The organism is Nocardia pseudobrasiliensis NBRC 108224, from assembly GCF_001613105.1.
Classification (GTDB): domain Bacteria; phylum Actinomycetota; class Actinomycetes; order Mycobacteriales; family Mycobacteriaceae; genus Nocardia; species Nocardia pseudobrasiliensis.
Window position 1 is genome coordinate 1 of sequence record NZ_BDBS01000007.1, and the last position, 50,726, is coordinate 50,726.

Genomic DNA, 50,726 nt, shown 5'->3' on the forward strand with positions numbered 1-50,726 from the left:
GAATTCCTTTTCGGTGCTTGCCGGTTCGCTGTCGAACGCGCTCACCAACTAGGACGGGGACCGCCGCGAGAACTCATCGCTCAGCCGAGCGCCTCTTTCAACGACGTCAGATGGATTCGGCTCGCCGCGACCGCCGCGGCCTCGTCGCGGCGGCGGATGGCGTCGAGCAGCACCTCGTGCGCGTGATGGTCGGCTCGCTCGTCGGGCAGCGGGCGAATCCTGAGCATGTCGATCATCGCCCGGCGCGAGCGCGGGATGAAGGCGTCGAACATGCCGGTGAGGATGTCGTTATGCGCGGCGGCGACGACCGTGCGATGGAATGCGGTATCGGCGTCGACCAGATCCGGCGCCGATGCCGGGGCTTCGGCCCGCGCGGCCAGCGCCCGCCACATGGCCCGCAGATCCGCCGGGGTGCGCCGGCGCGCGGCCAGCGCCGCGCATTCGGCCTCGATGGCGAGACGCGCCTCGATGACCGCGACGATATCGGCGCGGCGCAGGATGGTGTCCCAATCCTCGACGGTATCCAGCGCGGTGACGAAAACGCCTGCGCCCTGCCGACTTTCGAGCACGCCCTTACCCGCCAGCTCGCGAATCGCCTCGCGCAGCGTCGAGCGTCCCACACCCAGCTGCGCGGCCAGCGTCGTCTCGCCGGGCAGCTTGTGGCCCAGCTGCCATTCGCCCGCGCGGATCCGATCCAGCAGTAAGTCGGCCGCCTGCGCGGCGAGCGGATGCCGCTGTACGTGCGCCAAGACTCGATTGCCTCTCTACTTGTCTGAGGAGTTGTCGTTGGTTAGTGTAGGCCACATGGGATCCGGTCTGCTTCTCCTCCGCTGCCGCGGCGGGGTCTGATTCGACCGGCTCCCTGCCCGCGGGTTGCTCTGTCGCGCCGGTCCACTCCCCTCGACGCGAAAGCGATCACTTCCATGTCCTGGAATCGTCAGCAGCCCTCCGTCATGCCGTCGCACCGGTATCGCTCTGTCTACGAACGGGTTTCGGTCCCCCTCACCGATCGGCGCTGGCCGTCGAACCGGATCACCGCCGCGCCGCTGTGGGTGCCGGTCGATCTGCGCGACGGCAATCAGGCCCTGGCCGAGCCCATGGATCCGGACCGCAAGCGCCGGTTCTTCGAACAGCTGGTGACCATGGGCTACAAGGAGATCGAGGTCGGCTACCCGAGCGCCTCGCAGACCGACTACGACTTCGTGCGGCTGATCGCCGAATCCGATATCGCGCCGCAGGACGTGACGATCGTGGTCTTCACCCCCGCGCGGCCCGAACTGATCGAACGCACCCTGGATTCGGTGCGCGGCATCCGCAACGACGTGGTGATCCACATGTACACCGCCACCGCACCGATATGGCGCGAGACCGTATTGGGGTTCTCGCGCGCGGAACTGACCGAATTGATCCTGACGGGCGGCCGGGCCGTCGCCGCGGCGGCCGGTGATCGGCCCGATATTCGATTCCAGTTCTCCCCCGAGGTTTTCATACTCACCGAACCGGATTACGTCCTGGAGCTGTGCGATCGGATGACCGCGCTGTGGAACGCCACACCGGATCGGCCGGTGACCCTGAATCTGCCCGCCACCGTCGAGGTCGCGACGCCCAATGTCTATGCCGACCAGATCGAGTACATGCATCGCAATCTGGCCCGGCGCGACAGCGTGATCCTGTCGGTGCATCCGCACAACGACCGCGGCACCGGAATCGCCTGCGCCGAACTGGCGGTGCTGGCGGGCGCGCAGCGGGTGGAGGGCTGCGTTTTCGGCAACGGCGAGCGCACCGGCAATGTCGATCTGGCCACGCTGGCGCTGAATCTGCATGCGCAGGGCGTGGATCCGATGATTGACTTCTCCGATATCGATGCCGTTCGCCGCACGGTCGAACACTGCACGGGTATGCCGATTCCCGAGCGGCATCCCTACGCGGGCGATCTGGTCTACACCGCGTTCTCCGGAACGCATCAGGACGCGATCAAGAAGGGCTTCGCCGAACACCGCGCCCGGGCCGCCGCGCAGGGCATCGACGAGCGCGAGGCGCTGTGGCAGGTGCCGTATCTGCCGATCGATCCCGCCGATGTGGGCCGCTCCTACGATGCGGTGATCCGGGTCAATTCGCAATCGGGCAAGGGCGGGATCGCATATCTACTGCAGTCGGAGTACGGGCTGGAACTGCCGCGTCGCCTGCAGATCGACTTCGCGCGCCACGTCCAGCGGCATACCGATGGGACCGGCCGCGAGATCTCCGCGGCGACGCTGTACGAGTTGCTGATGTCGACCTATGCGGACGCCGAGGAGCGAATTCCGCTGGCGGACGGCACATTCGCATCGATCGAGGCGACGATTCAGGCGATCGCCGAATCCGGGCCGCGGATCGAGATCCTGTCGAGCGCCGACCAGGTCATCGATCCGTCGACCTCGATCTGCTATCTGGAATTCCGGGTCGGCGCGGACACCGGCTGGGCCATCGGTACCGGCGGTTCCGCGGCCGAGGCCGCTTGTCGGGCGGTGATGGCGGCGGCGCATCGGGAATCAGCTTGCGGCAGAGAACAATTGACCGCCTGCTGAGGTACGCTGTCGAATATCGGCGTTCGCCAGGAGGGGGAGAATCATGATCGCGACGCTACGGGGTCGGCACATGCGGCGGGTGGGACTGGGTATCGGAGCGGCCGCGGCCGCCCTGGCGCTCACGGCGCCGCCGGCATCCGCGGAATACCTTGTCGGCGTATCCGTTTCCTCCGACAACGGTCATAGATACGCCGGTTCGACCTACGCGGTGACGATCGCCTACACACCCCTCTATGGTTCGCCGCCGGTGACGGGCGAGACCAAGCTCGCCATCGTTCCCAAGAATCACCCCGGGGACTTCCGGCTGATCGCGGTGCAGATCGTCAACAACGTGGGCAACCTGACGTGGACGCCGCCGTATGCCGACGAGTACCACTTGCAGAGCAACGGCAGTAATGAAACCGTCGTCACGGTCGAGAATCGCTAGGCCGCGGCACTACGCCGACTTCTCGCGCGGTGCGCGAGGACTGCGCCGGTAGGCGGATACGGCCGCGGAGTCGGTCAGCCAGAGCCGCCACGGCCGGTCGGCGGCGAGGCTGACGCCGACCCGCGGCCCGACGCCGATGGCCGAGGCGTCGGTGATCTCGGGTCCGAGTTCCAGGCGGATCGGCGATTCGGCGTCGAACAGGTCGGTTCCGTAGTCGGCCAGGGCGATCCCGAGGGCACTGCCGAAATTGCCCGGCCCCCGGGCCAGGTCGATATCGGTGCGGGCGGCCGGGCGGCGACCGCGAGCGATATCGTGCCCGGCGATCACCTCGCCGGCGCGGATGAGTACCGCGCTGGCGACGCCGTCCGGTCCGCTGGTCACATTGACGCAGGTGTGCATGCCGTAGCTGAAGTACACATACAGCCGCCCGGGCGGACCGAACATGACCGCATTGCGCGGCGTGCGACCGCGCCCGGAATGCGCGGCCGGGTCGTGCCACGGCCCGGCCGGATCACCTCCATACGCCTCGACCTCCACGATCCGCGCCCCGACGGGCCCGGACCACAGGGTCGCGCCGAGCAGTCGGCGAGCGGCGGCCAATGGTTCGACGGCAAGTTCCTCGGCACACACAACGAACCATTGTCCACACGCCCGAACTACAGCCCGCGGGCGACGCCGCCGTGACCCGAGCATGTGCCGCGACGATTCCGGCTGCAGCTGTAGGTGTCGTCGCGCCACTGGGCCGTCGCACCGTCGGGTGCGGTGTCGGACAGCTGCGGGCGGGCCACGCAGGCGTTGTCCGCGTTCTCGTATCGGCCGGGACAAACCAGGGCGGCCGAACGTGACAGCCTCGAAAGTGACCTGCGGCACCCTCTTCGGCGGCGTCCGGAACAGCTCGGATCGGCGCGTGGTTGACATATCACGACAATCGCCGACCGAATGAGGAGATATGGCCGTACAGGTCGAGATCTGGACCGATATCAACTGCCCGTTCTGCTACCTGGGCAAGCGTCGCTTCGAGACGGCGCTCGCGGAATTCGCCCATCGCGACGAGGTTCGGGTGGTGCATCGCTCCTTCGAGCTCGATCCCACGCTGCCCGCCGAGCACAGCGGTCCGGTCGTGCCGCATATCGCGCACAAATACGGCATCAGCGAGGCGCAGGCCGCGGCGAACGAACGCGGTATCGGCGCGCAGGCCGAGGCGATGGGACTGCCGTATCAGACCTCGGGCCGCGATTTCGGCAACAGCTTCGACATGCATCGGCTGCTGCACTACGCGCTCGCGCACGGCCGCCAGGAGCAACTGCTCGACGCGCTGTATCGCGGCAACTTCGCCGAGGACCGGCCGCTGTTCGCCGACACCGAGCGCCTGATCGAACTCGCCGGACAGGCCGGACTCGACGAGACCGATGTCCGCGCGGTGCTCGCCGATCCGCAGGCCTACGCCGATGCCGTGCGGGCCGACGAGCAGGAGGCCGCCCGGCTCGGTGCGACGGGTGTGCCCTTCTTCGTCTTCGATCGCAAATACGGCGTATCGGGCGCGCAGCCGCCGGAGGTGTTCGCCCAGGCGCTGCGGCAGGCGTGGTCGGATCACGCGCCGGTGCTCGAGGTGGTCGGCGGCGGCGATGCCTGCGGCCCGGACGGCTGCGCCCTGCCCGAACGCGACTGAGCCGCAGCCGTTCTCACAGATACGCGTTGTGTTCCCCGGCGCGCAGGCTCAGCAGGTCATCGGCGATGATCGGGCCGTAGGCCACGATCACCAGGGTGAGCAGCTGCGCCCAGCCGACCCACGCGACGCCGATCGGGGCCGTCGCCAGCACGGCCAGTGCGCCGAGCATCCGTAGCCAGGGTCGCGGCAGACCGAGCGCGAGCCGGAAACAGCCCTGTCCGAACAGGAACAGCGCCACACCTCCGGACAGCGCCAGCGCGGCCGAGACCGGTACCGAGCTGTGTCCCTGTGCCAGTACGGTTCTGATTCCGGCGGCGGTGAGAATGATGCCGACCAGCATCGGATACAGCGCATAGCCGTAGGCGAGCACGGCGGGCCGACCCCGCCGTGCGTCCGGCACCTGTGCCAGCGCGTGTTCGCCGCGTTCGTCGTCCATCCCGAAATACGCCCACCACAGCACGTACGCGAGCGTCAGCGCGAGCGCGACCATCGCCAGCAGCCCGATGGTGATCTCCTCCCCCTCCAGTCCCGCGCCGATCGCCACCACGGATTCGCCGATCGCGATGAGCAGCACCAGGCCGTGTCGTTCGCAGAAATGGCTGGCGCGAATGACGAACCCGCCCGGATCGAACAGATACGGCGTCACGATCTGCACGGCCAGCGCCGCGGTCCACAGCAGATACCGGGGCCAGCCGTGCACACAGCCGCCGATCAGAACCAGCAGCGCCGACACGGTATTCAGCGGAACCAACCGCAGCATCGTCGCGGCGACGCGGCCGCCGCCATTGGCCCAGAACAGCACCGAATGCACGGTGTTGACCACCAGATAGCCCACGCCGAAGGCCACGCCCGATCCCTCGAACGCGCCCGGAACGGCCAGGGCGATCACCAGAAAGCCGAACATGCCGACCAGCAGCCCGGTGCGTCGCGTCGTCGAACTGGGCGCGACCTCGTTGGTCAGCCAGACATAGCCGCTGTACATCCACCAGGTGATCGCGAAGACCAGCATCACCCGTCCCAGCGCGGGCCAGCCCGGATGTTCGGTGAAGGCATGGGTCAGCTGGGTGATGGCGAAAACGAAGACGAGATCGAAGAACAACTCCAGGGTCGAGGCACGGATCTGGCCGCCCTCTGCCGCCACGGTTTCGGCGGGGATATCGCTGGTCACGAGCTGAGACTAGAGCCCGCCGCGCGCAGCGAAGGCGTGGGCTCTTGCATCGGCGGATGATCGCGCGCAGAATTCAACACACGATGAATTACGCATTCGATGAATAAGGACGGCCATGACGGCACCTGACTCCGCGGTCGAGATCGCGCACCTGCGGGTGCAGCGCGGCGGACGCGAAGTACTCCACGACATTTCGCTCACCGTGCCGCGCGGCTGTATCACCGGCCTGCTCGGCCCGTCCGGCTGCGGCAAGACCACGCTCATGCGCAGCATCGTCGGCACCCAGCTGGTGCAGGCGGGCAGCCTGCGGGTGCTCGGCGAGGCGGCGGGCAGCCCCCGGCTCCGCGCCCGCGTCGGCTATGTCACGCAGGCGCCGAGCATCTACGACGATCTTTCGATCACCGACAACGTCTCGTATTTCGCTGCGCTGTACGGACGTTCGAGCGCGGACGTGACCGCGGCCATCGAAGCCGTCGGCCTGGGCGAGCACACCAGGCAGCGCGGCAATCAGCTCTCCGGCGGACAGCGCACCCGGGCCTCGCTGGCCTGCGCGCTGGTCGCCGATCCGGAACTGCTGATCCTCGACGAACCGACCGTGGGTTTGGATCCCCTACTGCGCGTGGAACTCTGGAAGCAGTTCCACGCCCTCGCCGCGCAGGGCCGCACCCTGCTGGTCTCGAGTCACGTGATGGATGAGGCCGAGCACTGCGATCAGCTGCTGCTCATCCGGGAGGGCCATCTGCTGGCCCAGCTCAGCCCGGACGAACTGCGCCGGCGCACCGGTGAGAGCAGTTTGGAGAACGCCTTCCTCGCCCTGATCAGAATGGAACAGCCGCGATGACCACCGTCTCCGTTCCGCTGCGCTGCTACACCGCCACCACGATCCGCATCCTGCGCCAGCTGCGTGCCGACCACCGCACGGTCGCCATGTTGCTGCTGGTTCCGACGCTGCTGATGACGTTGCTGTACTTCGTGTATCACGACACCCCGACCGCCCCGGGCATCCCGCGGCTGTTCGACCGCGTCGGCATCAGCATGCTGGGCATCCTGCCGTTCATCGTGATGTTCCTGATCACCGCCATCGCGATGCAGCGCGAACGCACCTCCGGCACGCTCGAGCGGTTGATGACCACACCGCTGTCGAAACCGGATCTGCTGGCGGGCTACGGCACCGCGTTCTCGGTCGCCGCGGCCGCTCAGGCCGGACTGGCCTGTCTGGTGTCGTTCGGCCTGCTCGGACTGACCGCGCGCGGCAGTGTGTGGCTGGTGTTGTTGATCGCGATCCTCGACGCGGTGCTCGGTGTGGCGCTGGGACTGCTGGCAAGTGCGTTCGCGCGCACCGAATTCCAGGCGGTACAGTTCATGCCGATGATCGTCGGACCGCAATTCTTCCTGTGCGGCCTGCTGGTACCGCGTGATCAACTGCCCCGGTGGCTGGAGATCATCAGCGATGTGCTGCCGCTCAGCTATGCGGTGGACGCCCTGCAGCAGGTGTCGCGCTATACCGGCGCGACCGGGCAGATGTGGCGGGATCTGGGCATCGTTGCCCTGTTCGCCGCCGTCGCACTGGGTTTGGGCGCGGCCACCCTACGCAGGCGCACGGCATGACCGCGACCGGCAGCGGCGGACGCGCGCAGGAGGTCGACTCCAACGGTCCGGCCGGTTCCGGGCGCAGCGGGCGACGGCCGGGGCAATCGGGTACCCGCGAGGCCATCCTCGAGGCCGCCCGCGCGCGCTTCGCCGAGGTCGGTTTCGACAAGGCGTCCATTCGATCCATCGCGGGCGCGGCCGGGGTGGATCCGGCGCTGGTGCACCATTATTTCGGCACCAAGGCCGAACTGCTCACCGCCGCCCTGCGGTTACCGCTGGATCCGCAGATCATCACGGCCAGGATCGCGGCCGCGCCGATCGAGGATCTCGGCGAGACCATCGTGCGACATGTGGTGCAGGTCTGGGACTCCCCCATCGGCGTCCAGGCCGTCGCGGCCTTTCGCACGCTGCTCGGCGGGGACGGCGCGCTGGCGCGGCAATTTCTGCTCGAGGTGGTACTCAAAGATGTTCGCCGCCGGGTGGATTCGCCGCCGGGCACCGGGGACACCCGGGTGGTGCTGACCGCCTCCCAGATGATCGGACTGCTGGTCGGCCGCAAAATCGTCGCCATCGAACCGCTGGCGTCGATGCCCGTCGGGGAGGTGGCGCGACTGGTCGGGCCGACACTGCAGCGCTACCTCACCGGCGATCTGGACTTCAGTTCTGAGCCGTGAACGCCTCGTGCTCGGCGTCGGTCACCTCGCGGGCCTCGTCGATCAACAGCACGGGAATGCCGTTATCGATGCGATAGGCCCGGCGCAGGCGCGGGTTGTAGAGCAGGCTGTCCCCGGCGGCATCGTGCACCAGCGACAGCGGGCCCTTGTCCTGCGGGCAGGCCAGCAGGCTCAACAGCGTGGAATCCAAGGTTTGCTCCGCCATGATCGATAACCTACCGGTTCGGCGCGACCGGAGCGTCCGGCGCCCGCCGGAAGGAGAAGTACCGGTGTCCGAAGAAGGTGGCCACCGCCACCAGACCCATCACCGCCACGGTCGCCGGTGTTTCGGGCAGCCGCCATACGCCGACCGCCAGCTGCACACCCACCGTATTCAACAGCAGCCCACCGGAATTCACCAGTACGAACCGCAGGAAATCGCGCAGCAGCTGCCCCCGCACGCGGAACACCAGGGTGCGATGGGCGACGAAGGCGAACACGATGCTGACGCAGTAGGCCAGCACCACCGCGACCGCGGGTGGCCACCGATCGTCGAGCACCTTCAGCCAGAACACCGTCAGCGCCATACCCAGCACCGTATTGGCGACGCCGACCATCGCGAACGCGATCTCCTGGCGGCGGATCAGGCGTAGCAGCAGGCCCGCCTCCGGGGCCTGATTCACGAGACCGCTTCCGCCAGTTCGCGTTCGGATTCGCCGGTGGCCTCGGTCGGCGACGGATCGTCGCGGCGACGACGCGAGCGGATGTACAGCCACTGCATGATGCCGAGTCCGAGCAGTCCGGCGATCGCGCTCGCGATACCGATCTTCCAGCCCGGCGGCCGCCAGCTGACATCGAGGACGGCATTGTCGGTGCCCGCCGGAATATTCACCGCGACAAAGGATTTCGCGACCGTGGTGAAATCGATCGGCTTACCGTTGAGCGTCACCCGATATCCCGGCCAGCCCAGCCGCGCGAACACCACGCGCCCGCCCTCGGCCGAACTCACCCGCACCCGGCTGGTGGTATCCGATTCCGAGATCGAGTCGGCGGTGACGCCGCTGACGTCGGCGACGCGGCCGTTGACACCCGAGATCGGGCCACCCTCGCGTTCGAGGACCCGGATGTAGCGCTCGTGGCCGGGATAGTCGACCCACTTCCAGCCCTCGGGCGCGGGATGGTCACCCGCCTCGGGGAACATGGCTCGCTGCAGCACCACCCGGTCCAGCTTCATCAGATCCACCGGCGCGCGGCCGGTGGTCGCCTCGGGGGTGAACAGCCGCCGGAACGCGTCCGGGCAGACGCTGGAATCCCAGCGCATGCACAGCATTTCGCCGAACCAGTAGTGCCCGTTGGGCGTGTAGCCGTTGACGTAGTGCAGGTTCAGGTCCTTGGCGTAATTGCCGAAAACCAGTGAGCCGTAGGCGCCCTGCAGCGTGCGTTCGTTGGGCTGTAGGAGCCCGCGGTCGCCGAGCTGGATGGTCAGGCCGTCGAATTTCGGGAACGCCGCCTTGGCCTCGGAGCGGTTGGTCGGCAGATTCCAGCTCATCGGATTCGGTTGCGCCCCACGCACCTGCGCGTAGGCGATCGGGAACATCGCCACGATCGTCAGCACCACCGCCGCGGCCGTACCCCTGGTGCGGCCGAGCCAGATCACGCCCGCGCCGAGCGCGGCAACCACCACGGCCGACAGCAGATGCCAGACCACATCGTGCGGATCGGCGGAGAAGGTGCGCACCCACAGCAGCCCGATCAACACCAGGCCCGCGATCCCGCGACTGCGCCAATTCGAGAAGGTGCCGAACCGGCCGAGCAGCACGCACACCAGCACCAGCAGGCCCAGCGCCAGCATCGGCAGCACGCGCGCGGGCCAGCGCAGCGGACCGACCGTGCCCGGTCCGGCCGTCCACATCAGGAACATGGTCGCGAACAGCGCCACCGCCGTCAGTTCCCGCCACGCCGCGCGAGCCTTACCCCAATCGACGAAGGCCAGCGCCGGGATCAGGAACCAGGCGATATAGGTCATGGGCAGCGGCTGGATATAGCCCCACCAGGAATTGAACGCGGGCAGCGTGGAGGGCAGGCTGGCATTCAGCGATTCCGACCAGGGCACGGTGAGGAACTGGTCGTTGTTGATCTGCGAGGTGCCGCGCCAGCTCACCTTGGCCGAGAGCATGCTCGGCAGATAGGTCATCAGACCGGCCAGGCCCGCGAATCCGGCCACCACCGCCAGGCGCACGATCGGCTGCCATTTGCGTTGGTGGACAAGCTCACCCACCGCGACGGCCACCAGCATCAGCGCCGATTCCACGGCCGGGAAGACATATTCCACCGAGATCGCCAGATAAAGGAAGACGAACACCGGAATCGGCCCGCCCTTACCGCGCGCGTAGCGCACCGAGGACGCCCAGGCGTGCACCATCCACGCGGTACCGGTCAGTGAGGTGACCCAGCTGGCCTGATCGAAGAACAGGAACCAGCCGGTGAGCGGAAAGGCGATGCCCGCCACCGCCGCCCACTGCACGCGCCCGCCGTAGGCCAGGCACACCCGGTACACGCCCAGCGCGGCGATGATCGCGAAGATCAGTTTCACGATGGTCGCGTAGACCGCGAGATTGTCGACCGAGGGCGCGATCAGATCGATCAGCAGCTGCGGCGGGTTGAACAGCCCCGCCTCCTCCATCGTGTAGTTACCGGTCATCCACTGCTCGGGGATGAGCACCGGCAGATGGCCCTCGCGGAGATAGCGACCGAGCATCACCCACAGGGGGGTGTATTGGGATTCGGTGTCATCGGTGTAGAAATGTCTCGCGTTGGCGAGTAGGACCGCGACATATCCGGCGACCACCCCGACGGCGGTGATCGCACCCCATCGATACACGTCTCTACGCGGACTTTCCACCACGATTGACAGACCCTACAGGGCGCGGGGAGCGCCTGGACAGCGTGTTAGAGTTCACGCCGCGCGCACCCGCCGTCGAAAGTCGAACCAGCTGATGTCGATTCCCTCCGTACAGTCGCCGCATCCGACGACCGAGCATGTCAACGGCCATCGCCGCGTACATGCCGTGTCCGTTGTGGTGCCGGTGTATCGCGGTGAGCAGACGATCGCCGGACTGGTCGAGGAATTACACGAGTTGGGCCGGCCCACCACGACCGCCGACGGCAATATCTTCGCCGTCGAGGAGATCGTGCTGGTACACGATCACGGTCCCGATCGTTCCGATGTGGTGCTGCAGCAGCTCGATCGCGACTACGAACGTGTGCGGGTGGTCTGGCTGAGCCGCAACTTCGGCCAGGACGCGGCGACGATCGCGGGTATGGCGGCCGCGAGCGGGCAGTGGATCGTCACGATGGACGAGGACGGGCAGCACGATCCCGGCTTCATCGGGACCTTCATCGATACCGCGCTGGCGCAGCGGGCCGATCTGGTCTATTCCAAACCGACCAACACCCGGCCGCACGGATTCCTGCGCAATCTCACCTCCCGCGGCGCGAAGCTGGTGCTGGCCTCGCTGTTCGCCTTCCCGGATTCGACGCGGTTCGAAAGCTATCGGCTGATCCGCGGTCCGATCGCGCGGCAGTTGGCCGAGGTCGCCTCCAACGGCGTATATCTGGACGTGGCGCTGACCTGGGTGGTGGACAACACCGCGCAGGCGCCGGTGGTGTTGCGCGCGGAGGGGCGCGAGGAGTCCGGCTACAACTACCGGCGGCTGTTCTCGCTGTTCTGGAAGATGGTGCTGTGCAGCGGAACTCGCGGTCTGCGGTTGGTGAGCATGCTCGGGGTGACGCTGGCGCTGGCAGGGCTGGTGGTCGCGGGAATCATCGTGTGGCAGAAGACCTTCGGGCACGGCAACAATCCCGAGGGCTGGGCATCGACGATCGTGGTGTTGCTGCTGGTGTCGGGGGCGATTCTGTTCTCGCTCGGGTTGATCGCCGAGTATCTGGGGGTGGCGCTGCATGTCCTGGTGGGCAAACCGCTGTATCTGACGGTAGATTCGCCGACACCGCGTCCCGAACCGCAGGCGCGCGCGTCGTCGGATTCCGCAGCGATCGGAGGGTATGTCCCGCGTGACTGACCGCATCATCTTCAGCCGGCCCTTCCGGGCCGCGCGCGAGCTGGCCAACCTCGAGACCGTGTTGTCGTCGGACCACAGTCACGGCGACGGCGAGTTCACCGCGGCGGCCACCGCGAAGTTGCGCTGTATCACCGGGGCGCCGCACGCGCTGCTGACCACCTCGTGCACACACGCGCTGGAACTGGCGGCCCTGCTGCTGGACCTCGGGCCCGACGACGAGGTCATCGTGCCCAGCTTCGCGTTCACCTCCACCGCGACGGCCATGGCGCTGCGCGGGGCGACATGTGTCTTCGCCGATATCGATGAGCACGGCAATATCGACCCCGATTCGGTGGCCGCGGCGATCACCGATCGCACCAAGGCCATCACGCTGATCCACTACGGTGGCGTAGCCGCGGAGATGGACCGGCTGCTCGAGATCGCCGGGGCGCACGGGCTGGCGATCGTGGAGGACAACGCGCACGGGCTGGGCGGCAGCTGGCGCGGCCGCCCACTGGGCAGTATCGGCACCGCGGGCGCGCTGAGCTTCCACGACACCAAGAATGTGCACTGCGGCGAGGGCGGGGCGATCCTGCTCTCCGACGAGATCCTGATGGCCCGCGCGGAGATCATTCGCGAGAAGGGCACCGACCGGGCGCGGTTCCTGCGCGGCGCGGTCGACAAGTACTCCTGGCAGGACATCGGCTCGAGCTACCTGCCCAGTGAACTCAACGCCGCGGTCCTCGACGCCCAGCTGAGCGAATTCGACACCATCCAGGCGGGCCGCTTCCGCGTCTGGAACGCCTACGCCGCGGCCCTGCCCGCCTGGGCCGCCCGCAACGACATCCGTCTGATGGAAGTCCCCGCCGACCGCGAACACACCGCGCACCTCTACTACCTGCGCACCCCCACCGAGCAAACCCGCGACGCGCTCATCGATCACCTACGCGCCCAAGGCATCTCGGCCCCCTTCCACTACGTCCCCCTGGACTCCAGCCCAGCGGGCCTCAAACTCGGCCGCACACCCCACCCGTGCGTGAATACCGCCGAGTTCTCCAGCACGCTGATCCGCCTGCCCCTGTGGCCGGACCTGTCGGATGCCCAGATCGCCCGAGTCATCGAGGGCGTCACCGCGTTCACGATCTGACCCTGTAGCCCGGCCTCGCGGCCGTCAGGCCGGGCGGCGGGGGCGTCAGTCGAGCAGGTCGTCCAGGGCCTCTTGGGTGAGGATCTCGTAGGACTCCGTTGTTCGGTTGTAGCGCCAGGTGTTTTCGCTGGGCTCCAGTTTCACCGCGGCCTGGACTGCTCGGGTGGAAGGGCGGAAGGAAGAGCTGCGGGGAATTTCGTCTACCAGGTAGACGAGGTCGGGGCGTTGGGAGGGGGCCAGGGGGCGGAGGCATTCGGTGATGTCTTTGGGTTGGAGGCGGAAGCCTTCGCGGATGCTGACCGCGGCTACCGCGAGGGTTTTGCCGGTGGTGTGGAGGGCGAAGGCCACTTCCATATCGACGGCGGTGATGTCGTTGAGGGCGTCGACCACCGGTTGGGTGTAGACGGGGCCGCGGTCGGTGCGGATGACCGTGTCGCGGCGGTCCATGAGCCAGTAGTCGCCGTCGCTGTCGCGGCGGAACAGGTTTTCCGTGGGCATCCAGGCGTCGCCGGGGGTGAACACCCCGCGCAGGCCGCCCTGGGAGATGTCGACCGTTTCGGCGGCCTTGCCGATCAGCAGCCCAACCTCGTTGTCGGCGGCACGGCGCGCGAAACCCTGTGCGTCGGTGACGATCTCGCCGGTCTCGACGTCGTAGGAGATCAGCTCCACCCGCGCGGTCCCGGGCACCGGACGGCCCTTGCAACCCTTCTTCACCCCGGCCACATTGGCCAGCACCACATCGCCCTCGATGGAGGCGTAGAACTCCAGAACCCGTGCGGGAGCGAAACGTTCGGTGGTCCGCCGCCACAGCCCGGTGGGCATGCCGGAGCCGATGAACAACCGGATCGGATGCGAATGCCCGTTGGGGAAGGTGTCCGCGTCGAGAATGTCGCGCAACATCGTCCAGGTGTAGGTCACGACGGTGACCCCGTACCGATGCACCTCCTCGGCGAAACCCGCCGGATCCAGCGAGCGCGCCAGCGCGATCCGGCTGCCACCGGCCACCGCACCGCCCAGGCTCACCAGCAGCCCGGACGAATGATGCAGCGGCGCAAGGCAGTACACGGTATCGCGACGATCCAGATCGGCCGAGGTCGCGGTGCCGAACGCCGACAGCGCCCAGCGATGATTGGTGATGTATTTGACCTCGAGCTTGTCCCCGGTCCCGGTCACCAGCATGAACGCCAGCTCCCGCGCCAGCCCCGGATCCGGCCGGAACCAGCCCGGCAGCACCACCTTCGACGGATCGATCTGCTCGAGGTCGACCACATCCCCGTCCAGTGGCACATCCAGCCCCCGCGCGTCACCGCCGCCGAGCACCAGTACCCGCGCCCCGGTGGCGCACGCATCGCGCAGATTCTCCGGATCGGAGATGATCGTGCGCGCGCCGGTCAACTCCACGACCCGGTCGAGTTCACTGCCCGGCGCGAGCATGACCGCCACCGCGCCCAGCCGCGAGAGAGCCGCGACCGCGGCCAGCGCACTGGGCCGCGTCTCCATCAGCACCCCGACCCGCACGGCGGGCCGCACACCCACCGAGATCAGCCCGCGCACCACATTGTCGATGCGCACATTGACCGCGGCATTGGTGTGCACGCGATCGTCGAACAGGAACAGCTCCCCCAGCGGCGCCCGCCGCGACTGCTCGGACAGCAAGCGCCCCAGCGAAATTCGGGTATGCGGTTGAATCATGCCCAGCCGGGTCAGCCGCGGCAGCGCCCGCGCCGCCTCACCGCCGAGCTCGAGCGATCCACGCACCGCGTTGCTCGCGATCCCGCCCAGCGCCGCGCCCAGCCCCGCGCCGGTTTCGGCCAGCGAGGCCGCGGTGTGCACCACCCGGGTGGCCGCCGAGCGCTGCCGGTTGGCGGGCTCGTGTTCGGTCATGGGCACGATCTGCTCGGCCGGTTCCCCCACCCCGGCCAGCCAGTTCACCCAGTCGCGCACCAGCGGCCAGGTGTGATTGGTGGCCATACTGCCCGCGACCAGGCCGAAGTGCCCGGCAACCAGTGATACCTCATAGACATCGGCATTGGGCGCCGCGCGCAGAATGCCGCGCACGGCCGCGGGCTGCCCGATATCGTCGACCTCTCCGACGAATGCCAGGATCGGGCATTTCAACTCCGCCAGCGAGACCGGCTGATCGCGAATCACGAAGCCGCCCAGCATCAATCGGTTGTGCACCACGAACTGCCGCAGCAGATCCGCCGCGGCCGGACCGGCGTAGCCGACCCAGCCCTCCCGCTCGAGGAAGCGGCGCTGGCGCTCCTTGGGCAGCAGCGCCTCCCGATCGTGCAGCTGGCGCAGGAAGTCGAACCGCGCCTTGGCGGTCTTGACCGGATCGAGCATCTGGAAGCCCATCCGGACCATGGCGTCGGTGATCGGCAACCGGGTCAGCACATGATCGGCCACGAAATCGGCGACCTCGGAGACCAGCCCGTGCGGCAGCCCGAACGGCAGCCCGGCCACCACGTCGACGGGACTGCCGAAGGTGACGATGCTCTCCACACCCTTGCCGTAGCGGAAGGCGGCGGTTTGATAGGCGAACATGCCGCCCTGGGAATAGCCCATCAGGTGGACACCGCGCCCGGTGAGCTCGTTGATCGTATCGATGGCGCTCGACAGGGCCAGCACATGATCGGCGAGATCGCGCTGCCAGCCGCCCTCCTCGGCGGCCGGGGAGCCGAAATCCACCACCCAGCAATCAATTCCGGAGCGGTGAAGAATACCGACCGCCCCGCCTTCGAGGTTCACATCGTAGATGTCGGCATTGACCATCAGCGGCGGCACGAGCACCGCGACGGGACGATCGGGGGTGGTGTCGTCGGGGAAGTAGTGCCGCAGCCGGTACATCCGCTTACGCTCGGTGACCTCGTACGGCGACGATTCGACATCGTGGGTGAGACCGCCGAACCGGATGACCTCGAGCCCGTTCTGCGCGGTCGCCATCAGCCGCTGCACCGAATCGACGACCGATTTCGTTGTGAACTTCACGGTAGCTCCCAGCCCTTACCCTGCACGTGACACCCATCACAGTCCCCTGCGCGTCCTGTTGAGCTTGCCACATCCCGAGCCTACTGCGCGCCCCGTGTGACGAGGCGCATTGGTCGCACGCGGCCGGGCGTGCGCTTCGTCACCGAGCGGGCCGCGGCGCGGTCACGGCGGCCAATCGACGCCGATTCGTTATAGCACAACGGATTTCGGGAGCTCTCGAGCGATTTCGCCGCGAACATCCGCTTCGGGGTCCTACCATCAATCTGCCGGAATGCATCGTCGCAGAAATCCGGAACGCACTGTCGCACACAACCATTCACTCGTGTCATTGAATTGCGGGCGCTCCAGCCCGCTCGTTCGCCATGGATAAAACCGTCCAGTTTTGGGCGGCCATCTCGAGGTGAGGACCGAGGCATGACCATCGAATTGCCGATCGAGACCGAAAACAATACGCAAAAGAGCTTGTCGACCGATGCCGCCCACCTGCTGGCGCACACCACCAAATCCGAGCCCCAGATGCAGGGCATCAGCTCGCGCTGGTTGACGCGCGCGCTGCCCTGGGTGCAGGTGCACGGCGGTATCTATCGGGTGAACCGCCGGTTGACCCATACGGTGGGGAACGGCGAGATCGAATTCGATATCGACGGCGGCCGGGCCCGCGTCATTCCCACCGAACTCCAGGAACTGTCGCCGCTGCACGGTTTCTGCGAGGAGGACGTCCTCGGTGCCCTGGCGCACCGATTCGAGCAACGCGATTACGAGCCCGACACCGTGCTTGCCGAATTCGGCAATCCGATGGACAGCCTCTTCCTTCTCGTGCACGGCAAGGTGAGCAAACAGGGCACCGGCGAATTCGGCGAGGTCACCAAGCTGGGCTTTCTCTCCGGCGGCGGTTACTTCGGCGAAACCATGCTGCTCAATGGAGACGTACTCTGGCCGGTGACGGTCAGGACGGTGACCAACACGACCGCGCTGGTGCTCTCACGGGCGGATTTCCAACGCGTGCGCGACGAATACCCGGCATTGCACGAGCAGTTGTCTCGCATGGCGGAGGAGAAGAACCGTCCGCAGAACAAGCACGGCGAGGCGGAGATCGAGATCGCCTCCGGCCACTCGGGCGAGCCGATCCTGCCGGGAACCTACGTCGACTACGACGCTCACCCGCGCGAATACGAGCTGAGCCTGGCCCAGAGCGTACTGCGCATACACACCCGCGTCGCGGACCTGTTCAACGATCCGCACAACCAGATCGAGCAGCAGCTGCGGTTGACCGTCGAGGCGCTCTACGAACGTCGAGAATCCGATCTGGTGAACAATCCCGATTTCGGCCTGCTGCACAACTGCGATCTCAAACAACGCATCTACAGCGAATCCGGCGCGCCGACACCCGACGATCTGGACGACCTGCTGAGCATGCGGCGCAGCACCAAACTGTTCCTGGCTCATCCCAAAGCGATCGCCGCGTTCGGCCGCGAATGCAACAAACGCGGGCTGTATCCGGATCCGGTCGACGTCGACGGTCATCGCGTACCGGCATGGCGCGGAGTGCCGATTTTCCCGTGCGGAAAGATTCCCGTCAGCGACAAGAACACCACCTCGATCCTGGCCATGCGCACCGGTGAGAAGGATCAGGGTGTGATCGGTCTGCATCAGACCGGAATTCCCGACGAGTTCGAGCCCAGCCTGAATGTGCGATTCAAGGGCATCGACGATCAGTCGATCATCTCCTATCTCGTCAGCTGCTATTACTCGGCGGCGGTACTGGTGCCCGACGCGCTGGGCATTCTGGACAACGTACTGGTCGCCCGGCAATCCGACTGACCGGGTGAGCGACGATGTCAGTCCCGGCGAAAGAGCCTGCGGTCCAACCACTCTCACCCGAGCTGGTCGAGATGCTCACCGGCCTGGTACCGCGTCGGCTGCTCGGACCGACCGGACTCGGCGCGCCGACCCTGCTGACCCCGCCCGAGCGGCCGCCGGCGCCCGAACCCGAGCCGCGGCCGCCGCCGAAGCGAATACCGCTCGGCCCGACCGCATTACACCGATCGAGAGGATGATCCGCCATGACCATGCTCGAACCGGGGCCCGACAGCGTGCTGCAGAGCCCCTATCAGCGGTCGGTCGCCGCGTACTGGAACAACAATCCCAACGACGATCGGGTCAACACCAAACTCGGTGAGGTCGACGGGCTCTACCACCACCACTACGGCATCGGCACACCCGATCCGTCGGTGCTCGAGGGTCCCGAGGACACCCGCCAGGATCGCATCGTGCGGGAGTTGCACCGGCTCGAGACCGCACAGGCCGATCTGCTGCTCGACCACCTCGGCGACGTGGGCCCCGGTGATCGGCTGATGGACGGCGGATCAGGGCGCGGCGGCACCAGTTTCATGGCCAATCAGCGGTTCGGCTGCCATGTCGACGGCGTGACGATCTCGGAATATCAGGCGGGCTTCGCCAACGACCAGGCCGTCGAGCGCGGCGTGAGCGACCGGGTCCGGTTCCATCTGCGCAATATGCTCGACACCGGCTTCGACAGCGGCAGTATGCGCGGCATCTGGACCAACGAGACGACCATGTACGTCGACCTGTCGGATCTGTTCGCCGAATTCGCGCGACTGCTGCGACCGGGCGGACGCTACGTCTGCATCACCGGCTGCTCCAACGACGTCATGGGCGGACGATCGGCGTCGGTCAGCTGGATCGACGCGCACTACGGCTGCATGATCCACCCGCGCGGCGAATACTTCCGCCAACTCGCCGCGCACAACCTGGTACCGGTCACCGTGGTCGACCTGACCCCGGCGACCATCCCGTACTGGGAACTGCGCACCCACTCCGAGCTGGCCACCGGCGTGGAGAAACCGTTCCTCACCTCCTATCGCGAGGGGAGCTTCCAGTACCTGCTGATCGCCGCCGATAAGGTGGGTAGGTGAGTTCCAGCGCCGCAGCGACCGATCGTGAAACCCTGCTCGTCGAACTGGTCGACGAGCAGGGCCGCGCGACCGGCTCGTGTCCGGTGGCCGCGGCGCATACCGCGCCCGGCTTGTTGCACCGCGCATTCTCGGTGCTGCTGTTCGACGAATCCGGGCGGGTGCTGCTGCAACAGCGCGCCGGGGTGAAGACTCGATTCCCGCTGCAGTGGGCCAACACCTGCTGCGGCCATCCCGCGCCCGGACAGTCGGTCGTCGACGCCGCGGCCGTGCGGCTGATCGAGGAGCTCGGCATCCGCACCGCACTGCGCGAGGTCGGGACCTTCCAGTACCAGGCCGCGGACGCCGCGACCGGGCGGGTGGAATTCGAATGGGATCACGTGCTGGTCGGCCGCTTCGACGGCGTGCCGCCGCATCCGGATCCCGACGAGGTCGCCGACTTCGCCTGGGTGCGGCCCGAATCGCTGGCCGAGGCCCTCGACGCGAGCCCGGATCTCTACACGCCCTGGCTCGGCGGCGTACTGCGGATCGCCACGCGAGCCGACTGATTCCCGGCGGCGCGGCTCATTCGAACGTCGCGCCGGTTACCCGGCCGAGCCCCGTGTGCACGCCCGGGCCCAGGCAGCCGGACATGTTGTCCATGGTCACGACGTCGTAATCGGCGACGATCCGCACCCGATCGCCCTGGCCGAGACCGTCGGTCACGCGCAGCACCCCGGTCGTGGGCTGACTCATGCCGACCGGCCACGGACCCGACAGCACACTGGTCTGCCCGTCGGACCAGACGATCGTGACGGTGATCGGACCGTCGGCCGGATGCATGCAGTCCGACCACGCGGTGTGCACGCCGGTGAAGGTGCCGCTCGTGATACCGGGCACGGTGCCGAAGCATTCGCGCAGCACACCGGCCGAGGTGAAGGTCAGATACTGCGGGGTCATGGTGATCGCCGCGTCGACCGCGGTCCACCGGAACTCCCCCGCCCGGCAGCCGCCCATCGGCGCGCTGGCCGAACTCGGTGCGGCACAACCGAATGCGGTCGCGATCAGTACGACCGGTGTCAGCGCCGCGATGGCTTTGGACATTCCTGAATCCTCGCCGCTGCCGCGCCGCATCCCCGGGCACGCCCGTCGCCCCGGCGTGTCCGTGGCCGCGATTGATATTCAATCTGCACAGCCGACCGGCCGGTAGGGGGCGCAGATTGCGCAGTCCGCTCCGGCTCGGCGAAGCCGCCGAACCACCAGGGTCGCTTCTGGCAGCATGACGCCATGGAGTTGATCGGGTTGGATCGCATCGAGGCCGCGGCGAAGTTGCTGGAGCCGGTCATCCGGCGCACGCCGGTCGTCGCCTCGCGCGTGCTGTCGGAACGCACGGGCTTCGAGGTACGGCTCAAATGCGAGAATCTGCAGCGCACCGGATCGTTCAAACCACGCGGCGCCTACAACCGGATCGCGAATCTGACCGCGACCGAACGTTCGCGCGGCGTGGTGGCGGCCAGCGCGGGCAATCACGCGCAGGGAGTCGCTTGGTCCGCAACGACTCTCGGCATCGACTCGACGGTGTTCATGCCGGTGGGCGCGTCGCTGCCGAAGCTGGTGGCCACCCGGGCCTACGGCGCCACGGTTCATCAGGTCGGCGACACCATCGAACAATCCATCGCGGCCGCAATGGATTTCGCCGAACAGACCGGCGCGACGCTGATCCACCCCTTCGATCACGACGATATCGTCGCCGGCCAGGCCACGGTCGGACTGGAACTGCTCGAGCAGCTGCCGGATGTGGGTACCGTGCTGGTGCCCACCGGGGGCGGCGGGCTGCTGGCCGGTGTCGCGATCGCCATGCACCATCTGGCCCCGCATGTGCGGGTCGTGGGCGTGCAGGCGGCCCAGGCCGCGGCCTGGCCGAAGTCCCTGACTGCGGGCAAACCCGTTGCGCTGGAACGCATGTCGACCATGGCCGACGGTATCGCGGTCGGCCTGCCCGGCGACGTGCCATTCGCGCATATCGCCGAATACGCCTCGACCGTGGTCACCGTCAGCGAGGACGCGCTGTCCGGTGCGCTGCTGCTGTGTATGGAACGCGCCAAACTGATCGTCGAACCCGCGGGCGCGGCCGCGGTGGCCGCGCTGATGGCCTGCGGGACCGAGGAATTGGGGCTTACGGGCCCGGTCTGCGCGATCCTGTCCGGCGGCAATGTCGACCCGCTGCTGCTGACCCGCATGATCGGCCACGGTCTCAGCGCCGCGGGCCGCTATCTGGCCGTGCGCGTGACCCTGTCCGATCGCGCGGGCAGCCTGGGCCGACTGCTGGCGGCGCTCGCCAAGACCGGCGCCAGCGTCGTCGACGTGGTCCACTCACGCACCGGCTCGTGGCTGGCCATCGACGAGGTCGAGGTTCTGCTCACCCTCGAGACCCGCGGCCCCACCCACCGCGGCGATGTCCTCGAGGCCCTGTCCGAGGCGGGTTACACCGTGCGCGTACAGGATTGAGCGTCAGCACTTGGACTTGTAGAAGTACTTCGAATTGGCGTCCATATCGGTCTGGGTGATGGCGATCATGTCGGTCCGCACGGTCCGGGTGACCGGTTTGCCCTCGAGGGCGGCCACGGCCTGATCCACGCCGTCGACGCCGATCGTGCCCGGATCCTGGGCGATGAGCGCCTGCACGGTTCCGGCCTTCAGATCCTCGACCTGCTTGGGGCTCGCGTCGAAGCCGACCAGCTTGACCTGACCGAGCTTGTTGGCATTGCGCAGACCGGTCGCCGCACCCTCGGCGGAGCTGAGGTTGGTGGCGAAGATTCCGGCCAGATCCGGATGCGCGGCCAGGGTCGCGGTGACGATCGAGGCGGCCTGGGCGGCGTCGTTGTTGTTGTACTGCACGCCGAGTGAATTCATGCCCGGATGGTTCTTCAACTCGTCGGTGAAGCCCTGGGCGCGCTGATCGGTGGTCGAGGTTCCCGCCTTGGTATTGATCACCAGCACCGGGCCCTTGTCGCCCACCAGCTTCGCGAGCGTCTGCGCGGCCAGCTGACCGCCCTTGGTGTTGTCGGAGGAGATCGACGACAGCGCGATCGAGGTGTCGTCCAGGGCGGTGTCGACCTCGACCACCTTGATGCCCGCGTCCCTGGCCTGCTTGATCGGGCTGGCCATCGCGGTCGCGTGCGTCGGCGCGATCAGAATGGCCCCGGGCTTGTTCGCGATGACGCCGGTGACGATCGGGGTCTGCAGCGAGGCGTCGAATTGGGTGGGCGCCTGCGTATCCAGTTGGTATCCCAGCTTTTTGGCCTCGCCCTGCGCGCCGCACTGCATCGAGATGTAGAACGGCTCATTGGCGACGCCGGGTATGAGCACGATCCGCTTGGTGTCGGCGCTTCCCGAATCGCCGACCTTGCCACTGCATCCGGCCAGTACCGCCGTCGCGGCCGCCAGTACGGCGACCATTGCCGTCCCCGTTCTCATCTGCGCCTCACCTTCGAGTTCTGCTGTGCTACTTCCGGTCTCGCGACCGCCTTCGGATCTGGTCGAACCACACGGCCGCCACGAGCACGATGCTCACCGCGATCGGCTGCCAGAACACCGGCACCCCCGCGATGACGAAACCCTTGCGCAGCACCGACGGAATGAACACCCCGATGACGGTGCCCAGCACCGATCCCGCGCCGCCGAACAGGCTGGTGCCGCCGATCACCACGCCCGCGATGGCATCGAGATTGTCGGTCCCGTGCCCGCCGATGGTGGTGGTGCCGAAATACGCCAGATTCATGAAACCGGCCAGGCCCGCGAGCGATCCGGTCATCAGATACACCAGCACCAGATGTCGGGTGACCCCGATACCGGCCCGCCGCGCCGCCTCGGCATTGGAGCCGATGGCATAGGTGTAACGCCCGAAGCGGGTGGTGTGCAGCAGCCAGGCCCCGGCGAGGGTCACCACCGCGGCGACCAGCACCAGAATCGGGACGCCGCCCAGTACGGTGCCGAAACCCAGTGAGTCGCGCAGCTTTCCGGGCACCGTTCGGGTATCGACGCCGCCGGTGATCAGTTGCGCCGCGCCCAGGGCCGCGCCGAAGGAGCCCAGGGTGACGATCAGCGGCGGAATCTTGGCCTTGGCCACCAGCATTCCGTTCACCAGGCCCCAGAACGACCCGCCGACAAGCGAACCCGCCAAACCGACCGCGACAATGCCCCATCCGGCGTGCGTGGCGTCCTGTCCGGGGCTGAGCCACTCCATGAGTTTGGAACCGATGACACCGGAGAAGATCAGCACCATACCCACCGACAGATCGATGCCGGAGGTGATGATCACGAAGGTCATGCCGATCGACAGCACCAGCAGCACCGAGGTCTCGATGAGCAGGGTCTGCAGGGTGAAGCGGGTCGGGAAGGAATGCGGGCGCAGGATGCTGAAGGCGGCGTAGAGCACGATCAGCACCAGGCCGATCCACAGCGTGCTGGCACCCGTGATCCGTTGCCACAGAGCGCGTTCGGGCAGCGGGGCGGCCTCGGTCTCGGTCATTGCTCATCCTCGGTGTTCAGCGCGCCGGTCATGGCGCCGACCAGTTGCTCGAGGGTGGCGTCGGAGCCGAAGCGGGCCACCCGCCGCCCCAGGCGCAGCACCTCGATCCGGTCGGCCACCGCCAGGACCTCGGGCATGTTGTGGCTGATGAGCACGACGGCTATGCCTTGGTCGCGCACGCGGCGGATCACCTCGAGCACCCGTTCGCGCTGCACCACGCCCAGCGCGGCGGTCGGCTCGTCCATGAACACCACCTTGCTGGCCCACATCACCGCGCGGGCCACGGCGACGGTCTGGCGCTGACCGCCCGACAGCGCGCCGATCGGCACATCCGCGCGCGGCAGCACCACGCCCAGACGCTGGAAGTGCTCGGCCGCTTGGGATTTCATCGCCCTGCGGTCGAGCATGCCCAGCCGCCCGGGCAGGCCCCGGCGGAACAGTTCGCGGCCGAGAAACAGATTCGCGGCCGGGTCCAGATCCGGCGCGACGGCCAGATCCTGATACACGGTTTCCACCCCGAGCCGGCGGGCGGCCGTCGGCGAGGCCATCCGGACCGGTTCACCGTCGAGCAGAATGCGACCCTCATCGGGTTGTTCGGCGCCCGAAAGGCATTTCACCAGTGTGGATTTGCCCGCGCCGTTATCGCCGACGAGTGCGACGACCTCACCGGCGTCGACTTGAAAGTTGGCTCCCCGCAATGCCTCCACGCCGCCGTAGCGTTTGACCAAGCCCTCGGCTTCCAACACCACGGATCACCCCGTCGACCTCGACTCCAGCGGATGACCGATCCGCCCGCCCGATGGTAGTGACGGGTGCGGCGCGGCGTGAGCGGAATCGACGAAGATCAGCGCCACCCCAGTTTCGGGGGCTCAGTGCGCGCCACCGAGTTCGAGCGCGAGCACGCCGAGAATCACCAGCGCGATACCGCCCATTTGAATCGCGGTGAGCGATTCGCCGAGGAACAGCACCCCGATGGTGGCCACCGCGGCCACGCCGATGGCCGACCACACGCCATAGGCGACGCCGATCGTCATACCCCGCTTCAACGCCTGGGACAGGAACACGAATGCCGCCACATATCCGACGACCACGATGATCGAGGGCATCAGCTTGCTGAATCCGTCGGAGATCTTCAGCGAGACGGTCGCCGTGACCTCGGAGACGATGGCCAGCGCGAGCAGCAGGAATGTCATTGCCGCAGAATAGCCATCGCCGCGATCAGCCCAGTGCGGCGGCCGTGGGGACCACGACGCCGTAGAGGTCGGCGATCGTGGCCAGCGCGGCGGCGTGCAGGTCCGCGGCGGTCACCGCGTCGATCGGACGGGCCGCGCAGGCGTCGGCGACCACGGTCGGGCGATTGCCGCGCAGGAAAGCGCCTGCGGTGGTGAAGGTTACGCACATATGCGTCATGAAGCCCGCGACGATCACATTGTCGTTGCCCGCGGCGTCGACGTACTTGCCGAGTTCGGTGCCGACGAATCCGTCCGGGACGGTCTTGACGATCACCGGCTCGCCCTCGATCGGCGCGACGCGGGGATGAATCTGTCCGATCTCGGCGCGGATGTCGTAGGGCGTATCCGCGCCGCCGTCGTTGATCACGTGCAGGACCGTGGCCCCGGCGGCCCGGGCGCGAGCGAGCAGTTCGGCGGCGGCGGCGAGGGCGGGCTCCCAGCCGGTGAGTTCCATGACGCCGCGGGTGTAGGTGTTCTGGTAGTCGACCAGGATCAGCGTCGCCTCGGCCAGGGCCGCCGGGCTCTGATCGAAGCCGTTGAGTTCGCGCAGGGTTGTCGCCATCGTCTGTCCTTCCGATTTTCTCGAACCGCCTGGTCGGCGGCCGATTTCCAGGCTAGGGCGAGGCAGGCGTGTCGGAAATGTCATGTAGGCTGCAGATTCGGACATGCCCTTCATCGAGCGGACGGACCAGTTGAGCGCCATCGAACGCTTGATCGTGATCGTCGTCTTCGACGGCGTCGACCTGCTGGATGTGACCGGTCCGCCGGAGGTCTTCGCGCTACTGCGCCGCGAATTGGGCGAGCCGACCGGATACGAGGTGGTGCTGGCGGCCGAGACGCTGGATCCGGTGACGACCGCGGCCGGGGTTCGGGTGCTGCCCGATATCACCTTCGCGCAGGTGTCCGCGCGGCGGATCGATACGCTGCTGGTGCCCGGCGCGGTGGAGGTCGACGAGGATCGGCGAGTGCGCGCCGTTACCGATCCGGCGGTGGTGGAGCGGGTGCGGCTGCTGTCGGGTGAGGCGCGGCGAGTGGCGTCGGTCTGCGTCGGGGCGCATATTCTCGCGGCGGCCGGACTGCTGGACGGCAAGCGCGCGACGACGCACTGGTCGACGGCGAAACAGCTTGCGGCCGAACATCCCTCGATCGAGGTGGATGCCGATCCGATCTTCATTCGGGAGAACGACATATGGACCGGCGCGGGTATCACCGCGTGCCTGGATCTGACGCTGGCGCTGGTGGCCGAGGATTTCGGTGAGCGCTGGGCGTTGCGGGTCGCGCGGCAGCTGGTCATGTATCTGAAGCGACCGAGTGGTCAGAGCCAGTTCAGCGTGTCGCTCGAACCGGTGTCGACCACGCGTCGCATCGATGCGCTGCGGCACTACATCACGACCAATATCGCCGCGCCGCTGACCGTTCCGGAACTGGCCGAACGGGCCCATGTGAGCGAGCGGCAGCTGGCGCGGATCTTCAAATCCGAACTGGGCACGACGCCCGCGGCCTATATCGAATCGGCCCGCGTCGAAATCGCCCGGCATCACTTGGAAACCACCGATCACACGCTGGAGCGCGTCGCGACGCTGTGCGGGTTCAACACCACCGACACCCTCACCCGCGCGTTCCGCCGGGTGCTGGACACGACACCGACCGAATATCGAAATCGCTTTCGGCTGAGCTGATTTGCTACGGTCGCGGCGGCGGGCCGGGGATGAGTGCGGCCAGGGCGGCGGTTAATCCGGCGCGGTGGTCGGGGGTCAGCAGGTCCAGCAGTTGGCGATCGAGGCGGGCGGTGACCTCGGCGGCGATGGTCAGCAATGCCCTGCCGTGTTCGGTGACCTCGAGGCGGGCGCGACGACCCTGGCCCGCATTGCGGCGGGCGACCGCGCCCATATTCTCGAGGTTGCGGACCGTGGCGTGCATGCTCTGGGCGGTGATGCCCGCGCGGCGGGCCAGATCGCTGTAAGACAGTTCGGGATTGCGCGCGAGATGACCGAGCGCGCCGAGCAGCCGCAGGCTCAGGCCGTGTTCGGCCAGCGCCTCCTCCAGACCCCGGGCGGCGAGCCGGCCCGCCATGATCAGCCGGGCCGTCACCGAGGTGATCATGGCCTCGCCACCGGTCGGGGGCGATTCGGGGTCGGGGCTCATCTAACGGCTCGTTTCGGCAGGTCGGGTCGGGATGTGTCGGATGACTCACCTTCGCTTCAGCCTAGCTTGCAGCCGGGCTTAAAGTTTAGGGGTGACCAAGGCTCTCCTCTCCCTGCACGTCATCGCCGTCATCCTCGCGATCGGTCCGGTGACCGTGGCGGCCAGCATGTTCACCCCCTTCGTACGCCGCGCCCTCGCCGCCGAGGAATCCACCCGCGACACCGCGTCGCTGCGCACCCTGCACCGCATCTGCCGGGTCTATGCCGCGGTCGGCGTGGCCGTCCCGGTCCTGGGCATCGGCACTGCCGACAGCATGGGCATCCTGACCGAGGTCTGGATCGCGGTCTCGATCGCCCTGACCATCGCCGCGGCGGCCGTCCTCGGTTTGGCCGTCCTGCCGCGACAGGCGAACATCCTCGCGAATTTCACCGCCGACACCCCGACCGCCGAACCGGCGCTGGCCAAGGCTCTCGGCCGCCTGGCCTCCTATACGGGCCTGTTCAACATTCTGTGGGTGACGGTCACGATCCTGATGATCGTGCGTCCGGGCTCATCCACCCACGCCTGAGCCCGGGCATTCCCATATGTGAACAATATTGTCGCCCAACGTCTTTCGTGTGAGAATTCTTCCATCCGAAATCGATGGAGCGCCATCATGATTCACACAGGGAAATATCCGATGTCCGTCGCCGCGGGCGCCTTCGGACTTCTGTTCGGCCTCGCATCGGCCGTCACCCAGGCCGCACCGCCCGTCACCGCGTATGTAACCTCCTACGGCTACAACGACAATGACGACGGTGCGGGCCACTACGGCACCGATGTCATCGCCTACCCCGGCCTGCACCAGCACGCGACCGAGGATCTGGGTACCTTCGACCACCCCACCACCTTCGCCACCGACCCCCGGGAATTCACACCCGGCACGAAAATCTATGTCCCCCATCTTCGCAAGTATTTCGTCATGGAGGACGGCTGCGTCGAATGCACCTCCGACTGGAACAACCGCAGGTACCACGTGGACCTGTGGATGGGTCCCTCGGCCCTACAACCCGAACCAGCCCTCGACGACTGCGAGGCCGCGATCACCGGTGATTTCCAGATAATGCCCGCGCCCGCCCCCGACCTACCGGTGGACACGACCCCCATGTTCTCCAACGGCAGATGCACCGTGCACCTCTACTGACCGATCCGCCGCACCACCGCGGCATGATCGACCGGATTGCCGGTGTCCACCCGCAGCACGGGCGTGAGTCCCAGCGGAATCCCGTTGGCGGCCCACCGATCCCAATCCTCGGCCAACCTCCGCTCGTCCTCGTACAGCGACCCGCGGGACCGACGGGCATAACGCTCGCGAGCCGTCCCGGGCGGGACGTCGCACCAGATCTCGACCGCGTGCGACGCGCGGCTGAGCGCGATTCCGGCACGGGCGAATTCGAGGTCGCGCGGGCGATACCACCACGAGTCCACCACGGCGTGGCCCCGGGCGGCGGCCGCCAGCGCCCAGATGGTGTCCATTGCGATAGCGCCCAGCGCGGGACCGGCGATGCGGTCGCCGAGATCTGCGGCCAGCGCCTCCTTGATTCGGTCCTTGCTCAGTAGGCAGGCGTCGAGTTCGTGAGCGAGGCCCTGGGCCAGGGTCGATTTACCCGAGCCGGGAAGACCGTTGACCAGCACCAGGATTCGGGTATCTGCCATGTCACAGGTCGGAGATCAGTTCGCCCAGGTCCTAGCCTCGGTGACGGACTGGCGGACCTCGTCGAGTTGCTTGGCGACCTGGGTGCCGGCCGTGCCGCCGCGCGCGTTGCGGGAGGCGATCGAGCCTTCCACCGTGAGCACCTCGCGTACCTTGGGGGTGAGTGCGGGATCCACGGCGGCGAATTCCTCGTCGGTCAGCTCGTCGAGGCCGACGTCGCGGGATTCCGCGGCGCGCACGCACGCGCCCGCGGCCTCGTGCGCGACGCGGAACGGAACCCCTTGGCGGACCAGCCATTCGGCGATATCGGTGGCCAGGGTGTAGCCCGCGGGAGCGAGTTCGGCCATGCGATCGGTATGGAAGGTCAGGGTGGACACCAGGCCCGCGATCGCGGGAAGCAGCAGTTCGAGCTGGGCCACCGAATCGAACAGCGGCTCCTTGTCCTCCTGCAGATCCCGGTTGTAGGCCAGCGGCTGCGCCTTGAGCGTCGCGAGCAGTCCGGTGAGATTGCCGATCAGCCGCCCGGCCTTACCGCGGGTGAGCTCCGAGACGTCCGGATTCTTCTTCTGCGGCATGATCGACGATCCGGTGGACCAGGCGTCGGCGAGGGTGATGTAGCCGAATTCCGGTGTGCTCCAGAGGATCACCTCCTCGGCCATGCGCGACAGGTCCACCGCGGTCATCGCCAGCACGAACGCCGCCTCGGCCGCGAAATCGCGCGATGAGGTGGCATCGATCGAATTGGCCGCGGCCGCGTCGAAATCCAGATCGGCGGCGATGGCCTCGGGGTCGAGTCCGAGCGAGGATCCGGCCAGCGCGCCGGAACCGTAGGGCGACACCGCCGCCCGCTTGTCGAAATCGCGCAGCCGATCGATATCGCGCAGCAGCGGATGCGCGTGCGCGAGCAGATGATGGGCCAGCAGCACCGGCTGGGCCGCCTGCAGATGGGTCTTGCCCGGCATCACCGCGTCCGGATGCGCCGCGGCCTGCGCGACCAGGGCGTCCACCACGTCCAGCACCCCGGCCGCGACCCGGCGCGCCGCATCGCGCAACCACATCCGAAACAGCGTGGCCACCTGATCATTACGCGAGCGCCCCGCGCGCAGCCGACCACCGAGCTCCGCGCCCACCCGCTCGATCAGCCCGCGCTCCAGCGCACCGTGTACATCCTCATCGGATTCGGCCGGACCGAACGCACCGGAATCCACATCGGCGGCAAGGCGATCCAGCCCGGCGAGCATCTCCGCGAGATCGCCCTCCGACAGCAGCCCCGCCTTGTGCAGCACCCGCGCATGCGCCTTGGAGGCGCGAATATCGTAGGGCGCCAACACCCAATCGAAATGCGTGGACTTGCTCAGCGCAGCCATCGCCGCGGCCGGGCCGGAGGCGAAACGTCCGCCCCACAGCGCGCCCTGGTTGGTGCTGCCGCCCTGGTTCATCGGTCTCCTGTGGGTCGTTGTGCGGTCATCAGAATGTGCCGGTCGAGTTCCGGCAGTGCCGTATCGCCGACCTCACGGCCGTGATCGGTCAGCACCTCGGCGGCCCGGCGGTCGGTCACCGTCCAGCCGTGCGCGCCGAACCAGTCGCGCGGATCGCTGCGGCCCTCCATCGAGTACCAGAGGCTCTCGATCGGATCCCGCGTCCGGTCTTCGGCCGGGCGCGTCGCCTTGCCGGTGTTCAGCGCGAGGCGACTGCCCGGCGCGCTGAGCGCGGCGATATTCTCGAACAGTCGATCCTGCGCCTCGGCGGGCAGATAGCGCAGCAGCCCCTCGGCAAGCCAGGCCGTCGCGGCGGACGAGTCGAAACCGTTGTCCCGCAGCGCCTTCGGCCAATCCTCGCGCAGATCCACCGCCACCTCGCGCCGATCGACGCGCGGCTGCTCACCGGCGAGCGCATTCGCCTTGAACTCCAGCACCTTCGGCTGATCCAGTTCGAACAGCACCGTGCCGGAGGGCCATTCGAGCCGATAGGCCCGCGCGTCCAGCCCGGAGGCCAGGATCACGACCTGCCGGATGCCCGCCGACATCGCCGCGGTGAAGAACTCGTCGAAGTAGACGGTGCGCGCGGTCAAGAACACCGACATCGGCTCGTATCTGCGCTCGACCTCCGGATCGAGCGCGACCCCGTCGCCCAGCAGCCGGGCCCAGTCCGGACCGACCGCCTCGACCAGCCGGGCCGCGTACGGATCCCGGAACAGCGCGTCGGGGCGGCGGGATTCGATCGCCCGCATGGCCGCGACGCCGACGGCCGTCACACCTACGCTCTCGCTGATGTCCCAGCTGTCGCCGTCGCTCCGCATTTGCGCAGGCTACTACTTCTTGCTGAGATCCCGGCGCGCGGCGACCTTGGACGACAGGCCGTGGATCTGCACGAATCCCTTGGCCAGCGATTGGTCGAAGGTATCGCCCTCGTCATAGGTGGCCAGATTGAAGTCGTAGAGCGACTCGTCGCTGCGGCGGCCGTTGACCACGACGCTGCCGCCGTGCAGCACCATGCGCACCTCGCCGGAGACATGGTCCTGGGTGTTGGCGACGAACGCGTCCAACGCGCGCTTGAGCGGGGAGAACCACAGGCCGTCGTAGACCAGCTCGCCCCAGCGCTGCTCGACCTGCCGCTTGTAGCGACCGAGTTCGCGCTCGATGGTCACGGCCTCGAGTTCCTGATGCGCGGTGATCAACGCGATCGCGCCCGGGGCCTCGTAGATCTCGCGGCTCTTGATGCCCACTAGCCGGTCCTCGACCATATCCAGGCGGCCCACACCCTGGCGGCCCGCACGGGTGTTGAGTTCGGTGATGGCCTCGTACACGCTGACCGGGCGGCCGTCGATGGCGACCGGAACGCCCTTGTCGAAGGTGATGATCAGCTCGTCGGGGGCCTCGAAGTTGACCGTCGGGTCGACGGTGTAGTCGTAGACGTCCTTGGTCGGGGCGTTCCACAGATCCTCGAGGAAGCCGGTCTCCACCGCGCGGCCCCACAGGTTCTGGTCGATGGAGAACGGCGACTTCTTGCTGACCGTGATCGGCAGCGAGTTCTCCTCGGCGAAGGCGATGGCCTTCTCCCGCGTCCAGGCGTAGTCGCGCACGGGCGCGATCACGTTCAGATCGGGCGCGAGCGCGCCGATGCCGACCTCGAAGCGCACCTGATCATTGCCCTTACCGGTGCAGCCGTGCGCGACCGTGGACGCGCCGTGGTATTCGGCGGCCTCGACGAGGTGCTTGACGATGAGCGGACGGCTGATCGCCGACACCAGCGGATAGCGGCCCATGTAGAGCGCGTTGGCCTGCACGGTCGGCAGGCAGTACTCATCGGCGAACTCGTCGCGCGCGTCCACCACGATCGCCTCGACCGCGCCGCAGTCCAGCGCGCGCTGGCGGACGACGTTCATATCCTCGCCGCCCTGGCCCAGATCGATCGCGACCGCGACGACCTCCGCCCCGGTCTCCTTGCCGATCCAGCTGATGGCGACGGAAGTGTCCAACCCGCCGGAATAGGCGAGTACGACGCGATCGGCCATGTCAGACGCTCCTCAGGTTTCGTGTGCTCGAGACTGCGGCGGCCTCGGACCCGCCGCCTCCCCGGACCGCCCGAACCGCTTACAAATGATTATGCATGACGATGCAAGCTCATTCATAATCGGGGTCGCCGATCACCGCGCGGGGCAGCCGAGCCGCAGGTCCTCGCGGCGGTAGCGCGAGGCGTGGGCCGACGCCGCTTCCCACCCCGCGCCGGAATCAATGATCATATGCGGCGAAACTGGACAATTACCGCGAAACCCCATGTGGTTCAAGGCGATAGCCCGCATGCGCCGGATGGGGTGTGGGAGCCTTGAAGAGGCAATATCCGGGCGCGGGAAGGATCGAACGGTGCTTACGAACTTCGGCAGCTTGTTCTATCAGATCGGGTCGGACATCTTGATGGTCGGACAGTCGGTGATCCAGCTCGTCTCCGACCTCTTCGGCGCGGGCGGTGGTTACGGCGGCGGCGGGGTATACCCGCCGGGGCAGTACCCACTGGCCTGAGCGTCGTGGTCGGATGCCCCCCAGCGACATCCGACCACGATCCCTCATTCAGGACAGCGTCATCAGACCCTGGATCGACAATGTGGTCAGCCCCCGCGAACCGCATTTCTGATTGGTCTGCGCGCCCAGCGTCAGCAGCGAGATGCTGTCGGCCTTCAGCTCGCCGTCGCTGACCGCGGCATCGATGGACAGCCCGTTCGACGAACCGGGCGTGATCCGCAGCGCGAAGGAACTGGTCGCGCCCGAGACCCAGCCGAGGGTTCCGCTGCCGTCGGCGCTGATCGCCAGTCCGCATTTACCGCCGCGGGCCGCGGTCGCGGTGGCCTGGGCGGTCGCCTTGATCGTGCTCGCCGACAGCTGATCGTGCCGACCGTTCATCGAGGTGCAGCCCTCGAGCGTCCCGGTGATGTCGACATTGGCCGAGCCGTCGGCCTTCAGGGCCGGATCGAAGTAGAACTCGAGGTTCACCGAACAGGTCAGATCGCCGCCGCTGGCCTGTGCGGGGGCGGCCGGGACGGACAGCAGGACCGCGCCGAACGGCAGCGCCGCGGCGAATAGGGCCATTGCTCGGAAGTGTCGCACTGCCATGACCGAGTACCTCCAGCTTCACTGCGTGACATGCCGTTTCGGAGATCAGAAAGGCGTGCTCAAACTACAGCGTGGCCTACTGTCCGCGGTCGGTTTGGGAGCGCGCGGAGATCGACTCGGCGAAACATCCTGCGCCCCAGCGCCTATCGCTAGGGGTTCGGGCGATAGGGGTTGCGTCAGCGTTCCAGCAGTCGTACGTGGCCGGGTTCGAGTTCCTCGACCGAGCCGACGCCCAGTAGTTTCATCGTGCGGGTCAGCTGGGTGCGCAGGATCTCGATGGCCCGATCCACCCCGGCCTCTCCCCCGGCCATCAAACCGTACAGATACGCCCGGCCGATCAGCGTGAAGCGAGCGCCCAGCGCGAGCGCGGCCGCGATATCGGCCCCGTGCATGATGCCGGTGTCGAGGTGAATCTCCAGTTCGTCGCCGACCTCGGCCCGCACCGCGGGCAGCAGCCGCAGCGGCACGGGCGCTCGATCCAGTTGGCGGCCACCGTGATTGGACAGCACGATACCGTCCACCCCCAGCCCCGCGAGCCGTTTGGCATCCGCGACGGTCTGCACGCCCTTGACCAGCACCCGACCCGGCCAGCGCTCGCGCAGCCAAACCAGATCCTCGAAGCCGACGGTCGCGTCGAACATGACGTCCAGCAGTTCGGCGACCGTGCCCGACCAGCGATTCAGCGAGGCGAAGGCGAGCGGTTCGGTGGTCAGGAAATTCCACCACCAGTGCGGTTTACGCAGCGCGTCCAGCGCGCCGGCGAAGGTGATCGACGGCGGGACGGTCATTCCGTTGCGCACATCGCGCAACCGGGCCCCGCCGACCGGCACGTCGACGGTCACCACCAGGGTGTCGAATCCGGCCGCCACCGCCCGGTCGACCAGCGCTATCGATCGGTCGCGGTCCTTCCACATGTACAACTGGAACCAGTTGCGCGCCCCGGAACCCGTTGCGGCGGCGACATCCTCGATCGCGGTGGTGCCCATCGTCGACAGGGTGAACGGAATTCCGGCCCGCTCGGCCGCCCGCGCCCCGGCGATCTCTCCCTCGCTGTGCATCATGCGGGTGAATCCGGTGGGCGCGATCCCGAACGGCAGCTCCGCCCGTCGGCCCAGAACGGTTGTGCCGGTATCGGTTTCGGCCACATCGCGCAGGATCGCGGGCTGGAATTCGATCTCCTCGAACGCCCGCCGCGCCCGGTCCAGGCTGATCTCCGCGTCGGCGGCCCCGTCGGTGTAGTCGAAGGCCACCTTCGGCGTGCGCTTGCGCGCCAGCTCCCGCAGATCCCAGATCGTCTGCGCCCGGGCCAGTGTGCGCGCTCGGCCCGGGAAGGGCCGCTCGAAGCGCAGCAGCGGCGCCAACTCCCGGGGTCGGGGCATGCGGCGTTTCATCATGGCGACCCTACCCGCGCCGCAATCGCAGCGAGTGCATGCCCGCGTCGACCTCGAGCATGGTCGCGGTGGTCGAAGCCGATCCCGGCCCGGCCAGATAGCACACCGCCGCGGCCACCTCCTCGGCGTCGACCAGCCGCCCGTGCGGTTGTCGCGCCCGCAGCGCCGCGAGTTCGGCCGCGGGATCGTCGCTGGCGGCGAGCAGCCGCTGCACCCACGGGGTGTCGACGGTGCCCGGATTGACGCAGTTGACCCGGATGCCCTCGCCGATGTGATCGGCGGCCATGGCCCGGGTCAGGGCCAGCACCGCGCCCTTGCTCGCACTGTAGGCGGCGCGATTCGGCAGGCCGGTGGTCGCCGCGATCGAGCAGGTGTTGACGATCGCGGCCGCGGGCGAGCGGCGCAGATGCGGCAGCGCGGCCCGCGAGACCCGCACCGCGCCCAGCACATTCACCTCGAACACCCGCCGCCACTCGTCGTCGGAGTTGTCCTCGATCGTGCCCTGCGCGCCGATTCCGGCATTGTTGACCACGATATCGATCCGGCCGAAGCGATCGGCGACGGCCGCGACGGCGGCGCGCACCGACGCGTCGTCACGGACATCGCACACCACCGCCGCACCCTCGGGCCCCGGTTCGTCGCCGGGGTCCAGATCGAGGACTGCCACCCGCGCGCCCGCGCCGAGAAATGCCGTGGCGACGGCCTTTCCGATACCGGACCCACCCCCGGTCACCACCGCCGCCAGACCCGCCAGCGATCCCTCGGACATATCGCCTCACCCCACAATCGCTCCGATGTTTACCACTGGCGAACCTAACATCTGTCCGCGTGGAGCAGAGGAGTTTGCCTGTGATTGCTGAAGATTGGCATCCGAATCATCCTCTTGCCTTGCTAGACATCGGATGTATAGTCGTGATCCAGATCACTGATCGAAACGAGGATCGCGCATGGCACATATCACCGCGCTGGACACCCTCGATGTTCGGTTCCCGACGTCGACGCAGCTGGACGGCTCCGACGCGATGAATCCCGATCCGGATTACTCCGCGGCGTATGTGGTGCTGCGCACCGATCATCCGGACGGCTACGCCGGTCACGGATTCGCGTTCACCATCGGGCGCGGCAACGAGGTGCAGCGCGTTGCCATCGCCGCGTTGGAGCGTCTGGTTGTCGGTCGCCCGATCACCGAAATCGTCGGCGATCTGGGCGGTTTCGCGCGCTCGCTGACCGACGACTCGCAGCTGCGCTGGCTGGGCCCGGAGAAGGGCGTGATGCATATGGCCATCGGCGCGGTCGTCAACGCGGCCTGGGATCTGGCCGGGCGGATGGCCGGGAAACCGGTGTGGCAGTTGGTCTCCGAGCTGAGTCCGGAGCAGTTCGTGGATCTGATCGACTTCCGCTACCTCACCGACGCGCTCACCCGGCAGGAGGCGCTGGCGCTGCTGCGCCGCGCCGAACCGGGGAAACGCGACCGCGCCGATCGTTTACTGACGTCCGGATATCCCGCCTACACCACCTCACCCGGATGGTTGGGTTACTCCGACGCCAAACTCGACCGGTTGGCCCGGCGCGCGGTCGCCGACGGTTTCGGCATCATCAAACTCAAGGTCGGCCGCGATATCGACGAGGATCTGCGCCGATTGAAGATCGCCCGCGCCGCGGTCGGCCCCGGTATCGGCCTGGCCGTGGACGCCAATCAGCGCTGGGGCATCGACGAAGCGGCGGAATGGATCTCGCGTCTGGGCCCGGCCGAGCTGTCCTGGGTGGAGGAGCCCACCAGCCCCGACGACATCCTGGGCCACGCCGAGATCCGCCGCCGCACCGGCGCGCGCATCGCCACCGGCGAGCACGGCCAGAACCGGATCCTGTTCAAGCAGCTGCTGCAGGCGCAGGCGGTCGATGTGGTGCAGATCGACGCGGCGCGGGTGGGCGGGGTCAACGAGAATCTGGCAATCCTGTTGCTGGCGGCCAAATTCGGTGTTCCGGTGATCCCGCACGCGGGCGGGGTGGGATTATGCGAATTGGTGCAGCATCTGGCGATGATCGACTATGTCGCCGTCTCGGCCACCATGTCCGGGCGCGCCATCGAATACGTCGACCATCTGCACGAGCATTTCCGCGATCCGGTGCGGGTGGTCGGTGGACGCTATCTGGCACCGCGCGCACCGGGTTTCAGCGCCGAGATGCTGCCCGCCTCGCTGACCGACTACACCTATCCCACCGGCACGGCCTGGCGGACCTGTAAGGAGTACGAGAACTGATGTACACCAGGATCATCGGCGCGGCCGTGGCCGCCGCACTGGCCGTAACCGTCGCCGCGGGCTGCACCCGCGAACCGGCTGGGCCCGGCTCACCCGGCGGCAATGCGGTCGATGTCGGCAGCGGCGCGGCCGACGGCGTACCGGTCGGCGCCGACCAGCCTCGTTCGGATTCGGATTTCTGGAGCGCCTACGCCGGATACCTCGGCCCGAAGGCCGCCGCGGGCGGGGTGCGCCTGGAGAACACCTCCTCCGACAACGACTCCAACCGGCTGCGCTCCAATGTGGATACGCTGCTGTCGAAGAATGTGCGGGCCCTCATCCTGGCGCCGCAGGACACCGCCGCGGTCAAACCCGCGATCGCCGCCGCGGCCGCCCGCAAGGTGCCGGTGGTCACCGTCGACACCCGCCCCGACAGCGGCGGGGCGTATATGGTCGTGCGCGCCGACAATCGCGCCTACGGCACGAAATCGTGTACCTACCTGGGTGAAACGCTGCACGGCAGCGGCAAGGTCGTCGAATTCCAGGGCGATCTGGCCTCCATCAACGGACGCGACCGATCCGAGGCGTTCGCCGACTGCATGCGCTCGAAGTACCCGGGTATCAAGGTGATCGAGATCCCCACCGACTGGAAGGGCGATCGGGCGGTGTCGGGTCTACAGGACAAGCTGCTCACCGATCCCGATATCAACGGCATCTACATGCAGGCGGGCGGGGTCTTCCTGCAATCGACGCTGGCCCTGCTGCGCCGCAGCGGCAAACTCGTGAAAGCCGGTCAGCCGGGCCACATCACGATCGTGTCCAACGACGGCATCCGGGCCGAACTCGATGCCATCGACGCCGGTGAGATCGACGCCACCGTCTCCCAGCCCGCCGACCTCTACGCCCAATACGCGGTGACCTACGCCGAGGCCGCCACCGCCGGACGCACCTTCGCCCCGGGACCCACCGATCACGGCTCGACGATCATCGATACCGGAATCGGCGGCATGCTCGAGGATCAGCTGCCCGCGCCGGTGGTCACCCGCACCGGCGGCAAGGTCGGCGACCTCGACACCGTCGCGACCTCCGATCCGGGACTGTGGGGCCGGAAATGACCGTGGCCCAACAGGTTTCCGAACCGGTGGCCGAGGCGATCGGGGTGTCCAAACGCTTCGGGCGTACCGTCGCGCTGGATCGGGTCGACCTGTGCGTGCGCGCGGGCCGCACCCACGCCCTCGTCGGGCGTAACGGCGCGGGGAAGTCCACGCTGGTATCCATCCTCACCGGCCTGACCCCGCCCGACGAGGGCGAGGTCCGCTTCCACGGCCGTCCCGCGCCCGCCCCGGCCGACCGCGACGGCTGGCGATCCCGGGTGGCGTGCGTCTACCAGCATTCGACGATCATTCCCGATCTGTCGGTGGCGGAGAATCTGTTCGTCAATCGGCAGGGTCTGGGCGGGCCGATCGTGCGCTGGGGCGCGCTGCGCGCCCGGGCGCGCGAACTGCTCGACACCTGGTCGGTGCCGGTCGATGTCGAGACCCCGGCGCGGGAGCTGTCGGTGGAACGTCGCCAGCTGGTGGAGATCGCGCGATCGCTGTCGCACGGCGCGCGGTTCATCATTCTCGACGAACCGACCGCCCAGCTGGACGGTCCGGCCATCGCCCGGCTGTTCGCGCGCATCCGCGATCTGCAGGAGCACGGGGTCACCTTCCTGTTCATCTCCCATCATCTCGACGAGACCTACGAGATCTGTTCCGACATCACGGTTTTCCGCGATGCGCGTCACATCGTCACCGCACCGGCGGCCGAACTCGGCAAAAGCGAACTGATCGCGGCGATGACCGGTGATTCGATCGACCTCGAGACGGCGGTACCGCGACGGTCGGGACCGCGCGGCGATGCCCCCGCGCTGCGGGTGCGGGGGCTGAGCCGGCCGAACGAATTCGCCGACATCGCCTTCGAGGTGCGGCCCGGTGAGATCCTCGGACTGGCCGGCGGCGGCAGCAGCGGCCGCATCGAGATCGCGGAGACGATCGTCGGATTGCGCCGCGCCGCCGCCGGTGTCGTCGAGGTGTCCGGAGTCGCGCTGCGCCACAGCGGCGTTCGCGCCGGACGCGACGCGGGAATCGGCTTCGTGCCGCGCGACCGGCTCGACGAGGGCCTGGTGCCGGAGATGAGCGTGGCCGACAACACCACTCTGACCGTGCCCCACAAACTGGGTCGCCTCGGAACCATCGCGGGATCCAGACGAGACGCCCTGACCCACAAAGCGATCAAGGAGCTGGGCATCAAAACCGACGGCCCCGGCCAATCGGTGGCCGAACTGTCCGGCGGCAATCAGCAGAAGGTCGTCTTCGCCCGCGCCCTGGCCACCGATCCCGCGGTGCTGGTGCTGATCACCCCCACCGCGGGTGTCGACGTGCGCTCCAAACAGACCCTGCGAGAGGTGGTGCGCGACACCGCCGATCGCGGCACGGCCGTACTGGTCGCCTCCGACGAACTCGACGATCTGCGCGACTGCGACCGAGTCCTGGTGCTGGTCCAGGGAGCACAGACCACAACGTTCGACAAGGGCTGGGACGACCGCGAACTGGTCTCCGCCATGGAGGGACTGTGATGGCGACGACCCGACCTCGTTTGCGCTGGGGCGCATTTCGCGATTTCCTGCTGGTGCCGCCGATCCTGCTGGTGCTGGTGGTCGGCTATTTCATCAACGCCAACTTCGTCTCCCGGGACAACCTCACCAATGTCCTCACCACCATGAGCGGTATCTCGCTGATCGTGCTGGCGGAGGTGCTGGTCCTGCTGGTGGGGCGGATGGACCTGTCGCTGGAGTCGACCTTCGGACTGGCTCCGGGCGTGGCGATCTGGGCGACGATGGGCACCGCGAAGGTCGGGGCCTACACCTGGACCTCGCCGTGGATGACCATTCCGCTCGCGCTGCTGGTCGGGCTCGCGGTGGGTGCGGTCAACGGCGTGCTGATCGTGCGGTTCGGACTCAACGGATTCATCGTGACGCTGGCCATGCTGATCGCGCTGCGCGGCCTGCTCACCTTTCTCACCTCGGGATTCACACTGACCAAAATTCCGGATTCGGTCGAATGGCTCGGCAACGCACGGACATTGGGCGTTCCGATCAATGTGCTGATCTGCCTGGCGCTGTTCGCGATCGGATATCTGATCCTGCGGTACACCACCGCCGGACGGGCGCTGTACGCGGTCGGCGGCAACGAGGCCGCGGCGCGGGCGGCCGGTATCCGCACCGACCGCGTGGTGATCACCGTGCTGGTCGTCGCGGGCGCGCTGGCCGCGATCGGCGGGCTCATCTACTCCGGGCAATTCGCCAGCGTGCAGGTCAGCCAGGGCGACGGCATGATCTTCAATGTCTTCGCCGCCTGTGTGATCGGCGGGGTCGCGCTCAACGGCGGCCGCGGTTCGGTCCTGGGCGCGTTCTTCGGCATCCTCGTGCTCACGCTCATTCAGAAGCTGCTGTCCTACGGCGGTGTGAGCGCCGATTCGCTGAAGTTCATCAATGGCGCACTGATCCTCGTGGCCCTGATCATCACCCGCCTGGCCAGTGGCCGCCGACAGGAGTGATATGCGAATCGCACTGCACACCAGGCTGTTACCGGGTGCGGAGGCCGACTACCAGGCCGCGCACCGCGAGGTTCCCGACGAACTGGTCGCGGCCATCCGCGCGGCGGGCGCCACCGAGTGGACCATCTGGCGCAGCGGAGCGGATCTGTTCCACGTCATCGACTGCGATTCCTACGACCGTCTGTTGGCGGAGCTGGCCGGGCTGCCGGTCAATATCGCGTGGCAGCGGCGGATGAGCGCGTATCTGGCTGTACCGCAAGACTATTCGGCCACCAATGCCGGACTTCCGGTGGTCTGGCGGCTGCCGGATGCGTGAGTCGGTCGTCCTCGGCGGCGCGGGCTTCGCCGGACTGTACCGCCCGGTGTGCGAGGGGTCGGCCCGCGAGGTGCTGAATACCGCCTGGCAGTACGGAATTCGCGCCTTCGACACCGCGCCGCACTACGGTGCGGGCCTGAGCGAGGAACGCCTCGGCCGATTCCTGCGCGAGCGCGATCGGGCCGATTTCACGATCTCCACCAAGGTCGGGCGGCTGCTCTACGACGATCCCGACGCCGTCGACGGGGTCGACGGTTTCTACGGCACGCCGAAACGCTCACGCCGACGCGACTATTCGGCCGAGGGCGTGCGTCGATCGGTCGAGCAGTCGCTGGCGCGGCTCGGCCTGGACCGGGTCGATCGACTGCTGATCCACGATCCCGAGGATCATATGGAGAAGGCGCTGGCCGAGGCGGTACCGGAGCTGGAACGGCTGCGCGCCCAGGGCGTGACCGGTGGAATCGGGCTGGGCGTCAACGATGTCGGGGTCGCGCTGCGCTTCGTCCGCGAGGCGGCGATCGATCATCTGCTCATCGCCGGGCGCTACACACTGCTGGACCGGCGCGCCGAGACCGAGCTGCTTCCCGAATGCGCGCGCCGCGGGGTGCGCGTCCTGGTCGCCGGGGTGTTCAACAGTGGCGTACTGGCGGATCCAGTGCGCCGCGGCACCTTCGACTACCGGGCCGCCGACCCCGCGGTGATCGACCGCGCCCGCGCGCTGGAACAGCTCTGCGCCGATCACGGCGTACCGCTGCGCGCGGTCGCGCTGCAGTTCCCGGCACGCCACCCGGCCGTGGCCGCGGTGGTCCTCGGGGCGGGGACCGCCGCCGAGGTCACCGACAGCCTCGCCATGTTGAATATCGCCGTGCCACAGCGACTGTGGGACGAGCTGTCGGAGCGGGCGCTGTGGTGATGTCAGGCCGCGGCGCGCGTGAGCCACTCCATCACGCCCGCGACATGCGCCAGCGCCCGCGCGTGCGCCAGCTCCGGATCGCGGGCCGCGATGGCGTCGCAGATTCCGCGATGTTCGGCGACGGTCCGTTCGAACGCGCCCTCCTCGGTGATACCGCGCCAGATCCGCGCCCGCGTGGTCGGCATGGACAGCGAATCCAGCAGCGAGGCCAGCACCTTATTGCCCGAGGCGGCGGCGATGGCGGCGTGGAAGTTCAGATCCTGCGCCACCAGATCGGTGACCGCGGAACCCTCCGGCGCGATCAGGGTGCGCAGGTGCGCCAGGTCGGCCTCGGATATGTGTCGCGCGGCCAGCGCGGTGGCGGCCGGTTCCAGAATGCGGCGCACGCCGAGGATCTCCAGCACCGAATCGTCCTGATGGAATTCCAGCAGGAAACTCATGGCGTCCAGCAGCGAATTCGGTTCCAGGCTGGCCACATACGTACCGTCGCCCTGGCGCACGTCCAGAATGCGCACCAGCGACAGCGCGCGTACCGCCTCGCGCAGCGAATTACGCGAAACACCCAGTTCGGCCGCGAGATCGGCCTCGCGCGGCAACCGGGAGCCCGGCCGCAGATCGCCGGAGACGATCATCGCCTTGATCTTCGCTATCGCATCGTCGGTGACCGACAATCCCATTCCTTCACTTTCGAGGATATGCACCCATGCCTCCGATGACTGTAGACGCTCATGTGCACGTCTGGGATATCAGCGGCGGAAAATTCCAGGTGGAATACGATTGGCTCGCTGAGACATCGGAGGTATTGCGGCGGACCTACACCCTCGACGATCTCGAGCCCGACCTGGGCCGCTACGGCGTGGACGCGCTGGTGCTGGTGCAGGCCGCCGACTCCACCGCCGAGAACGCCGCCCTACTCGACGCCGCCGCGCGCGCCCCGCGCCCGGCGGTCGTGGTGGGCTGGCTGCCGCTGCACCGACCCGAGCGGATGCCCGACGCACTGTCGCGCTATCCGGGCCTGGTGGGCGTGCGCCATATGATCCATCGCGATCCGGATCCGGAATGGCTGCTGCGCCCGGAGGTTTCGCGGAGCCTGGCGCTGCTGGCCGAGGCCGGGCTGAGTTTCGACGCGGTGGCCGAGCGCCCGGATCTGCTGGCTCAGGTCCCGGTGATCGCGGCGCGGCATCCGACCCTGCCGGTGGTACTCGACCATCTCGGTAAACCTCCGATCGCCGCGGGCGGCTGGCAACCGTGGGCGGATCTACTCGCGGCCGCGGCCGCCCAACCGAATGTGGTGGCCAAGATCTCCGGTCTGGCAACGGTTTCCGCGCCCGGGTTCACCGCCGCCCACTGGCGACCGTACGTCGAGCACACATTGGCGGTATTCGGCGCGGATCGGGTCATGCTGGGCGGGGATTGGCCGTTCACGCTCAGCGCGGCCACCTATGCCACGGTCTGGCGGGCGACCCTGGACGCCCTGGCGGATCTGTCGCCCGGCGACCGCGCGGCGGTGCTGGGCGAGACCGCGGCCCGGATCTATCGAATTCCCCTGTAGCGAAGGAGAGTACGCGTGAGGTTCCAGCGGATCGGCCCGGTCGGTGACGAGCGACCGATCGTCGCGGTGGCGGGGCACAGTTACGATCTGAGCTCGCTCACCCGCGATATCGACGGCGAATTCTTTGCCGCCGAAGGCATTTCGCGGGCCGAGGCGGCCGTGGCCCAGGGCCTGCTGCCCGAGATCGACCCCACCGGGCAGCGCGTGGGAGCTCCGATCGCTCGGCCCCAGGCGATCTGGTGTATCGGGATGAACTACGCCGCCCACGCCGTCGAGTCCGGTTCGGTCCCGCCGACGACGCCGGTGGTGTTCTTCAAAACGCCCAATACCATTGTCGGCCCGCACGACGACGTGCTCATCCCCCGCGGCTCCGAACGCACCGACTGGGAGGTGGAACTGGCCGTGGTGATCGGCCGCCGGGCCCGCTATCTGGACTCCCCCGACCAGGCCATGAGACATATCGCGGGATACACCATCTCCAACGATGTCTCCGAACGTCGCTTCCAGCTCGAGCTGTCGGGCGGCCAGTGGTCGAAGGGCAAATGCTGTGAGACCTTCAATCCGCTCGGCCCGGCCCTGATCCCCGCGGACCGCCTCGATCCGAAGGATCTGCGCCTGCGCTCGTTCGTCAACGGTGAACCGCGCCAGGATTCGACCACCGCCGACCTCATCTTCGATGTGGCCTATCTGGTCTGGCATCTGTCCCAGTTCGCGGTGCTCGAACCCGGCGACCTCGTCAACACCGGCACCCCGCAGGGGGTGGCGCTGTCGGGCCGCTTCCCGTATCTGCGTCCCGGCGACGTGATGGAGCTCGAGATCGAAGGCATCGGGCGGATGCGCCAAACCTGCCTGCCCGCTTGACGTTTCAGGCGGGCGTCGCCGCCAGTAGGGCCCGCAGGGCGGGCACCTCGCGTTCGGGATCGGCGAGCACGGCCTCGGCGCGGCGTTGGCGAGGGTGTACATCCCGCGCGCGACGAGCTCGCGCGGAATCTACCGCAGCCGGTCCGTCGGCGCGGCACCCCAATTCCCCTGGCCCGCGGCGGGAGCGCTCAGGCGAGCGCCTCGATCTTGGCCGCCAACTGCGCGCCGGTCAGCGGTTCCCGGGCGATGACCGCGATGGTGTCGTCACCGGCGATGGTGCCGACGATTTCCGGTAGCGCGGCGCGGTCGAGTGCGCTGGCCAGGAAGTGCGCCGCGCCCGGCGGGGTACGCAGCACCGCCATATTGCCGCTGTGATCGGTCGAAACCAACAGGTCGCCAAGTAGTTTCGACAACCGCGCGGTCCCGCCGGTGACGCCGCGCACCGGGCTGCCGTCCTCGGGGACGACATAGATGCCCGCACCGCCGTCGGCCGCCCGCAATTTGACCGCGCCCAGTTCGTCCAGGTCGCGCGACAGCGTGGCCTGGGTGGTCTCGATGCCCTCGGCGGCCAGCAGTGCCGCCAATTCGGTCTGGCTGCGCACCGCATTGGCCGAGAGCAGTTCCACGATGCGCTGCTGTCGCCCGGCCCGGGTGCGGGCGATGGCGGGGCCGGTGCTCACACCGCCTCCGTTCGCCTGTCCAATAACCACACCAGCAGCGCCTTCTGCGCGTGCAGCCGGTTCTCGGCCTCGTCCCAGACCACACTGTGCGGACCGTCGATCACCTCGTCGGTGATCTCCTCGCCGCGATGGGCCGGAAGGCAGTGCAGCACAACGACATCGGCCGCGGCGTGCGACAGCAGCTCACCATTGACCTGATACGGCAGGAACGGGCCGACCCGGTCACGGCCGTCGTTCTCCTGGCCCATGGACGTCCAGGCGTCGGTGACCAGGGCGTCGGCGCCGGTGGCGGCGGCGATCGGATCATCGGTCACTGCAACGGTCGCACCGGTTTCCGCGGCCCGCTTGCGCGCGGCCTCGACGACCCAGTCGTGGGGTTCGAAACCCACAGGGGCGGCGATGGTCACGTTCATCCCGGCCGTCACGCCGCCCAGCAGCAGCGAATGCGCCATATTGTTCGCGCCGTCGCCGAGATAGGTCAGGTTGCGACCGCGCAGATCGCCCTTGTGCTCGCGCAGGGTCTGCAGATCGGCCAGCACCTGACACGGATGGAATTCGTTGGACAGCGCGTTGACTACCGGAACCGTTGCCGCCGAAGCCATCTCGTCGAGCCGGACCTGCTCGAAGGTGCGCCACACCACCGCGTCCACATATCGCGACAGCACCCGCCCGGTATCGGCGAGGGTCTCCTCGCGCCCGAGCTGGGTGTCACGGCCGTCGACGACGACCGCGTGCCCGCCCAGCTGCGCGATACCCATCTCGAAGGAGAATCGGGTGCGGGTGGAGTTCTTCTCGAAGATCACCCCGACCCCGCGCGGGCCCTCGAGGGGCCGCCGTGCGAACGGCGCGGCCTTCAATTCCGCCGCGAGGGTGAGTACTTCGAGCTGTTCGGCCGGTGATAGATCGTCGTCCCGTAGAAAATGCCGGATGGTCACTGGTTTCCCTTCGCGGTATCAATGGCGGCACTCCCGGGGCCCTGCGTGGTTACGCAAGCTGCCTCCTCCGGGCCCGTCGCTCGTGCCGCGGCGGCATCCAGGATGCCCGGTAGGTCGGTCACGAAGCCGTGTGCCTGCTCCTCGGTGAGGATCAGCGGCGGCGCCAGCCGGAGCACATTCGGCTTGGCCGGATTCACCAGATATCCGGCCGCCCGCGCGGATTCCTCGACGTGCTTCGAAAGATCCTGTGTCAGTTGAATTCCGATGAGCAGACCCGCGCCCCGGACCTGGCCGATCAGCGGATGGCCGAGTTCGGCGATGCCGTCGACGAGGGTCTTGCCCAGCGTCTGCACATGCGGCAGCAGGCCGGTCTCATCAATGGTCCGCAGCACCGCGAGCGCGGCCGCGGCGCAGACCGGATTGCCGCCGAAGGTGGTGCCGTGCAGGCCGGGGGTGAGCAGTTCGGCCGCGCGGCCCTGGGCCAGCACCGCGCCGATCGGCAGGCCGCCGCCCAGCCCCTTGGCCAGGGTGATGACATCGGGCACGATGCCCGCGGCCTGATGGGCGTAGAAGTGCCCGGTGCGGCCGATGCCCGTCTGCACCTCGTCGAGGATCAGCAGCGCGCCGTGTTCGGCGGTGATCGCGCGGGCCCGGGCCAGATAGTCGGCGGGCGGCACGACCACGCCGCTCTCACCCATGATCGGTTCGAGGAAGACCGCCGCGGTCTCGTCGTCGACGGCCGCCGCCAGGGCGTCGGCATCGCCGTAGGGCACATGCACCACGCCGGGCGGCATGGGATCGAACGGTTCCCGCTTGGAAGCCTGTCCGGTCAGCGCGAGCGAACCCATGGTGCGGCCGTGGAAGGCCTCCTCGCAGGCGACCAGTTTGGTCCGGCCGGTGAGGCGCGAGATCTTGAACGCCGCCTCGTTGGCCTCGGTGCCGGAGTTGCAGAAGAACGCGCGGCCGTGTCCGTCGCCGAAATGCGCCAGCAGTCGCTCGGCCAATTCGATGGTGCGTTCGTTGGCATACAGATTCGACGTATGCCCGAGGGTGCTCAGCTGTTCGGTGACGGCCTCGATGATCGCGGGATGGGCGTGGCCCAGGATATTGACCGCGATCCCGCCGAGGAAATCGACATAGCTCTTGCCGTCGGCGTCCTCGACCACCGCGCCCCGGCCGCGCACCAGCGCGACAGCGGGGGTGCCGTAGTTGTTCATCAGCGCGGCCGACCACCGCTGCTGGAGTTGCTCGGTACTCATGAGGCACTTCCTGACTCGGCTGGGGTGACCATCGTTCCGATGCCCTCCCCGGTGAACAGTTCCAGCAATACCGCGTGCGGCACCCGCCCGTCGATCACATGCGCGGTGGGGACACCACCCTGTACCGCGCGCAGGCAGGCTTCCATCTTGGGCACCATGCCCGCGTCGAGGCGCGGCAGCAGCGCGGCCAACGCCTCGGTGTCGATGCGGGTGGTGAGCGACGAACGATCCGGCCAATCGGTGTAGAGGCCCTCGACGTCGGTGAGTACGACCAATTTCTCCGCGCCGATCCCCTCGGCCAGAGCCGCGGCGGCGGTGTCGGCGTTGATGTTGTGCACCACGCCGTCGGCGTCGGGGGCGATGGTCGAGACCACCGGGATCCGCCCGGCATCGATGAGATCGTGTACGGCATCGGGATTGACGGTGGTGACGTCGCCGACCAGGCCGATATCGGTCGCCTCGCCGTCCACCAGCACGCTGCGGCGGGTCGCGGTGAACAGATGCGCGTCCTCGCCGGAGATGCCGACCGCGTACGGGCCGTGCTTGTTGATCAGGCCGACCAGTTCGCGGCCGACCTGGCCGAACAACACCATCCGCACGACCTCCATCACCTCTGGCGTGGTGACCCGGAAGCCGCCGCGGAATTCGCCCTGCAGATTCAGCCTCTTCAGCATCGCGCTGATCTGCGGCCCGCCGCCGTGCACGACCACCGGATGCACGCCGACGGTACGCAGGAAGGCCATATCCGCGGCGAAGGCGCGCTTGAGATTCTCGTCGACCATGGCGTTGCCGCCGTATTTGACGACCACGATCTTGTCGCGGAACCGCTGCAACCAGGGCAGCGCACCGGCCAGGACGTGGGCCTTGTCGATCGCGGAAAGGTTCAGCGTCGGGCTCGGGACCCGGTGTGTCTCTTGCACACTCATGAGCTGTACGCGGAATTCTCTTCGACGTAGCCGTGCGAGAGATCCGTGGTCCGGATGGTGGCCGTTCCCGCACCCAGACCCAGCGCGATCTCCACGTGGATATCGACACCGGACAGGTCGACCTCGCGGGCTCCCGGCGCGCCCATACCGTCCACACAGACCGGACTTCCGTTGAACGACACCGAGATTCGATCCGGGTCCAGCGTGATCGGCGCGATGCCGATGGCCGCGAGCACCCGGCCCCAGTTCGGATCCGAACCGAAGAACGCGGTCTTGACCAGCGAATCACGCGCCACCGCGCGAGCGCCGATCAGCGCCTCGTCCTCGTCGACCGCACCGCTCACAGTGACCTCGACCCGCTTGGTGACTCCCTCGGCGTCGGCCATCAGCTGTGCGGCCAGATCGTCGCAGACCGCCAGCACGGCCGCGTCCAGATCCTCCTGCGACGGGGTGACCTCGCTCGCGCCGTTGGCCAGCAGCAGCACGGTGTCGTTGGTGGAGCAGGAACCGTCGACGTCGAGGCGATCGAAGGTCAGGCGAGTCGCGTTGCGCAGGGCGCGATCCAGCTGTTCGGGGGTGGCCACGGCGTCGGTGGTGAGCACCACCAGCATGGTCGCCAGCGACGGCGCCAGCATGCCCGCGCCCTTGGCCATACCGCCGACGTTCCACTTGTCGCGGTGATGGAAGGCCGCTTCCTTGGGCACGGTGTCGGTGGTCATGATGGCGTGCGCGGCGTCGGTGCCGCCGGACAGTCCCCCACCCATCTCGTGCACGATCTCGGTGACCGCTGGTAGCAGCTTGTCCATCGGCAGCCGGTCGCCGATCAGACCCGTTGAGCAGACCGCGATCTCACCCGCGCCGGTCTCGGTTCCCCAGTTGCTCAACGCCTTCGCCAGTTCCTCGGCGGTGGCGTGGGTGTCCTGGAAGCCGCCCGGTCCCGTACACGCGTTGGCGCCACCGGAATTGAGGATGACCGCGCGCACATGCCCATCCTGAAGGACCTGCTGCGACCACAGCACCGGTGCCGCCTTGACCTTGTTGCGGGTGAACACACCGGCCGCCGCGTATTCCGGCCCCTCGCTGAAAACCAGGGCCAGGTCCGGCTTTCCGCTGACCTTGAGGCCCGCGGTGATACCGGCCGCACGGAAGCCCAGCGGTGCGGTCACGCCCTGATTGCGGACCAGTTTGTCGCCGGTGGATGTCACGGTGCCACTCCTACGGTGGAAAGTCCGGCGGTCTCGTCGAATCCGAGCGCCAGATTCATGGACTGCACCGCGGCGCCCGCGGTGCCCTTGGTCAGATTGTCGATCGCGCCGATCACCACCAGCAGTCCGGCCTCGGCGTCCACCGCGACCTGCAGGGTGACGGCATTGGATCCGAGCACCGAACCGGTCTGCGGCAGGACGCCTTCGGGCAGCAGGTGCACGAAAGGCTCGTCGGCATAGGCTTTTTCGTATACCGTGCGGGCCTGGGCGGCGTCCACTCGAACCGGGGCGGTGCAGGTGGCGAGGATGCCGCGCGGCAGCGGCGCGAGCACCGGGGTGAAGGAGACCTCGACCGCGGAATCGCCCACCGCGGAGAGGTTCTGGATGATCTCCGGGGTGTGCCGATGCGCGCCCGCGATGCCGTAGGCGCGCAGCGAGCCCATCACCTCCGAGCCGAGCAGGCCCACATCGAGTTTGCGGCCCGCGCCCGAGGTTCCGCTCACCGCAACGACATTCACGCGCGGTTCCACGATGCCCGCGGCGATCGCCGGGGCGAGGGCCAGGCTCGACACGGTCGGGTAGCAGCCCGGCACCGCGATGCGGGTCGCACCGCGCAGCCGCTCGCGCGCACCCGGCAGTTCGGGCAGGCCGTAGGGCCAGCTGCCCGCGTGCGGGCTCCCGTAGTACTTCTCCCAGGCGGCGGCGTCGGTGAGCCGGAAGTCCGCGCCGCAGTCGATGACGACCGTGGATTCGGGCAGCGCCCGCGCGATGGCCGCGGACTGTCCGTGCGGCAGACCGAGGAAGACCACGTCGTGGCCGGCCAGGGTCTGCGGGGTGGTCTCGGCCAGCACTCGCTCGGCCAGCGGCAGCAGATGCGGTTGCAGTTCCCCGAGCGTGGTTCCAGCATTGGATCCAGCGGTCAGCGCCCCGATCTCGAGGCGCCCGGATCGGTGGGCCGGGTGTTGCAGCAGCAATCGCAGCACCTCACCGCCCGCATATCCGCTCGCACCGGCCACCGCGACCCGTAATACGGGCCCACTCGAGCTTTCCACCATGTGATGATTATGCACGATCGTGCAAGCTCATACATCCTCGGGTGATATTTCGGCCGCGACCGAAGTGTTCGGCTTCTAGATTCGGGTCATGTCCGACATCTCGACCCCGCTCAGTGATCCGGCCCGCGTGCGCGCGGCGCTGGCGACCGCGGCCGTGCCGCCGGTGCCGCGCGCACCCGACGCCACCGGTATGGCCTGGGTACGCGCGAGCGTGGCCCGGTTCAGCGATGGCGACGAACACCGGCGGCGACGCGAACTGATACTCGATGAGCTGCGGCGGATTTCGCCCGAGCCGCTACGCGCACGCGCTCGGCAACTGGCCGGGCAACCGCATGCCCACGTGCGCGCGCTCGCCGAGGCGCTGGGGCTGCCCGGTGTTTCGGCCGCGACCGTGGCGGTCGCCGCG

54 protein-coding genes are annotated in these 50,726 nt (G+C 67.8%); 25 read left to right on the forward strand and 29 right to left on the reverse strand.

All coding sequences use genetic code 11. The features are described from left to right. Nucleotides 1–80 precede the first annotated feature (80 nt). Nucleotides 81–749, reverse strand: a complete 669-nt coding sequence (locus tag NP4_RS09180; RefSeq protein ID WP_067994951.1) for a FadR/GntR family transcriptional regulator — start codon at nucleotides 747–749, stop codon at nucleotides 81–83. A 204-nt stretch (nucleotides 750–953) separates the two neighbouring features. Between NP4_RS09180 and NP4_RS09185 the strand changes: the two genes are divergently transcribed. Further along, nucleotides 954–2,567: a 2-isopropylmalate synthase gene (locus tag NP4_RS09185; protein WP_067994953.1), complete on the forward strand. Its 1,614-nt coding sequence runs from the start codon at nucleotides 954–956 to the stop codon at nucleotides 2,565–2,567. Nucleotides 2,568–2,610: 43 nt separating this feature from the next. Continuing rightward, nucleotides 2,611–2,994 (forward strand): hypothetical protein, encoded by a 384-nt coding sequence (locus NP4_RS09190; protein ID WP_114755700.1) that lies wholly within the window; start codon nucleotides 2,611–2,613, stop codon nucleotides 2,992–2,994. A 9-nt stretch (nucleotides 2,995–3,003) separates the two neighbouring features. On the opposite strand, the gene NP4_RS09195 is transcribed toward NP4_RS09190, so the two are convergent. Then, nucleotides 3,004–3,624: a DNA-3-methyladenine glycosylase gene (locus NP4_RS09195; RefSeq protein ID WP_067994960.1), complete on the reverse strand. Its 621-nt coding sequence runs from the start codon at nucleotides 3,622–3,624 to the stop codon at nucleotides 3,004–3,006. A gap of 26 nt (nucleotides 3,625–3,650) precedes the next feature. Continuing rightward, the gene (locus tag NP4_RS39800) at nucleotides 3,651–3,917 is read right to left on the reverse strand and encodes a DUF3761 domain-containing protein (protein WP_082875702.1); all 267 of its coding nucleotides are present in this window, start codon (nucleotides 3,915–3,917) and stop codon (nucleotides 3,651–3,653) included. 26 nt (nucleotides 3,918–3,943) lie between these two features. On the opposite strand from NP4_RS39800, the gene NP4_RS09200 reads away from it, so the two are divergent. Continuing rightward, nucleotides 3,944–4,663, forward strand: coding sequence for a DsbA family oxidoreductase (locus NP4_RS09200; RefSeq protein ID WP_067994963.1), 720 nt, complete (start codon nucleotides 3,944–3,946; stop codon nucleotides 4,661–4,663). 13 nt (nucleotides 4,664–4,676) lie between these two features. Here NP4_RS09200 and NP4_RS09205 read toward each other — a convergent pair whose 3' ends face one another. Further along, a complete protein-coding gene (locus NP4_RS09205; protein ID WP_067994966.1) occupies nucleotides 4,677–5,831 on the reverse strand; it encodes a low temperature requirement protein A in 1,155 nt (384 codons plus the stop codon). A gap of 115 nt (nucleotides 5,832–5,946) precedes the next feature. On the opposite strand from NP4_RS09205, the gene NP4_RS09210 reads away from it, so the two are divergent. From NP4_RS09210 to NP4_RS09220, 3 genes are read left to right on the forward strand one after another with little or no spacing between them, the layout of a single operon-like run. Further along, nucleotides 5,947–6,672 (forward strand): ABC transporter ATP-binding protein, encoded by a 726-nt coding sequence (locus NP4_RS09210; RefSeq protein WP_067994968.1) that lies wholly within the window; start codon nucleotides 5,947–5,949, stop codon nucleotides 6,670–6,672. Continuing rightward, nucleotides 6,669–7,439 (forward strand): ABC transporter permease, encoded by a 771-nt coding sequence (locus NP4_RS09215; protein WP_067994971.1) that lies wholly within the window; start codon nucleotides 6,669–6,671, stop codon nucleotides 7,437–7,439. Before NP4_RS09210 ends, NP4_RS09215 begins: the two co-directional genes overlap by 4 nt. After that, entirely contained in the window at nucleotides 7,436–8,095 is a 660-nt protein-coding gene (locus tag NP4_RS09220) for a TetR/AcrR family transcriptional regulator (protein WP_067994974.1), read from the forward strand. The genes NP4_RS09215 and NP4_RS09220 overlap by 4 nt, the downstream gene beginning before the upstream one ends. Here NP4_RS09220 and NP4_RS09225 read toward each other — a convergent pair. The 3 genes from NP4_RS09225 to NP4_RS09235 are packed head-to-tail and all read right to left on the reverse strand — an operon-like array spanning nucleotide 8,079 to nucleotide 10,979. Next, nucleotides 8,079–8,300, reverse strand: coding sequence for a Trm112 family protein (locus NP4_RS09225; protein WP_062513771.1), 222 nt, complete (start codon nucleotides 8,298–8,300; stop codon nucleotides 8,079–8,081). The genes NP4_RS09220 and NP4_RS09225 overlap by 17 nt on opposite strands. Before the next feature lie 10 nt (nucleotides 8,301–8,310). Beyond that, the gene (locus NP4_RS09230; protein ID WP_062513773.1) at nucleotides 8,311–8,757 is read right to left on the reverse strand and encodes a GtrA family protein; all 447 of its coding nucleotides are present in this window, start codon (nucleotides 8,755–8,757) and stop codon (nucleotides 8,311–8,313) included. Further along, complete coding sequence (locus NP4_RS09235; RefSeq protein WP_114755698.1) at nucleotides 8,754–10,979, reverse strand: putative glycosyltransferase family protein; 2,226 nt, start codon at nucleotides 10,977–10,979, stop codon at nucleotides 8,754–8,756. Before NP4_RS09235 ends, NP4_RS09230 begins: the two co-directional genes overlap by 4 nt. Before the next feature lie 91 nt (nucleotides 10,980–11,070). Between NP4_RS09235 and NP4_RS09240 the strand changes: the two genes are divergently transcribed. Together NP4_RS09240 and rffA are read left to right on the forward strand one after the other, a co-directional pair. Next, entirely contained in the window at nucleotides 11,071–12,153 is a 1,083-nt protein-coding gene (locus NP4_RS09240; RefSeq protein WP_067994981.1) for a glycosyltransferase, read from the forward strand. Next, nucleotides 12,137–13,279 (forward strand): dTDP-4-amino-4,6-dideoxygalactose transaminase, encoded by a 1,143-nt coding sequence (gene rffA, locus NP4_RS09245; protein WP_067995086.1) that lies wholly within the window; start codon nucleotides 12,137–12,139, stop codon nucleotides 13,277–13,279. Before NP4_RS09240 ends, rffA begins: the two co-directional genes overlap by 17 nt. 45 nt (nucleotides 13,280–13,324) lie before the next feature. On the opposite strand, the gene NP4_RS09250 is transcribed toward rffA, so the two are convergent. After that, the gene (locus NP4_RS09250) at nucleotides 13,325–16,225 is read right to left on the reverse strand and encodes an AMP-binding protein (RefSeq protein ID WP_067995089.1); all 2,901 of its coding nucleotides are present in this window, start codon (nucleotides 16,223–16,225) and stop codon (nucleotides 13,325–13,327) included. A gap of 459 nt (nucleotides 16,226–16,684) precedes the next feature. Here NP4_RS09250 and NP4_RS09255 point away from each other — a divergent pair, with 459 nt between their 5' ends. The 3 genes from NP4_RS09255 (at nucleotide 16,685) to idi (ending at nucleotide 19,751) form a co-directional block, all read left to right on the forward strand. Next, nucleotides 16,685–18,091: a family 2B encapsulin nanocompartment shell protein gene (locus NP4_RS09255; RefSeq protein ID WP_067994984.1), complete on the forward strand. Its 1,407-nt coding sequence runs from the start codon at nucleotides 16,685–16,687 to the stop codon at nucleotides 18,089–18,091. Between the two features lie 242 nt (nucleotides 18,092–18,333). After that, a complete protein-coding gene (locus NP4_RS09260; RefSeq protein WP_067994987.1) occupies nucleotides 18,334–19,206 on the forward strand; it encodes a geranyl diphosphate 2-C-methyltransferase in 873 nt (290 codons plus the stop codon). Next, entirely contained in the window at nucleotides 19,203–19,751 is a 549-nt protein-coding gene (idi, locus tag NP4_RS09265) for an isopentenyl-diphosphate Delta-isomerase (RefSeq protein WP_067994990.1), read from the forward strand. The genes NP4_RS09260 and idi overlap by 4 nt, the downstream gene beginning before the upstream one ends. Nucleotides 19,752–19,767: 16 nt before the next feature. Here idi and NP4_RS09270 read toward each other — a convergent pair whose 3' ends face one another. Continuing rightward, nucleotides 19,768–20,286, reverse strand: coding sequence for a hypothetical protein (locus NP4_RS09270; protein ID WP_067994993.1), 519 nt, complete (start codon nucleotides 20,284–20,286; stop codon nucleotides 19,768–19,770). A 183-nt stretch (nucleotides 20,287–20,469) separates the two neighbouring features. On the opposite strand from NP4_RS09270, the gene ilvA reads away from it, so the two are divergent. Further along, a complete protein-coding gene (gene ilvA, locus NP4_RS09275; RefSeq protein ID WP_067994996.1) occupies nucleotides 20,470–21,690 on the forward strand; it encodes a threonine ammonia-lyase in 1,221 nt (406 codons plus the stop codon). A gap of 3 nt (nucleotides 21,691–21,693) precedes the next feature. Here ilvA and NP4_RS09280 read toward each other — a convergent pair whose 3' ends face one another. The 5 genes from NP4_RS09280 to NP4_RS09300 all read right to left on the reverse strand — a co-directional run bounded on the left by NP4_RS09280 (nucleotide 21,694) and on the right by NP4_RS09300 (nucleotide 25,507). Then, nucleotides 21,694–22,659: an ABC transporter substrate-binding protein gene (locus tag NP4_RS09280; protein WP_067994999.1), complete on the reverse strand. Its 966-nt coding sequence runs from the start codon at nucleotides 22,657–22,659 to the stop codon at nucleotides 21,694–21,696. Between the two features lie 28 nt (nucleotides 22,660–22,687). Continuing rightward, nucleotides 22,688–23,713 (reverse strand): ABC transporter permease, encoded by a 1,026-nt coding sequence (locus NP4_RS09285; protein WP_067995005.1) that lies wholly within the window; start codon nucleotides 23,711–23,713, stop codon nucleotides 22,688–22,690. After that, entirely contained in the window at nucleotides 23,710–24,462 is a 753-nt protein-coding gene (locus tag NP4_RS09290; protein ID WP_067995008.1) for an ATP-binding cassette domain-containing protein, read from the reverse strand. The genes NP4_RS09285 and NP4_RS09290 overlap by 4 nt, the downstream gene beginning before the upstream one ends. Before the next feature lie 120 nt (nucleotides 24,463–24,582). Continuing rightward, nucleotides 24,583–24,906 carry a DMT family transporter gene (locus NP4_RS09295; protein ID WP_067995012.1) on the reverse strand — a complete coding sequence of 108 codons (324 nt, stop codon included), beginning with the start codon at nucleotides 24,904–24,906 and terminating at the stop codon, nucleotides 24,583–24,585. A gap of 25 nt (nucleotides 24,907–24,931) precedes the next feature. Further along, nucleotides 24,932–25,507 carry an isochorismatase family protein gene (locus NP4_RS09300; protein WP_067995014.1) on the reverse strand — a complete coding sequence of 192 codons (576 nt, stop codon included), beginning with the start codon at nucleotides 25,505–25,507 and terminating at the stop codon, nucleotides 24,932–24,934. A 103-nt stretch (nucleotides 25,508–25,610) separates the two neighbouring features. On the opposite strand from NP4_RS09300, the gene NP4_RS09305 reads away from it, so the two are divergent. After that, the gene (locus tag NP4_RS09305) at nucleotides 25,611–26,624 is read left to right on the forward strand and encodes a GlxA family transcriptional regulator (protein WP_067995017.1); all 1,014 of its coding nucleotides are present in this window, start codon (nucleotides 25,611–25,613) and stop codon (nucleotides 26,622–26,624) included. 4 nt (nucleotides 26,625–26,628) lie between these two features. Here the strand turns inward: NP4_RS09305 and NP4_RS09310 are convergent, their stop codons facing one another. Further along, nucleotides 26,629–27,090, reverse strand: coding sequence for a MarR family winged helix-turn-helix transcriptional regulator (locus NP4_RS09310; RefSeq protein WP_067995020.1), 462 nt, complete (start codon nucleotides 27,088–27,090; stop codon nucleotides 26,629–26,631). 91 nt (nucleotides 27,091–27,181) lie between these two features. Between NP4_RS09310 and NP4_RS09315 the strand changes: the two genes are divergently transcribed. Both NP4_RS09315 and NP4_RS09320 read left to right on the forward strand, forming a co-directional pair. Then, nucleotides 27,182–27,658, forward strand: a complete 477-nt coding sequence (locus NP4_RS09315; protein ID WP_067995022.1) for a hypothetical protein — start codon at nucleotides 27,182–27,184, stop codon at nucleotides 27,656–27,658. 87 nt (nucleotides 27,659–27,745) lie between these two features. Then, entirely contained in the window at nucleotides 27,746–28,273 is a 528-nt protein-coding gene (locus NP4_RS09320) for a hypothetical protein (RefSeq protein WP_067995025.1), read from the forward strand. Here NP4_RS09320 and NP4_RS09325 read toward each other — a convergent pair. The 4 genes from NP4_RS09325 to NP4_RS09340 are packed head-to-tail and all read right to left on the reverse strand — an operon-like array spanning nucleotide 28,267 to nucleotide 32,297. Further along, on the reverse strand, nucleotides 28,267–28,785 hold the full coding sequence (locus NP4_RS09325; protein ID WP_082875705.1) for a P-loop nucleotide/nucleoside kinase family protein: 519 nt from the start codon (nucleotides 28,783–28,785) through the stop codon (nucleotides 28,267–28,269). The two genes, NP4_RS09320 and NP4_RS09325, sit on opposite strands and share 7 nt — an antisense overlap. 15 nt (nucleotides 28,786–28,800) lie before the next feature. Further along, nucleotides 28,801–30,222: an argininosuccinate lyase gene (gene argH, locus NP4_RS09330; RefSeq protein ID WP_067995029.1), complete on the reverse strand. Its 1,422-nt coding sequence runs from the start codon at nucleotides 30,220–30,222 to the stop codon at nucleotides 28,801–28,803. Next, a complete protein-coding gene (locus tag NP4_RS09335; RefSeq protein WP_067995031.1) occupies nucleotides 30,219–31,082 on the reverse strand; it encodes an SAM-dependent methyltransferase in 864 nt (287 codons plus the stop codon). Before NP4_RS09335 ends, argH begins: the two co-directional genes overlap by 4 nt. 12 nt (nucleotides 31,083–31,094) lie before the next feature. Next, a complete protein-coding gene (locus tag NP4_RS09340; RefSeq protein WP_067995034.1) occupies nucleotides 31,095–32,297 on the reverse strand; it encodes an argininosuccinate synthase in 1,203 nt (400 codons plus the stop codon). Nucleotides 32,298–32,646: 349 nt separating this feature from the next. Here NP4_RS09340 and NP4_RS40800 point away from each other — a divergent pair, with 349 nt between their 5' ends. After that, entirely contained in the window at nucleotides 32,647–32,802 is a 156-nt protein-coding gene (locus NP4_RS40800; protein WP_156524897.1) for a hypothetical protein, read from the forward strand. A gap of 48 nt (nucleotides 32,803–32,850) precedes the next feature. On the opposite strand, the gene NP4_RS09350 is transcribed toward NP4_RS40800, so the two are convergent. The 3 genes from NP4_RS09350 to NP4_RS09360 form a co-directional block, all read right to left on the reverse strand. After that, entirely contained in the window at nucleotides 32,851–33,366 is a 516-nt protein-coding gene (locus tag NP4_RS09350; protein ID WP_067995039.1) for a hypothetical protein, read from the reverse strand. A gap of 200 nt (nucleotides 33,367–33,566) precedes the next feature. Beyond that, nucleotides 33,567–34,781: an alpha-hydroxy acid oxidase gene (locus NP4_RS09355; protein ID WP_067995095.1), complete on the reverse strand. Its 1,215-nt coding sequence runs from the start codon at nucleotides 34,779–34,781 to the stop codon at nucleotides 33,567–33,569. A 10-nt stretch (nucleotides 34,782–34,791) separates the two neighbouring features. Next, nucleotides 34,792–35,550, reverse strand: a complete 759-nt coding sequence (locus tag NP4_RS09360; RefSeq protein ID WP_067995042.1) for an SDR family NAD(P)-dependent oxidoreductase — start codon at nucleotides 35,548–35,550, stop codon at nucleotides 34,792–34,794. Between the two features lie 178 nt (nucleotides 35,551–35,728). On the opposite strand from NP4_RS09360, the gene NP4_RS09365 reads away from it, so the two are divergent. The 6 genes from NP4_RS09365 to NP4_RS09390 are packed head-to-tail and all read left to right on the forward strand — an operon-like array spanning nucleotide 35,729 to nucleotide 41,847. Beyond that, nucleotides 35,729–37,042 carry an enolase C-terminal domain-like protein gene (locus tag NP4_RS09365; RefSeq protein WP_067995044.1) on the forward strand — a complete coding sequence of 438 codons (1,314 nt, stop codon included), beginning with the start codon at nucleotides 35,729–35,731 and terminating at the stop codon, nucleotides 37,040–37,042. After that, nucleotides 37,042–38,136 (forward strand): sugar ABC transporter substrate-binding protein, encoded by a 1,095-nt coding sequence (locus NP4_RS09370; protein ID WP_067995048.1) that lies wholly within the window; start codon nucleotides 37,042–37,044, stop codon nucleotides 38,134–38,136. The genes NP4_RS09365 and NP4_RS09370 overlap by 1 nt, the downstream gene beginning before the upstream one ends. Further along, nucleotides 38,133–39,638: a sugar ABC transporter ATP-binding protein gene (locus NP4_RS09375; RefSeq protein ID WP_067995051.1), complete on the forward strand. Its 1,506-nt coding sequence runs from the start codon at nucleotides 38,133–38,135 to the stop codon at nucleotides 39,636–39,638. Before NP4_RS09370 ends, NP4_RS09375 begins: the two co-directional genes overlap by 4 nt. Next, nucleotides 39,638–40,618: an ABC transporter permease gene (locus tag NP4_RS09380; RefSeq protein WP_067995056.1), complete on the forward strand. Its 981-nt coding sequence runs from the start codon at nucleotides 39,638–39,640 to the stop codon at nucleotides 40,616–40,618. The genes NP4_RS09375 and NP4_RS09380 overlap by 1 nt, the downstream gene beginning before the upstream one ends. 1 nt (nucleotide 40,619) lies before the next feature. Beyond that, entirely contained in the window at nucleotides 40,620–40,934 is a 315-nt protein-coding gene (locus NP4_RS09385; RefSeq protein ID WP_067995059.1) for an L-rhamnose mutarotase, read from the forward strand. After that, the gene (locus NP4_RS09390; protein WP_067995062.1) at nucleotides 40,927–41,847 is read left to right on the forward strand and encodes an aldo/keto reductase; all 921 of its coding nucleotides are present in this window, start codon (nucleotides 40,927–40,929) and stop codon (nucleotides 41,845–41,847) included. The genes NP4_RS09385 and NP4_RS09390 overlap by 8 nt, the downstream gene beginning before the upstream one ends. 2 nt (nucleotides 41,848–41,849) lie before the next feature. Here NP4_RS09390 and NP4_RS09395 read toward each other — a convergent pair whose 3' ends face one another. Next, nucleotides 41,850–42,524, reverse strand: a complete 675-nt coding sequence (locus tag NP4_RS09395) for a FadR/GntR family transcriptional regulator (protein WP_245997923.1) — start codon at nucleotides 42,522–42,524, stop codon at nucleotides 41,850–41,852. 35 nt (nucleotides 42,525–42,559) lie between these two features. Here NP4_RS09395 and NP4_RS09400 point away from each other — a divergent pair, with 35 nt between their 5' ends. Both NP4_RS09400 and NP4_RS09405 read left to right on the forward strand, forming a co-directional pair. Beyond that, nucleotides 42,560–43,399, forward strand: a complete 840-nt coding sequence (locus NP4_RS09400; protein WP_067995065.1) for an amidohydrolase family protein — start codon at nucleotides 42,560–42,562, stop codon at nucleotides 43,397–43,399. A gap of 15 nt (nucleotides 43,400–43,414) precedes the next feature. Further along, nucleotides 43,415–44,260 carry a fumarylacetoacetate hydrolase family protein gene (locus NP4_RS09405; RefSeq protein WP_067995069.1) on the forward strand — a complete coding sequence of 282 codons (846 nt, stop codon included), beginning with the start codon at nucleotides 43,415–43,417 and terminating at the stop codon, nucleotides 44,258–44,260. 188 nt (nucleotides 44,261–44,448) lie between these two features. Here NP4_RS09405 and NP4_RS09410 read toward each other — a convergent pair whose 3' ends face one another. Genes NP4_RS09410 through argC form a run of 6 tightly spaced genes read right to left on the reverse strand, consistent with a single transcriptional unit; the run spans nucleotide 44,449 to nucleotide 50,320 of the window. Next, nucleotides 44,449–44,940: an arginine repressor gene (locus NP4_RS09410; protein ID WP_169813700.1), complete on the reverse strand. Its 492-nt coding sequence runs from the start codon at nucleotides 44,938–44,940 to the stop codon at nucleotides 44,449–44,451. Continuing rightward, on the reverse strand, nucleotides 44,937–45,875 hold the full coding sequence (argF, locus tag NP4_RS09415; RefSeq protein ID WP_067995072.1) for an ornithine carbamoyltransferase: 939 nt from the start codon (nucleotides 45,873–45,875) through the stop codon (nucleotides 44,937–44,939). The genes NP4_RS09410 and argF overlap by 4 nt, the downstream gene beginning before the upstream one ends. Beyond that, entirely contained in the window at nucleotides 45,872–47,134 is a 1,263-nt protein-coding gene (locus tag NP4_RS09420; protein WP_067995074.1) for an acetylornithine transaminase, read from the reverse strand. Before NP4_RS09420 ends, argF begins: the two co-directional genes overlap by 4 nt. Beyond that, on the reverse strand, nucleotides 47,131–48,060 hold the full coding sequence (gene argB / locus NP4_RS09425) for an acetylglutamate kinase (protein WP_067995082.1): 930 nt from the start codon (nucleotides 48,058–48,060) through the stop codon (nucleotides 47,131–47,133). Before argB ends, NP4_RS09420 begins: the two co-directional genes overlap by 4 nt. Continuing rightward, nucleotides 48,057–49,265 (reverse strand): bifunctional glutamate N-acetyltransferase/amino-acid acetyltransferase ArgJ, encoded by a 1,209-nt coding sequence (argJ, locus tag NP4_RS09430; protein WP_114755696.1) that lies wholly within the window; start codon nucleotides 49,263–49,265, stop codon nucleotides 48,057–48,059. Before argJ ends, argB begins: the two co-directional genes overlap by 4 nt. Then, nucleotides 49,262–50,320 carry an N-acetyl-gamma-glutamyl-phosphate reductase gene (argC, locus tag NP4_RS09435; protein ID WP_067995085.1) on the reverse strand — a complete coding sequence of 353 codons (1,059 nt, stop codon included), beginning with the start codon at nucleotides 50,318–50,320 and terminating at the stop codon, nucleotides 49,262–49,264. The genes argJ and argC overlap by 4 nt, the downstream gene beginning before the upstream one ends. 88 nt (nucleotides 50,321–50,408) lie before the next feature. On the opposite strand from argC, the gene NP4_RS09440 reads away from it, so the two are divergent. Next, on the forward strand, nucleotides 50,409–50,726 hold a 318-nt coding region (locus NP4_RS09440; RefSeq protein WP_218023980.1), incomplete at its 3' end, for a cytochrome P450 family protein.

Excerpts from the sequence above, each read along its gene's own strand:
- NP4_RS09340 (WP_067995034.1), bottom strand. The coding sequence starts at position 32,297 with ATGGCCGATCGCGTCGTACTCGCCTATTCCGGCGGGTTGGACACTTCC.
- NP4_RS09420 (WP_067995074.1), bottom strand. The coding sequence starts at position 47,134 with ATGAGTACCGAGCAACTCCAGCAGCGGTGGTCGGCCGCGCTGATGAAC.
- NP4_RS09225 (WP_062513771.1), bottom strand. The coding sequence starts at position 8,300 with ATGGCGGAGCAAACCTTGGATTCCACGCTGTTGAGCCTGCTGGCCTGC.
- NP4_RS09185 (WP_067994953.1), top strand. The coding sequence starts at position 954 with ATGCCGTCGCACCGGTATCGCTCTGTCTACGAACGGGTTTCGGTCCCC.
- NP4_RS09400 (WP_067995065.1), top strand. The coding sequence starts at position 42,560 with ATGACTGTAGACGCTCATGTGCACGTCTGGGATATCAGCGGCGGAAAA.
- NP4_RS09360 (WP_067995042.1), bottom strand. The coding sequence starts at position 35,550 with ATGTCCGAGGGATCGCTGGCGGGTCTGGCGGCGGTGGTGACCGGGGGT.
- NP4_RS09260 (WP_067994987.1), top strand. The coding sequence starts at position 18,334 with ATGACCATGCTCGAACCGGGGCCCGACAGCGTGCTGCAGAGCCCCTAT.
- NP4_RS09210 (WP_067994968.1), top strand. The coding sequence starts at position 5,947 with ATGACGGCACCTGACTCCGCGGTCGAGATCGCGCACCTGCGGGTGCAG.
- NP4_RS09250 (WP_067995089.1), bottom strand. The coding sequence starts at position 16,225 with ATGGCGACCGCGCAGAACGGGCTCGAGGTCATCCGGTTCGGCGGTCTC.
- NP4_RS09305 (WP_067995017.1), top strand. The coding sequence starts at position 25,611 with ATGCCCTTCATCGAGCGGACGGACCAGTTGAGCGCCATCGAACGCTTG.
- NP4_RS09280 (WP_067994999.1), bottom strand. The coding sequence starts at position 22,659 with ATGAGAACGGGGACGGCAATGGTCGCCGTACTGGCGGCCGCGACGGCG.
- argH (WP_067995029.1), bottom strand. The coding sequence starts at position 30,222 with ATGAACCAGGGCGGCAGCACCAACCAGGGCGCGCTGTGGGGCGGACGT.
- NP4_RS09380 (WP_067995056.1), top strand. The coding sequence starts at position 39,638 with ATGGCGACGACCCGACCTCGTTTGCGCTGGGGCGCATTTCGCGATTTC.
- NP4_RS09285 (WP_067995005.1), bottom strand. The coding sequence starts at position 23,713 with ATGACCGAGACCGAGGCCGCCCCGCTGCCCGAACGCGCTCTGTGGCAA.
- NP4_RS09220 (WP_067994974.1), top strand. The coding sequence starts at position 7,436 with ATGACCGCGACCGGCAGCGGCGGACGCGCGCAGGAGGTCGACTCCAAC.
- NP4_RS09200 (WP_067994963.1), top strand. The coding sequence starts at position 3,944 with ATGGCCGTACAGGTCGAGATCTGGACCGATATCAACTGCCCGTTCTGC.
- argB (WP_067995082.1), bottom strand. The coding sequence starts at position 48,060 with ATGAGTGTGCAAGAGACACACCGGGTCCCGAGCCCGACGCTGAACCTT.
- ilvA (WP_067994996.1), top strand. The coding sequence starts at position 20,470 with ATGGAGTTGATCGGGTTGGATCGCATCGAGGCCGCGGCGAAGTTGCTG.
- NP4_RS09300 (WP_067995014.1), bottom strand. The coding sequence starts at position 25,507 with ATGGCGACAACCCTGCGCGAACTCAACGGCTTCGATCAGAGCCCGGCG.
- NP4_RS09190 (WP_114755700.1), top strand. The coding sequence starts at position 2,611 with ATGATCGCGACGCTACGGGGTCGGCACATGCGGCGGGTGGGACTGGGT.
- argC (WP_067995085.1), bottom strand. The coding sequence starts at position 50,320 with ATGGTGGAAAGCTCGAGTGGGCCCGTATTACGGGTCGCGGTGGCCGGT.
- NP4_RS09255 (WP_067994984.1), top strand. The coding sequence starts at position 16,685 with ATGACCATCGAATTGCCGATCGAGACCGAAAACAATACGCAAAAGAGC.
- NP4_RS09240 (WP_067994981.1), top strand. The coding sequence starts at position 11,071 with ATGTCGATTCCCTCCGTACAGTCGCCGCATCCGACGACCGAGCATGTC.
- rffA (WP_067995086.1), top strand. The coding sequence starts at position 12,137 with ATGTCCCGCGTGACTGACCGCATCATCTTCAGCCGGCCCTTCCGGGCC.
- NP4_RS09390 (WP_067995062.1), top strand. The coding sequence starts at position 40,927 with ATGCGTGAGTCGGTCGTCCTCGGCGGCGCGGGCTTCGCCGGACTGTAC.
- NP4_RS09215 (WP_067994971.1), top strand. The coding sequence starts at position 6,669 with ATGACCACCGTCTCCGTTCCGCTGCGCTGCTACACCGCCACCACGATC.
- NP4_RS09375 (WP_067995051.1), top strand. The coding sequence starts at position 38,133 with ATGACCGTGGCCCAACAGGTTTCCGAACCGGTGGCCGAGGCGATCGGG.
- NP4_RS09350 (WP_067995039.1), bottom strand. The coding sequence starts at position 33,366 with ATGGCCCTATTCGCCGCGGCGCTGCCGTTCGGCGCGGTCCTGCTGTCC.
- NP4_RS09295 (WP_067995012.1), bottom strand. The coding sequence starts at position 24,906 with ATGACATTCCTGCTGCTCGCGCTGGCCATCGTCTCCGAGGTCACGGCG.
- NP4_RS09310 (WP_067995020.1), bottom strand. The coding sequence starts at position 27,090 with ATGAGCCCCGACCCCGAATCGCCCCCGACCGGTGGCGAGGCCATGATC.
- NP4_RS09335 (WP_067995031.1), bottom strand. The coding sequence starts at position 31,082 with ATGCGGAGCGACGGCGACAGCTGGGACATCAGCGAGAGCGTAGGTGTG.
- NP4_RS09385 (WP_067995059.1), top strand. The coding sequence starts at position 40,620 with ATGCGAATCGCACTGCACACCAGGCTGTTACCGGGTGCGGAGGCCGAC.
- NP4_RS09325 (WP_082875705.1), bottom strand. The coding sequence starts at position 28,785 with ATGGCAGATACCCGAATCCTGGTGCTGGTCAACGGTCTTCCCGGCTCG.
- NP4_RS09370 (WP_067995048.1), top strand. The coding sequence starts at position 37,042 with ATGTACACCAGGATCATCGGCGCGGCCGTGGCCGCCGCACTGGCCGTA.
- NP4_RS09270 (WP_067994993.1), bottom strand. The coding sequence starts at position 20,286 with ATGTCCAAAGCCATCGCGGCGCTGACACCGGTCGTACTGATCGCGACC.
- NP4_RS09320 (WP_067995025.1), top strand. The coding sequence starts at position 27,746 with ATGATTCACACAGGGAAATATCCGATGTCCGTCGCCGCGGGCGCCTTC.
- NP4_RS09365 (WP_067995044.1), top strand. The coding sequence starts at position 35,729 with ATGGCACATATCACCGCGCTGGACACCCTCGATGTTCGGTTCCCGACG.
- NP4_RS09355 (WP_067995095.1), bottom strand. The coding sequence starts at position 34,781 with ATGAAACGCCGCATGCCCCGACCCCGGGAGTTGGCGCCGCTGCTGCGC.
- NP4_RS09395 (WP_245997923.1), bottom strand. The coding sequence starts at position 42,524 with ATGGGATTGTCGGTCACCGACGATGCGATAGCGAAGATCAAGGCGATG.